This window comes from Colwellia sp. MB3u-41 (assembly GCF_014076845.1).
Taxonomy (GTDB): Bacteria; Pseudomonadota; Gammaproteobacteria; order Enterobacterales; family Alteromonadaceae; genus Colwellia_A.
Genome location: NZ_JACGUT010000081.1, coordinates 1 through 57671 on the forward strand (window position 1 = coordinate 1; position 57671 = coordinate 57671).

Annotated in this window: 54 protein-coding genes (1 of these 54 running past the window's edge); 28 read left to right on the plus strand and 26 right to left on the minus strand. The window is 36.9% G+C overall.

Going from position 1 to position 57671, the window contains the following annotated elements; genetic code table 11:
- Nucleotides 1-200 precede the first annotated feature (200 nt).
- Nucleotides 201-1316 carry an MltA domain-containing protein gene (locus H4J73_RS13440; RefSeq protein WP_182181510.1) on the plus strand — a complete coding sequence of 372 codons (1116 nt, stop codon included), beginning with the start codon at nt 201-203 and terminating at the stop codon, nt 1314-1316.
- 3 nt (nt 1317-1319) lie between these two features.
- Here H4J73_RS13440 and H4J73_RS13445 read toward each other — a convergent pair whose 3' ends face one another.
- From H4J73_RS13445 to H4J73_RS13460, 4 genes are all read right to left on the minus strand, one after another.
- Nucleotides 1320-3257, minus strand: a complete 1938-nt coding sequence (locus H4J73_RS13445; protein ID WP_182181509.1) for a nucleoside-diphosphate sugar epimerase/dehydratase — start codon at nt 3255-3257, stop codon at nt 1320-1322.
- Nucleotides 3258-3353: 96 nt separating this feature from the next.
- Nucleotides 3354-4538 carry a DegT/DnrJ/EryC1/StrS aminotransferase family protein gene (locus H4J73_RS13450; RefSeq protein ID WP_182181508.1) on the minus strand — a complete coding sequence of 395 codons (1185 nt, stop codon included), beginning with the start codon at nt 4536-4538 and terminating at the stop codon, nt 3354-3356.
- An 11-nt stretch (nt 4539-4549) separates the two neighbouring features.
- On the minus strand, nt 4550-5185 hold the full coding sequence (locus tag H4J73_RS13455) for an acetyltransferase (RefSeq protein ID WP_182181507.1): 636 nt from the start codon (nt 5183-5185) through the stop codon (nt 4550-4552).
- A complete protein-coding gene (locus H4J73_RS13460; RefSeq protein WP_310649627.1) occupies nt 5182-5778 on the minus strand; it encodes a sugar transferase in 597 nt (198 codons plus the stop codon). The genes H4J73_RS13455 and H4J73_RS13460 overlap by 4 nt, the downstream gene beginning before the upstream one ends.
- Nucleotides 5779-5935: 157 nt before the next feature.
- Here H4J73_RS13460 and H4J73_RS13465 point away from each other — a divergent pair, with 157 nt between their 5' ends.
- The 8 genes from H4J73_RS13465 to H4J73_RS13500 all read left to right on the plus strand — a co-directional run bounded on the left by H4J73_RS13465 (nt 5936) and on the right by H4J73_RS13500 (nt 14614).
- Nucleotides 5936-7168, plus strand: a complete 1233-nt coding sequence (locus tag H4J73_RS13465) for an oligosaccharide flippase family protein (RefSeq protein ID WP_182181505.1) — start codon at nt 5936-5938, stop codon at nt 7166-7168.
- Nucleotides 7165-8244, plus strand: coding sequence for a CapA family protein (locus tag H4J73_RS13470; protein WP_182181504.1), 1080 nt, complete (start codon nt 7165-7167; stop codon nt 8242-8244). The genes H4J73_RS13465 and H4J73_RS13470 overlap by 4 nt, the downstream gene beginning before the upstream one ends.
- Before the next feature lie 325 nt (nt 8245-8569).
- Nucleotides 8570-9412: an O-antigen ligase gene (locus H4J73_RS13475; protein WP_182181503.1), complete on the plus strand. Its 843-nt coding sequence runs from the start codon at nt 8570-8572 to the stop codon at nt 9410-9412.
- Nucleotides 9409-10779 (plus strand): phenylacetate--CoA ligase family protein, encoded by a 1371-nt coding sequence (locus H4J73_RS13480; protein WP_182181502.1) that lies wholly within the window; start codon nt 9409-9411, stop codon nt 10777-10779. Before H4J73_RS13475 ends, H4J73_RS13480 begins: the two co-directional genes overlap by 4 nt.
- Entirely contained in the window at nt 10776-11885 is a 1110-nt protein-coding gene (locus tag H4J73_RS13485; protein WP_182181501.1) for a glycosyltransferase family 4 protein, read from the plus strand. Before H4J73_RS13480 ends, H4J73_RS13485 begins: the two co-directional genes overlap by 4 nt.
- A gap of 127 nt (nt 11886-12012) precedes the next feature.
- Entirely contained in the window at nt 12013-13173 is a 1161-nt protein-coding gene (locus H4J73_RS13490) for a porin (RefSeq protein WP_182223818.1), read from the plus strand.
- A 114-nt stretch (nt 13174-13287) separates the two neighbouring features.
- Nucleotides 13288-13800: an FMN-binding protein gene (locus H4J73_RS13495; RefSeq protein WP_310649693.1), complete on the plus strand. Its 513-nt coding sequence runs from the start codon at nt 13288-13290 to the stop codon at nt 13798-13800.
- A gap of 49 nt (nt 13801-13849) precedes the next feature.
- Nucleotides 13850-14614 (plus strand): PepSY-associated TM helix domain-containing protein, encoded by a 765-nt coding sequence (locus H4J73_RS13500; RefSeq protein ID WP_182223815.1) that lies wholly within the window; start codon nt 13850-13852, stop codon nt 14612-14614.
- An 85-nt stretch (nt 14615-14699) separates the two neighbouring features.
- Here H4J73_RS13500 and H4J73_RS13505 read toward each other — a convergent pair whose 3' ends face one another.
- The gene (locus H4J73_RS13505) at nt 14700-15185 is read right to left on the minus strand and encodes a TlpA disulfide reductase family protein (protein WP_404851961.1); all 486 of its coding nucleotides are present in this window, start codon (nt 15183-15185) and stop codon (nt 14700-14702) included.
- Nucleotides 15186-15335: 150 nt separating this feature from the next.
- Here H4J73_RS13505 and H4J73_RS13510 point away from each other — a divergent pair, with 150 nt between their 5' ends.
- Entirely contained in the window at nt 15336-15824 is a 489-nt protein-coding gene (locus H4J73_RS13510; RefSeq protein WP_182181498.1) for a hypothetical protein, read from the plus strand.
- A gap of 139 nt (nt 15825-15963) precedes the next feature.
- On the opposite strand, the gene H4J73_RS13515 is transcribed toward H4J73_RS13510, so the two are convergent.
- From H4J73_RS13515 to uvrA, 4 genes are all read right to left on the minus strand, one after another.
- The gene (locus H4J73_RS13515) at nt 15964-17853 is read right to left on the minus strand and encodes a formylglycine-generating enzyme family protein (RefSeq protein ID WP_182181497.1); all 1890 of its coding nucleotides are present in this window, start codon (nt 17851-17853) and stop codon (nt 15964-15966) included.
- 189 nt (nt 17854-18042) lie between these two features.
- The gene (locus tag H4J73_RS13520; RefSeq protein ID WP_182181496.1) at nt 18043-18945 is read right to left on the minus strand and encodes a spermidine synthase; all 903 of its coding nucleotides are present in this window, start codon (nt 18943-18945) and stop codon (nt 18043-18045) included.
- Nucleotides 18938-19594 carry a fused MFS/spermidine synthase gene (locus tag H4J73_RS13525; protein WP_182181495.1) on the minus strand — a complete coding sequence of 219 codons (657 nt, stop codon included), beginning with the start codon at nt 19592-19594 and terminating at the stop codon, nt 18938-18940. The genes H4J73_RS13520 and H4J73_RS13525 overlap by 8 nt, the downstream gene beginning before the upstream one ends.
- A 93-nt stretch (nt 19595-19687) precedes the next feature.
- Nucleotides 19688-22537 (minus strand): excinuclease ABC subunit UvrA, encoded by a 2850-nt coding sequence (gene uvrA / locus H4J73_RS13530; RefSeq protein WP_182181494.1) that lies wholly within the window; start codon nt 22535-22537, stop codon nt 19688-19690.
- Nucleotides 22538-22740: 203 nt separating this feature from the next.
- Here uvrA and H4J73_RS13535 point away from each other — a divergent pair, with 203 nt between their 5' ends.
- Nucleotides 22741-24105, plus strand: coding sequence for an MFS transporter (locus tag H4J73_RS13535; protein WP_182181493.1), 1365 nt, complete (start codon nt 22741-22743; stop codon nt 24103-24105).
- A gap of 152 nt (nt 24106-24257) precedes the next feature.
- On the opposite strand, the gene H4J73_RS13540 is transcribed toward H4J73_RS13535, so the two are convergent.
- The gene (locus H4J73_RS13540) at nt 24258-24740 is read right to left on the minus strand and encodes a hypothetical protein (protein WP_259366718.1); all 483 of its coding nucleotides are present in this window, start codon (nt 24738-24740) and stop codon (nt 24258-24260) included.
- 152 nt (nt 24741-24892) lie between these two features.
- On the opposite strand from H4J73_RS13540, the gene H4J73_RS13545 reads away from it, so the two are divergent.
- From H4J73_RS13545 to pssA, 3 genes are all read left to right on the plus strand, one after another.
- The gene (locus H4J73_RS13545; protein WP_182181491.1) at nt 24893-26959 is read left to right on the plus strand and encodes an NADPH-dependent 2,4-dienoyl-CoA reductase; all 2067 of its coding nucleotides are present in this window, start codon (nt 24893-24895) and stop codon (nt 26957-26959) included.
- A gap of 125 nt (nt 26960-27084) precedes the next feature.
- Nucleotides 27085-29037 carry a methyl-accepting chemotaxis protein gene (locus H4J73_RS13550; protein ID WP_182223816.1) on the plus strand — a complete coding sequence of 651 codons (1953 nt, stop codon included), beginning with the start codon at nt 27085-27087 and terminating at the stop codon, nt 29035-29037.
- Between the two features lie 74 nt (nt 29038-29111).
- Nucleotides 29112-30440, plus strand: coding sequence for a CDP-diacylglycerol--serine O-phosphatidyltransferase (gene pssA, locus H4J73_RS13555; RefSeq protein WP_182181489.1), 1329 nt, complete (start codon nt 29112-29114; stop codon nt 30438-30440).
- Between the two features lie 18 nt (nt 30441-30458).
- Here pssA and H4J73_RS13560 read toward each other — a convergent pair whose 3' ends face one another.
- On the minus strand, nt 30459-31160 hold the full coding sequence (locus H4J73_RS13560; protein ID WP_182181488.1) for a 2OG-Fe(II) oxygenase: 702 nt from the start codon (nt 31158-31160) through the stop codon (nt 30459-30461).
- A 139-nt stretch (nt 31161-31299) separates the two neighbouring features.
- On the opposite strand from H4J73_RS13560, the gene H4J73_RS13565 reads away from it, so the two are divergent.
- From H4J73_RS13565 to H4J73_RS13575, 3 genes are all read left to right on the plus strand, one after another.
- A complete protein-coding gene (locus tag H4J73_RS13565) occupies nt 31300-31695 on the plus strand; it encodes a thioesterase family protein (RefSeq protein ID WP_182181487.1) in 396 nt (131 codons plus the stop codon).
- A gap of 180 nt (nt 31696-31875) precedes the next feature.
- Nucleotides 31876-32499 (plus strand): single-stranded DNA-binding protein, encoded by a 624-nt coding sequence (gene ssb / locus H4J73_RS13570; protein ID WP_182181486.1) that lies wholly within the window; start codon nt 31876-31878, stop codon nt 32497-32499.
- 259 nt (nt 32500-32758) lie between these two features.
- Nucleotides 32759-34366, plus strand: coding sequence for a methyl-accepting chemotaxis protein (locus H4J73_RS13575; RefSeq protein WP_182181485.1), 1608 nt, complete (start codon nt 32759-32761; stop codon nt 34364-34366).
- Nucleotides 34367-34508: 142 nt separating this feature from the next.
- Here the strand turns inward: H4J73_RS13575 and H4J73_RS13580 are convergent, their stop codons facing one another.
- From H4J73_RS13580 to H4J73_RS13590, 3 genes are all read right to left on the minus strand, one after another.
- A complete protein-coding gene (locus H4J73_RS13580; RefSeq protein ID WP_182181484.1) occupies nt 34509-34700 on the minus strand; it encodes a hypothetical protein in 192 nt (63 codons plus the stop codon).
- A gap of 162 nt (nt 34701-34862) precedes the next feature.
- The gene (locus H4J73_RS13585; protein ID WP_182181483.1) at nt 34863-35987 is read right to left on the minus strand and encodes an anhydro-N-acetylmuramic acid kinase; all 1125 of its coding nucleotides are present in this window, start codon (nt 35985-35987) and stop codon (nt 34863-34865) included.
- Nucleotides 35988-36019: 32 nt separating this feature from the next.
- Nucleotides 36020-37381, minus strand: coding sequence for a peptidoglycan DD-metalloendopeptidase family protein (locus H4J73_RS13590; protein WP_182181516.1), 1362 nt, complete (start codon nt 37379-37381; stop codon nt 36020-36022).
- Between the two features lie 263 nt (nt 37382-37644).
- Here H4J73_RS13590 and tyrS point away from each other — a divergent pair, with 263 nt between their 5' ends.
- From tyrS to H4J73_RS20610, 10 genes are all read left to right on the plus strand, one after another.
- Nucleotides 37645-38850: a tyrosine--tRNA ligase gene (gene tyrS / locus H4J73_RS13595; RefSeq protein WP_182181515.1), complete on the plus strand. Its 1206-nt coding sequence runs from the start codon at nt 37645-37647 to the stop codon at nt 38848-38850.
- A gap of 360 nt (nt 38851-39210) precedes the next feature.
- Nucleotides 39211-39489, plus strand: coding sequence for a hypothetical protein (locus H4J73_RS13600; RefSeq protein WP_259366716.1), 279 nt, complete (start codon nt 39211-39213; stop codon nt 39487-39489).
- Nucleotides 39490-40275: 786 nt separating this feature from the next.
- A complete protein-coding gene (locus H4J73_RS13605) occupies nt 40276-40776 on the plus strand; it encodes an RNA polymerase sigma factor (RefSeq protein WP_182181482.1) in 501 nt (166 codons plus the stop codon).
- Nucleotides 40773-41375 carry a hypothetical protein gene (locus H4J73_RS13610; RefSeq protein WP_182181481.1) on the plus strand — a complete coding sequence of 201 codons (603 nt, stop codon included), beginning with the start codon at nt 40773-40775 and terminating at the stop codon, nt 41373-41375. The genes H4J73_RS13605 and H4J73_RS13610 overlap by 4 nt, the downstream gene beginning before the upstream one ends.
- Before the next feature lie 1118 nt (nt 41376-42493).
- Entirely contained in the window at nt 42494-42607 is a 114-nt protein-coding gene (locus H4J73_RS20605) for a nitrous oxide reductase accessory protein NosL (RefSeq protein ID WP_259366715.1), read from the plus strand.
- A gap of 180 nt (nt 42608-42787) precedes the next feature.
- The gene (locus tag H4J73_RS13620; RefSeq protein ID WP_182181480.1) at nt 42788-43327 is read left to right on the plus strand and encodes a DUF4136 domain-containing protein; all 540 of its coding nucleotides are present in this window, start codon (nt 42788-42790) and stop codon (nt 43325-43327) included.
- Nucleotides 43320-43802 carry a hypothetical protein gene (locus H4J73_RS13625; RefSeq protein WP_182181479.1) on the plus strand — a complete coding sequence of 161 codons (483 nt, stop codon included), beginning with the start codon at nt 43320-43322 and terminating at the stop codon, nt 43800-43802. Before H4J73_RS13620 ends, H4J73_RS13625 begins: the two co-directional genes overlap by 8 nt.
- Before the next feature lie 68 nt (nt 43803-43870).
- Entirely contained in the window at nt 43871-44194 is a 324-nt protein-coding gene (locus H4J73_RS13630; RefSeq protein WP_182181478.1) for a ribonuclease E inhibitor RraB, read from the plus strand.
- 156 nt (nt 44195-44350) lie between these two features.
- Nucleotides 44351-44638 (plus strand): hypothetical protein, encoded by a 288-nt coding sequence (locus H4J73_RS13635; protein ID WP_182181477.1) that lies wholly within the window; start codon nt 44351-44353, stop codon nt 44636-44638.
- Between the two features lie 194 nt (nt 44639-44832).
- Nucleotides 44833-44961 carry a hypothetical protein gene (locus H4J73_RS20610; RefSeq protein WP_259366714.1) on the plus strand — a complete coding sequence of 43 codons (129 nt, stop codon included), beginning with the start codon at nt 44833-44835 and terminating at the stop codon, nt 44959-44961.
- A gap of 53 nt (nt 44962-45014) precedes the next feature.
- Here the strand turns inward: H4J73_RS20610 and H4J73_RS13640 are convergent, their stop codons facing one another.
- From H4J73_RS13640 to H4J73_RS13685, 10 genes are all read right to left on the minus strand, one after another.
- A complete protein-coding gene (locus H4J73_RS13640; protein ID WP_182181476.1) occupies nt 45015-45653 on the minus strand; it encodes a trimeric intracellular cation channel family protein in 639 nt (212 codons plus the stop codon).
- Between the two features lie 5 nt (nt 45654-45658).
- Complete coding sequence (locus H4J73_RS13645) at nt 45659-46642, minus strand: cobalamin biosynthesis protein (protein WP_182181475.1); 984 nt, start codon at nt 46640-46642, stop codon at nt 45659-45661.
- A 32-nt stretch (nt 46643-46674) separates the two neighbouring features.
- The gene (gene mtnN / locus H4J73_RS13650) at nt 46675-47385 is read right to left on the minus strand and encodes a 5'-methylthioadenosine/S-adenosylhomocysteine nucleosidase (RefSeq protein ID WP_182181474.1); all 711 of its coding nucleotides are present in this window, start codon (nt 47383-47385) and stop codon (nt 46675-46677) included.
- Between the two features lie 98 nt (nt 47386-47483).
- Complete coding sequence (locus H4J73_RS13655) at nt 47484-48164, minus strand: DUF3313 domain-containing protein (protein WP_182181473.1); 681 nt, start codon at nt 48162-48164, stop codon at nt 47484-47486.
- Between the two features lie 154 nt (nt 48165-48318).
- Complete coding sequence (locus H4J73_RS13660) at nt 48319-48993, minus strand: DUF2726 domain-containing protein (protein WP_182181472.1); 675 nt, start codon at nt 48991-48993, stop codon at nt 48319-48321.
- 173 nt (nt 48994-49166) lie between these two features.
- Nucleotides 49167-49796: a dUTP diphosphatase gene (locus H4J73_RS13665; protein WP_182181471.1), complete on the minus strand. Its 630-nt coding sequence runs from the start codon at nt 49794-49796 to the stop codon at nt 49167-49169.
- 84 nt (nt 49797-49880) lie between these two features.
- Nucleotides 49881-50450, minus strand: coding sequence for a hypothetical protein (locus tag H4J73_RS13670; RefSeq protein WP_182181470.1), 570 nt, complete (start codon nt 50448-50450; stop codon nt 49881-49883).
- Nucleotides 50451-50592: 142 nt separating this feature from the next.
- The gene (locus H4J73_RS13675; protein ID WP_182181469.1) at nt 50593-51897 is read right to left on the minus strand and encodes a hypothetical protein; all 1305 of its coding nucleotides are present in this window, start codon (nt 51895-51897) and stop codon (nt 50593-50595) included.
- Between the two features lie 45 nt (nt 51898-51942).
- The gene (locus H4J73_RS13680; protein WP_182181468.1) at nt 51943-52734 is read right to left on the minus strand and encodes an outer membrane lipoprotein-sorting protein; all 792 of its coding nucleotides are present in this window, start codon (nt 52732-52734) and stop codon (nt 51943-51945) included.
- Nucleotides 52735-52743: 9 nt separating this feature from the next.
- Entirely contained in the window at nt 52744-55323 is a 2580-nt protein-coding gene (locus tag H4J73_RS13685) for an RND family transporter (RefSeq protein ID WP_259366713.1), read from the minus strand.
- 116 nt (nt 55324-55439) lie between these two features.
- Here H4J73_RS13685 and H4J73_RS13690 point away from each other — a divergent pair, with 116 nt between their 5' ends.
- Complete coding sequence (locus H4J73_RS13690; protein WP_220460101.1) at nt 55440-55748, plus strand: metalloregulator ArsR/SmtB family transcription factor; 309 nt, start codon at nt 55440-55442, stop codon at nt 55746-55748.
- A 61-nt stretch (nt 55749-55809) separates the two neighbouring features.
- Here H4J73_RS13690 and H4J73_RS13695 read toward each other — a convergent pair whose 3' ends face one another.
- Both H4J73_RS13695 and H4J73_RS13700 read right to left on the minus strand, forming a co-directional pair.
- Nucleotides 55810-56928 (minus strand): beta-ketoacyl-ACP synthase III, encoded by a 1119-nt coding sequence (locus H4J73_RS13695; protein WP_182181467.1) that lies wholly within the window; start codon nt 56926-56928, stop codon nt 55810-55812.
- A gap of 104 nt (nt 56929-57032) precedes the next feature.
- Nucleotides 57033-57671, minus strand: partial view of a GlxA family transcriptional regulator gene (locus tag H4J73_RS13700; RefSeq protein WP_182181466.1) — the 3' portion only. Its footprint extends 366 nt past the window's final position; the window shows 639 of its 1005 coding nt (coding positions 367-1005); its start codon lies beyond the right edge, outside the window; it ends in the stop codon at nt 57033-57035.

Sequence of the window (57671 nt, forward strand, 5' to 3'; positions counted from 1 at the left end):
TTGCTGTCTGGCATTTCTGTAAATTTCTTTATTTTAAACTTGTCAGTATTACAGATAAAAAAGGGATAGCTTGCAATATCACATTTATTTTCAATGTAACGTGTGTATCAATGCGTAACTTGCTATTTTCTACACAATAAAATCATGTCTTTTCTTAGCCTAAAAGTTACAATATCGAAAAGTTTTAACAGGCAACACTGATGCGTTACTTAATATATATATATTTTCCCATATTACTCTGCTCATTCTCATTAAGTGCATACGAGTTTTTTCTCGAACGATCCCCTTTAATTAATCAGTTAGTTGATTTTAAAGCTAGCGAACTATGCAAAGTTTCTGAAAATACGCAATATTATTTACAAAACTTCACTGATGATAAATTTGCTGTTCACCCTGGCACGATATTCGTTAATAAAATTAGCATGAAAAATATTAAGAAAACGTTAGCGTTTATCTGTAAAATTTATCGTGAAGATGTTCGGGCAAACCGACAGAGCCGCTTACATGATATAAAGTTTATAAAACAAAACTTTGATTTTTATCGTTGGCTCCCTGATAAAAAAACAGCAGATACTATTGCAGCAAAAAGTACCAATGCGGTTAAAACTAGATTATTAAATGACATTCCCATAGATAAGATTTTTCTTACCAAATATTATACGAAGCTATTAGATGCAAGTCCGATAAAAACCGTAAAATACGTTCATGCTTTGTATGCTTTACCCTCTGACGAAGAAAGTCTCTCTATAGATCAAGCTGAAAGTATAAAAGATGAACTCATCCGATATAGATATAGTCGTCAAGAAGTTATGGCAGGTGCTTTGCTAGATAATAAATCAGTTAAACCGCTAATTTGGTTAACTGAAGAAGCACTTCATGATGTTTTACTGCAAGGTACGGGTGTCGTAAATGTAGGGGGGACAACTCGCTATTTTAATGTCCACCGTAATAATGGTGTTGACTATGATTATGCACTAGGTAAAAGAGAACAAGCAAGATACTGGTACTTTATCGAAGTGCCTAGCATAATGGGCTATGGTCAAAAACAAGAGAATAAAATAGCTATCAAATCTCAAGTAACTTTTGCGGGCAATGTAAAACAATTAGGCTTGGGGAAACTCTTTATGGTTAGCTATGAGCGTAATAATGTTAATATCTCACGTATAGGCGTATTAGCTGATCAGGGGGGCGCTTTTGACGGTAATTTATTTCAATTAGATATGTTGGTTGATAGCTATAAAGGCTGGAATGACTATTACCAAGCCAATAATCAGTTACCCGATTATGCTATGGCTTGGCTCATACTAGTTAAATAAATATTATGATTGAACGGCGTTGCAAATTGAAGATTTAAGCTCTTGATCAGTAATTAGATCAGCTTTATTTTTAGATTTCAAAAGTCTACTTGGGGTAGGTTGATAATCTAAATGTGCTTCAGTCAGTATTTGCTTTATTTTTGGTACATCCTCTTGGCGCATAGCATCGTTGAGGTCAGAAATAATCTTCTTTACCTCATTCCATGGCAGAGAACGTTCATTGGCACTAAGGATACGTTTATGTTGGGTCTTTTTAGCATTGTCATCAATCAGTAACTCCTCATAGAGCTTTTCACCAGGTCTTAATCCGCTAAATTTTATTTCTATATCACCCTTTGGATTTAATTTATCTTTAATGGTTAACCCCATCAAATGGGTCATCTTATAAGCTAAGTCAATTATCTTAACAGGTTTACCCATATCTAAAACAAATACATCTCCACCAGAGCCCATGGCACCTGCTTGCAAAACTAATTGTGCGGCTTCGGGGATAGTCATAAAATAACGAATGATATCAGGGTGAGTAATAGTAATTGGACCACCTTTCTTTATTTGCTTTTTAAATAAAGGAACAACGGATCCAGATGAACCTAATACATTACCAAATCTTACCATTACAAATCGCGTACTGTGATTTTGCTTCGCTAGGGCTTGTAGAACCAATTCAGCTAAACGCTTTGTTGCCCCCATTACATTGGTTGGGCGTACCGCTTTGTCAGTAGAAATGAGTACAAAGGTCTCAACTTCACAAAAAATAGCCGCCTGCGCTATTTCACTGGTACCCAATACATTATTAGTGACACCAGCAATAACATTATGTTCAACCATAGGAACATGTTTGTATGCAGCAGCATGATAAATAGTTTGTACTTGGTATTTATGAAAAATATGTTTCATTAACATACCATTTTGTACATTTCCAATGAGTGGCTCTACTATTAAATCATTTCGAGTTTCTGATAAGAATTCAGTTAACTCTTGGTGTATTTCGTAAAGAAAAGCTTCTGAAACATCAAGTAAAATAAGTGTTCTGGGTTTATGATGAGCAATTTGTCTACATAACTCTTTGCCTATTGAACCGCCTGCACCTGAAACCATGACAATTTTATCATTGATATTAGCGAATAATAGTTCTGGTATCGGCTCTACCGCTTTCCTACCCAATAACTCATCAACAGAGACTTCACGAAGTTCATCAATGGTTCGCTTACCAGAAACAATATCAGACATACTCGGTACAATTAAAAGTTCAAGTGCATGGGGTTCTAAAGAAGATACTATTTGTTTCAATCTAATAGGATCGACTTGAGGAATAGCAATGAGAACTTTAAATTGTCCATATTTTTTTATCAGTTGATTAACTTTAAAATGAGAATAGATCTTCAAACCTAATACTGTGCGCCCCTGATAGCGTTTCTTTTCATCAATGAATGCAAGAGGTTGGTATGTGCTCCCTAATGATAAGGCGTTAACTAATTGGCGACCTGTATTACTTGCTCCATAAATAACGACTCCTTCACGTTCATCGAACCACTTTTTGTGAACGATAATACCGACCAATGCTCTTGCACCTGCAATCATTATACTGGTCAAAACTAAGAAAACTATGGGAACCGAACGAGGAACAAAAGCACCAAAAACAATCCCAGAAAGATAGAATATTATGGTTGTTACTATTAGTAAACTTTGAACTTTTAAAAAGGATTTAGCGTTAAAATACCTAACAATAGAGCTATACATATCAAATGTATAAAATAAAACTAAGGTGCAAAGTGTAACAGTGGAAAATACAGCCATTTCAGGCCAAGAAATATGAATACCTTCAAAGCCCACACGAATAAAGTAGGAAAGAAAGAATGCCGAGCATATGGCAAATAAATCATAGGCTAATACGATTATTAACTTAAGGGACCCAGGAATTAAATCAATTCTTCTTACCATTACAACAACACCTTAGAATAACACTTTTATTATAACCTCAAGGATTAACAAATATTCTACAAGTTTTATTACAATTGTCATTAACTATTAACACATTTATTTGGTCATTTGTTCGATTTTGTCAAATACGGAAGTAAGTGTATGGCATGTTTTATCGATTTCTTGGCGTGTTAATGATGGATGAACTAAAAACATAAGGCTGTTTTCTCCAAGTAGCTGAGCATTCTTCAGAGGTTGAAGAGGCTTAAACTGGGTCTTGTCAAACGCTTTTTCTTTGTAAACCTCTGAACAACTTCCTGAGAAGCAAGGAACACCCTTACTTAAGATTGCATCAATTATTTTATCACGGGAATAATGAGATGGGAGCTTATCCATGTCTATCTGTATATAACATTTATAGTAGGCATGTTCTATATACCCAGGAACTTTAGGAACGATCAGCCAATTATATTTTTGGCATGTAGTACGAATTCTATAAGCATTATCTGTTCGTTTTTTTTGCCATTCTGGCATCCGTGTTAATTGAATTCTGCCAATTGCTGATTGCATTTCAGTTAAGCGCCAATTAGTACCAAATGATTCATGTAACCAACGAAATCCTGCTGGGTGTTCAGTTTCATATACTGCAGCATAAGATTTCCCATGATCTTTATAGGCCCAAGCTTTTCGCCAAAGTTGCTCATTGTTAGTAGTAAGCATGCCACCTTCGCCGCCAGTGGTCATTATCTTGTCTTGGCAAAAAGACCACGCCCCTATATGACCAATACTCCCTACAGGCTTACCTTTGTAGGTGGTTCCGTGAGCTTGTGCACAGTCTTCAATAACAGATAAATTATATTGCCCTGCTAAATGCATTATTTCATCCATTTCGCATGGCCAGCCAGCTAAATGAACACATATAATTGCTTTGGTTTTATTGCTGATTACTTCGGCAATAGTCCGGGCACTTATATTTTGGCTATTGAGCTCTACGTCAGCGAAAATCGGGGTAGCACCTGCATTTATTATGCTACTTATTGAAGCTATAAATGTACGGGAGGTTACAATGACTTCGTCACCTGCTTTAATATCCAATACTTTAAGAGCTAAATCTAGAGCAAGGGTACCATTGGCAACGGCTACTGCATATTTACTGTCACAGAACTGAGCAAACTCTTTCTCGAAAGCTTTACCTTCTTGCCCTGTCCAGTAATTTACCTTGTTAGAACGAAGAACAGCACTGACTGCATCAATTTCTTGTTCAGTAAAACTTGGCCACGGAGAAAAGGGTGTATTAAGCACGGAATATCCTATTAAATTTTGGTTAAAGAACGTACACGTTTTGCCGGTACACCTAAATAGAGTGAGTTGGCTTGTGTTGATTGGGTAACTACAGCGCCAGCACCAACTTGTGTATTATCTGCAAGGGTTATGCATTCAACGATAGTACTACCAATGCCAATCCAAGAAAGTTGCGCTATATGAACGCCTCCTGCGATATTGACGCCCGGTGACACATGTACGCATTGATGAAGTTCACAATCATGATCAACGGTAGCACCAGTATTAATAATACAGCCGTCAGCAATACTTGCACCTATGTTTATCACTGCGTTAGCAAATACTACAACGCCTTTACCAATGAAGGTATGTGGACTTACTGCTGCTGTTGGATGAATAAGAGAAACAATATTAGCTTTTGCTTGTTTTAGCTGTGTAAGGATCTTTTTACGTAAACGGTTATCACCAATTGCAACAACAAAATCGGCTTCATCAATATATTGTGGAAAGTCTTTCGCTGAACCAATGACTTGCCACTCGCTGTTTTCTTTACGCTCATAAAAGCAGTCATCTAAAAAAACAATTTGGCTATATTTACCTTGTTGCTGTGCACAATCAGCAACTACTCTGCCATGTCCGCCAGCACCAATAATGATCAATTTTTTCATGATTTATTCCCTGTGAATTTTTTCATGGTAGCCTCACCCGCAGCATTAATATCGCTACGTGCAAAAACTTTTTTCACCGTTAAATAAAGGATTTTTATATCTAACCAAAAAGACTGATTATCGACATACCAGACATCGAGCTCAAACTTTTTTTCCCAGCTAATAGCGTTACGACCATTAACTTGTGCCCAACCAGTGATACCTGGTTTTACATCATGTCGACGGGATTGTACTTTGGAATATAAGGGTAAGTATTCTACAAGTAGTGGTCTTGGGCCAACTAAACTCATATTACCTATCAATACATTCCACAGACCAGGAAGTTCGTCAAGACTCGTATTACGTAGCTTTTCACCAAAGGGTGCAAGGCGCTCGCTATCAGGTAAAGACTGGCCATGTTGATCAATTGCATCTCGCATAGAACGAAATTTAATTATTTCAAATATCTTGCCATGTAAACCAGGACGTTTTTGTTTGAATAGTACCGGTCTGCCAAGTTTTATTGCAACAATAACGCTCAAAACAATGATTACTGGAGCAAATATCAGTAATGCATTAGCAGAACAAATTCTATCAATTAGTGATTTTATCATTTTATTCATGTAGGGTATTGAGTAATAGCAAGTTTCAATTAATTTATCATAGCTATTGTATATCTGCAGGACAATCTTTATCTTTTTTTAAGCAAGCTAAGTCTACTTTCCTAAAATTGAAAAAAAGGTATGATTAAAACGAAAGTAGGGTTGATTTGTGAGTTTTGAGAAAAAAAATATAATTAAAAATTTCACCTATTTAGTTATAACTAAAGGGGGGGACTTTATCGTTCCAATTGTGCTTTTACCCTATTTGGTTAATGTTTTGGGACTGACACAGTTTGGTTTATTATCCTTTGCTCTAGCAATCGGTGTTTATTTTAGCTCAATGATGCAGTATGGCTATAATATAAGTGCTGTACGCACTATTGCACGCGTTCGTGATGACCCTTCACAATTAACTATATCATTTAGTGAACTACTCATATCATCAATTTTAATTTGCGTACTCTTTTCAGTTTGCTACCTATTTATGTTTTTCATTGATGCTATATACAATGAATATTTATTGTATCTAAGTGTACTTTTTTTTGTTTTGATGCAATCACTTTTCCCTGCTTGGTTGTTTCAAGGGCTTGAAAAAATGCATTTTATTGCGGTTAGCAATAGTTTGTGTAAATTTTTATATTTATGTAGTGTTCTTTATTGGGTTAATAATCCGGATGACACTTATTTAGTACCTTTTTTACAAGGACTTAGCTGGCTTATTGCTTTAGTTATTTCAGTAGTGATAATTTATAAGAATAAGTTGGTCAGGGTTGTAATGCCTTCTTTTAAAGGTGTTATAGAAACGTACAAACAAGGCTGGCCTGCATTTGTAACGCAATTTTCTCCAACACTCTACTCGAATAGTATGACGTTTATTTTAGGCGTTTTCCATGGCAATACAGTCGTTGGTTTATATAGTGCAGCGGTAAGAGTGATTGAAATAATTAATGCCATTGCTTTTTTATTGGTAAATGCCGCTTTACCACTTTTATCGAGAAATATTGAATTACACAAGTGGTTAAAAAACATGATGGTAATTACAGGCATAATACTTTGCTTTTTTGTCATGTTTGGTTCCGCATGGTTTGTGCCAGTGCTTTTTCCTGACGAAAGAGGCAAAGTACTAGAATTAGTCCAATTAGCTTCTCTAATGATCCCTTTTGTTTTTATTAGGTTAGCATGTGGCCCTGCATATTTAATGTTGGTAGGGGCGGAAAAAATCTATCAACGCATTGTTTTGTTTACATCCTTAAGTGGCTTTATTGCAGCATGGCTAGTTATTCCACAATGGCAAATAAAAGGTGCTATTTACGTTATGTTAGCTACAACGGTAATTATGATGCTGATGACTTATTTGGCATTTAAAAATTTTGAGAACCGTAAAAAGGTAGAAAAAACATGAAAGTAGCTTTACTTGGTGATATTGGTTTATTTGGTCGCTATGCGCTTGAAAATAATGATTCGATATTTGAGTACTTTAGTAAAGTAGCAAAATATTTAGAACAATTTGATTATGTAGTAGGTAATTTAGAGCTACCATTTTTAGCCGAAGGTAATGCTATAGGGGCAAAATCGGCGTATTTAAAGTCGTCGCCCAAGAATGTCGAACTGCTGAAATACTTGAATATAAATGTTGTAACCTTAGCGAATAATCATATTTATGATTATGGTAAAAAAGGACTCGATTCCACTATTTCATTGCTTGATAGTCATGATATTAAATATTTTGGCGTAAATGATAAGGATTTATTGCTTAGCGATGCTAAAATTGCCTTACATGGTTATTGTTGTTATTCAACTAATCCTTACGGTTTAAATAAAGGCGTTAATAAGCTTAATGTCGCAGCAGTAGACGAAAAATTAGCCCTGTATTCTCAACAAGGTTATCTTAATATCATTAGTGTTCATGCTGGACTTGAACATGTCAATTTCCCCGCTTATCACGACGTTAAGATGGCCCGCCAACTTAGTAACACCTGCCCTTATATATATTATGGTCACCACCCTCATGTGTTGCAGGGTATAGAAAAGCATAACGACTCCTTACTGGCATATAGTTTAGGAAATTTTTGTTTTGATGATGTGTATACGGATAAATCTTCTCACCCATTGGTGAAACAAAATGAAAATAATAAAACATCGAGTATTGTTGTATTAGACATTGTTGATGGAAAGTTGATTTCTCATGATGTAGTGAGTTTGTATATGGCTGAAGATGAAATGAAAGTCGGCTCTTTAGACATAAAGTCAATATTGAAAAATTATACTGATTTTTTACAAACAGATAGAACTAGTTACGTACAAGAAAGAAATAAATTACTGACAACTTATATCGATGGTAGAAAGTCGATGCGCGACTTTCAGTGGTATGTAAAACGATTGAATTATCGCAGTGTCATTATTCTCTTACGAGCTAGATATAATGCTTGGTTACATAAACGTAATGTTTTGAATTACTTGCGTTTTAATGATGACTGATAATGCAAAGAATATCAGGCGGTTAATTGTCTTTGGTTTAGTTATATCAACCTTTACGCAATTACGGTTTTCTTTCCTTGGCGTCGGCGAACTTATTTTTTTAATGTTAGGCGGTATCGCATTAATTCAATTATGGGATATGCCGGGATATAAGCATTACTTATTTTCAAAATTTTGGTTTTTTTACCTAATTTTATCCGTAATTGGCGGACTTTATAATCGTGCCGTTTATCTTAATACCGGCACTTTGGTTGGCACAATATTCGACTTCGCGGCCTACTTCATGCTATTGATTAGTTGCTTAAGTATAGAAAAGCGTTTTTTGATGTATCAAGATAATGCTTATTTGTATATCAAAGCGATATTTTATTTTTTCATTTGTTTTCTCAGTTTTTTTTATTTTTTAAGTTTTTTTACCAGTTCAATCGCTGGATTACAAATTAAGTATTATCAGTATTTTGCACCGCTGGTAAAAAACTTACACCAAGTGGCAATGGTGTTAACTCCCATGCCATTTATTGGTCTGTTGCTCTTGAAACGCGAAAAGAAACTCATGATGAAGGCAATAGTAATTGTACTCATTGCTTTGTCGGTTTTAATGATTTTTGAAACGGGTGCAAGTAAAGCCATATTGGGGGTAATATTAGGTCTTTTAGGCTACAGCATTGCTCAAGTATATCGTTACAGTGTTGTGTATTCGGTTATTTTAACGATCATTGTCTTTAGTATTTTAGCTGTGTTTTTTACCTTTTTTGTCGATATTTCTACTTTTTTCACAGAGCTGTTTAACCAGCATGACGGCAAGGGAGGACGTGCAGATCTTTATGGAGCGGCAATTGAGCTAATTAAAGAATCCTGGTTGCTTGGTCGAGGCACAGGGCCTCATATTTTTTACCTAGGCGAATATAACGATAGTCATCAAACTTTGTTGACGGTTTTACTACAAGTGGGCATTGTCGGGTTTTTTTTATTAATACATTTGTTATTTAAAATTTTCCATAAAGCGTTTTATTATGAGCCAGCAGTGTTTGCGGCCATTTTATCTATTATGTCTTATGCTGCCGGAGGAGATATTTTAAGGCGTTTGCCGATTTGGGGACTATTAATTATTTTATTTTATATTGCATTACAGAGCCAAGAAAACCTGCTGAAGAGAAAAAAACCATGAGCTTCAAAAATAAATTTTTAGAATTACTACCTGTTTTTGTACAAGATATTATTATCAGTTTTTATGGCTATATATTAATAAAGCAACGTTATGGTGATGAATATTATCAATACCGAAACAGCTTATTAGAGCAAGAATCTAAGTCATCTGCTGATTTATTGGTTGAGCAAAATATCTTACTTGATGACTTTGTTCGTTTTTCCTATGAAAATAGCAAATTTTATCAATCACTTTATAAGAAAGTTGATTTTGACCAAGCTATTACCTTAGAGTCATTAGCTGAACTCCCTATAGTAACGAAAGAAATGTTGAGAACTAACCTTGATGATGTTTACACCATTGACTGTGACCAAGGCATTTCCTCATTTACGGGGGGAACAACAGGTAAATCTTTGCAAGTTGTTTTTACTAAAGAAGACTTTCAAAAAAGAATGGCCTACCTCGACGCTTATAAAATTAGACTGGGCATTGACCCTTTTGAAAGTAAAAAAGCGACTTTTAGTGGGCGTGAATTTACGCGAGGTTGGGCAACATCTTTCACTAACAAGTTTTGGCGAAATAATTGGGCTTATAAGCAACGCTTGTATTCGACCTTCGACATGGTTGAAGGCAACTTACCTTTTTACGTGCAAGACCTAAATCGCTATAAGCCAGAGGTGATCAATGGTTTTGTATCGGCGATATTCCAGTTAGCAAAATTCATCGAGCAAAAGCAATTAACCTTAGATTTTCAAGTTAAAGCAATATTTACCACTTCAGAAACTTTACTACCTTTTCATCGAGAATTAATTGAAAGGGTTTTTAAATGCCCTGTTTACAATCAATACGCCTCAGCTGAAGGGGCACCTTTTATTACGGAATGTTCGGCTGGAAGTTTACATTATAATACTGATACAGGTGTAATTGAGGTGATTGAAACTAATGCTGGAACAGAGATGTTAGTTACCTCATTTACGACGCATGGCACGCCACTGATAAGATATAAAATTGGTGATTTAATTAAATTTAAAACAGGTGAGTGTCGTTGCGGTTCATTGCACCCCCTCGTTGATTCAATAGATGGGCGTCAAGTTGAATTTTTAATTTCTAAGCAATATGGTCATGTGTCTTTGAGTCATTTAGCTGATGTAATAAAAGGGCTTCCTAATTGTGTTATAAATGTTCAATTCCAACAGCATAAAGTTGATCTTATTGAGGTGCTGTTAAATGTGGATCAAACCTTATATGACCAAGAAGCAGAAGATAAAATAGCTAAAGCGTTAATGCATAGGTTCGGCAAAGATACAGAGTTTATCTTTAAGTTAGTGGGCCATATTCCGAAAGAAAGTAGTGGTAAGTTCTCCTTAATTAAAAACTTTATCAAATGAAAATACTTATCATTGGCGCTTACCCTCAATCTATAATTAGTTTTAGAGGGCAATTGATCAAAGATTTAGTTAGAAAAGGGCATGATGTAACGGTCATGACCGCAGAGGCTGACGACAGTGTTGTTAAGGACGTTAGGGAACTAGGTGCAAAATTTTGTTCGTATAGCGTACAAAGAAACGGCTTGAACCCTTTAGCTGATTTACAAACGTTTCTCCAGCTTAAAAAATTAATAAAATTCTATCAGCCAGATAAAATCTTAGCCTACACCATAAAGCCTATAATATGGGGAGGAATCGCTGCAAAATTCATAAAAAATGTTGATTTTTTCCCAATGATTACAGGGCTTGGCTATGCCTTTTCTACAGATACATTCAAGCGAACAGTTGTTAATTTCATCGCAAAAAATCTTTATCGACTTGCTTTAACTGACGCAAAGGCCGTTATTTTTCAAAATAACGATAATATGAATACTTTTGTTGAAAATGGTTTGATAAGTGGTCAAAAATGTCACCGTGTATATGGCTCAGGTGTAGATATCGATTTATTTGAACGATATCCCTTACCAAATAAAGAAATTACTTTTTTACTTATTGCACGTCTATTGGGTGATAAAGGTATTCGGGAATATGCTGAAGCGGCAGAAAGAATTAAATTAATTTATCCCAAGGTTAACTTTGAGCTGCTTGGGCCATACGATTCTTCTCCTGATGCCATCTCTGAAACAGAAATAAATAACTGGCATCACAATAATATAATTAACTATTTAGGTGAAACAAAAAATGTATTACCTTTCATAAAAAATTGTCATATATTCACTTTACCCTCTTATCATGAGGGACTACCAAGAACCACATTAGAAGCTATGGCTGTTGGCAGGCCAATATTAACGACAGACACTTCTGGGTGTAGAGATACAGTCATTGAAAGAAAAAATGGCTTTCTTGTTCCAATTAAGGATAGTGAAGCACTTTTTCAGAAAATGAAATGGTTTATTGAGCAGCCAGAGTCATGGGAAAAGATGGCAGTTGAAAGCAGAAAGTTAGTTTGTGAATATTTTGATGTAAAAAAAGTGAATTCATCTATTTTGAAAATATTAAATTTATAACCTTTGATCTACATCAAATACAAACAAAAGACTTAATGATAATCGTTTGCATTAAGTTTTATTTGTATGTATCATCACCTCAATTAAAATTATCTCTCTACAAACTTTGACGGACATGAAATCCATGATGAAGAAAACCTTAATTGCTTCGGCACTTGTTGGATTATTTACTAGTTCGGCTGTTCTTGCAAATAACGATACTGAAGAATTACGTAAAGTTATTGCACAGCAACAAAAAGTATTAAAAAACTTAGAAGAACGTTTAGACGAAACAGAGCAACGTCTTGAGGCTACTGCTGACCAAGTTGAATCAAGCTCGACGGCAAGCTCATTTGCTAAAACGACCATTGGTGGCTATGGCGAATTACATTACAACAACTACGAAGATAAAGATGCAAAAGTTGATTTTCATCGCTTTGTTTTGTTTTTTGGCCATGAGTTTACAAACAAATTACGTTTTTTCTCTGAGTTTGAATTAGAGCATAGCATCGCTGGTGAAGGGCAAGATGGTGAAGTTGAGCTAGAGCAAGCTTATGTAGAGTATGACTACAGCGATACAATAACAACCAAAACAGGCTTATTTTTAGTGCCTGTAGGTATTATTAATGAAACGCATGAGCCGCCAACTTTTTACGGTGTTGAGCGCAACGGCGTTGAAAAGAATATTATCCCAGCCACTTGGTGGGAAGCGGGTGTTGCAGGGAATTTTAAATTAGCTCCAGGCTTAGCCGTTGATGCTGCTATAACAAGTGGTTTAAATGTAGGGAATGATTATAAAATCAGAGGCGGACGTCAAAAAGTTTCTAACGCTTCAGCTGAAAACTTAGCCTACACTGGTCGTATTAAATATACCGCTATTCCAGGATTAGAGTTAGCGGCAACTGTTCAGTATCAAACAGATTTGACTCAAAGTGCTGCTGGTGTTGACGATGCTGCTGCGACATTAATTGAAGCTCATGCTATTTATCAAGTTAATAACTTCACGGTTCGTGCTTTGTATGCAACCTGGAATATTGACGGTGATGAAGCCAAAGCTTTAGGTCGTGATGAGCAAACAGGTTGGTATATTGAACCTTCATATATGTTAAATGAAGACGTTGGCGCTTTTGCTCGTTATGCTCAATACAACAATGAAGCAGGGCTAAGTGGCTCTGATGCTGTTGAATCTACAAGTGTTGGTGTTAACTACTACTTGCATGAAAATGTTGTATTAAAAGCAGATTATGAAGAATTGGGTGGGTCGAAAGACTCAAAAGGTTTTAACTTAGGTTTTGGCTACCAGTTTTAATTTTACTTACTTTATGTAAATTTGCGTTAGGTCATAGTACACAAGGAAGTGAATGGATATTATATGTCCATTCACTTTTGTGCTTTAAACTATCTTTACTATAAGAGGTGACATGTGGTTAAAATTATATTCACTTTACTCGTCATGTTTAGCGTGGCAACACAAGTATCAGCGAACGGTACTTACCAAACCTCAAAACAGTTTGTTAGCACCTCCTTTCAGGGTGAAGTGCCAAAATCTAAAGCTTTATGGTTATCAGCAGACGACAAGCTCGTTATTAGTGAAATTATGAGCCACGAGTATAGCCGTTTACGTTTAAAGTATTGGCAGCAAGCAAGTGAAACGGTGTGGGTACTTGAAGAGATAGGAAAAGAAAAACCTATTACTATTGGAGTGCACATTAATAATGAGCAAATTGTCGATGTTAAAGTTCTGGCTTATCGCGAATCTCGTGGTGACGAAGTACGACATGACTTTTTTACTAATCAATTTAAATCAGCATCTTTAACCAAAGAAAACATGCTTAATCAACATATTGATGGTATAACAGGCGCAACCATGTCAGTACGAGCGCTTACTAAAGTTGCACGGTTGGCACTTTGGTTAAATAAAAAGGTAAAAGTTTAATATTTTTGCCCATCATAATTTTATTTAGATAGGTTTAATTCACATCCCAATGATTAAGAATAAATCAGCACAAGCAATAGGTAATCGCCTTATTCGCCATTTACGAAAATGGCACCGTCGACTAGGTATCTTTGCCGCTTTCTTTCTTATTTTTCTCTCTATTTCGGGTATTGCCTTAAATCACACCACCGCATTTTCTTTATCACAGCATTCGATTACGAGTACTATACTGCTTAATCATTATGGTATTAAACCACCGACTGACGTTCGTTTTTATCAACAAAAAGAATGGTTAGTCACTAACCAACTTGTTTGGTTAGGTGATAAATTGGTTTTTCAAAGTGATAACCCTATTATCGGTATTAGCACTTTTCAATCATATCGCTTGGTCGTTACCACAAAGCAATTGGTCATTTTTACCGAAAAGGGCGACCTTGTTGATAAAATGGACAGTTCAAGTGATTTACCCATTCCAATCTCAGCATTTAGCGTTACAGACGAACGGCTCATTTTAAATACACCACAAGGCTACTATCAAGGAGACAGTGACTTTTTTGAGTGGCAAATAATCAATACATTAATTGAACCTACTTGGGTTAATAATACTCCCCCAGCAAAGCATGAGTTAACCATTGCCAATAGGCAGTTTCAGTCACAGTTTTTGAACTGGGAGCGCGTGATACTTGATGCACACTCAGGACGACTATTTGGTAATCTCGGCGTATGGTTTATGGATATTGTCGCTTTTATGCTTATTTTACTTTCAGTGAGTGGCATTTATATCTGGTTAAGGTATAAAAATAAGAAACGCTAATTCTCAATTTTTTATCGGCTATCGGCTTTTTAAAGCAGAAGTAGTTCATCATTTATCAGCCGCATACTTCGTTTAAAAAAACGCTCTAGTTAACCGTATTGAGTAACGCTATTAATTCTTGTTCATACTTTGTTTTCTTGCTTTGAGAGAAGCCTACATGAGCACTAACAACCTTTCCTGAACGGTCTATTATGTAGCTACTTGGCATACCTTTTAGCTTATATTGTCGAGCAACTTTTCCTTTTGGGTCATAAAAAACCGTAAAGTTAGTGGGGATTTCAGCAAGAAATTTATCTGCTAGAGCTTTGTTGTTATCAACGTTTACACTGATGATAACTAAGCCTTGTTGTTGATATTTATCTTGTATGTTGTTCATCCAAGGAAATGATTTTCGACAAGGACCACACCAAGATGCCCAGAAATCTACATAAATAACTTTTCCTTTATGAGAAGAAATTAACGTCTCAAAATTTTGTAATACATTCTTTTCAGCTGATGTCTCAGCAAAACTTACGTTTGATAAACAGAGACTAGTGATGAAAATGAATAACAGGGTAACTAACTTTTTAATCATCATAATATTTTACTTAAATAGATTTTTTCTTATTAAAGCATGAATATTTCATTGGGTGAAGTTATGGTTGATTATAAAAACGATAGTTGTATTTTTACTTATTAGTAGGGTAAATTGCAGCGTATACTTTACCCATAGAGCAATTTTATGAAAATACTGTTACCAACAAACGCTTTGTTTGTTTTTTTGATTTTATCATCAAGCATAGCAAGTGCTTCACAGGATAATAACTCAGACAAACTTGAGCATGATAAGTGGCTAAAATTGCGTTTTAGTGCCCAGCATGAACGTTTAATACCTATCGTTGCAGTGGCTGATATGTTTTTTGCTTGTGACAAAGCTAAAAACAGCGGTAATGCCAATTATCAGGTGAAAGAGCTTGTCGAGGATATGGATCGTGATTTACTGGCAGAAAAATTAATAACTTGTTTAGCGGGCGCGGCAACAAAATCAGATATCGCGTTGAATTACGGTTTGCAGGGGTGTTTTTCTGAGCAGCTGTCAGGTTTACCGCAACAACAAAAATTAGAGAGAATGGCAATTGTAACGGCTAGTATCTCATCATTAAGTCGTGAAGAAAGGCAAAAAAGTTTTTCTAAGTGCGTCACAGATCAAACCATCAGCTATTTAAAGTAAGGGCGTTCACCGCAGTAACTGCTGTTGAGTAAAACACAGTCGTTACTTATGCTTGTGAAAATACATTATTTATCAATTGAGGCATTAACCCGTTTAACTCTGGTGAATTTAAGCTCCTTGGATTTATTTAGGCTGGCGACTAATTCTCGCGTAATGCTCTAAAACCTAAATAATTAGAACGAAATCCTGAAGATAACTCTAAACGTACTGAGGTACGGGCTAATTTAGGGGCAAAGTTCCAAGCACCGCCACGAGCTACAACTTTATCGCCATTCGTTAGCTCCCAAACATTACCTACTGTGTCATATAAACCTAATTTATTGGCTCTAAACGATTTTACTGGCGCTGTGCTACGGTTTGACCATTTACTACCACAATAGGCACAATTCGCCTTACCATTGCCAATGTCATTACCCCACCAGTAATTTTCTACACTGCCGGCGCGAGCAACATATTCCCACTCCATTTCATTAGGTAAACGATATTCACGTTCTGTTTGCTTTGATAACCAAGTTAAATAAGCTTTGCTATCAATATCGCTAACACATACAACAGGATGATCATCTGCTTGGCTGAAACCTGGGTTGCGCCAGTTTAATACATTATTATATTTTGGTTCGCCGTCAATAAAAGCAGCACAGCCATTGGTACTTTCAGCTTCTGTTACATAATTTGTTTCTTTAACGAATCGCTTGAAGTCACCTACCGTGATTTGGTTTTGGCCAATGGCGAATGCTTTTAAAATTTGTTCGCCACGAGCAGGTTTCTCGTTGCTTAAACCCGCACCTTTCATATCACCCATTTGAAAACGACCAGCAGGTACACCGATTAATTCTGGTCCTAATTCATTACCAGGCAAAATATCTTGAATTTTTTCACCATTAGCTAGGTTGATCGCCGCTTTTAAGAGCTCTACTTTAATGAGCGTGTTTTTTGATAAACGAATCTGTTGTTGATAATCACTGTAACCTGGCTTGGTCACATTAACATCATGATGACCCGCTGAAAGCATCACAGAAAGTTTTGTTGAGCCGTAGCTTACGCCATCAATAAAAACTTCATCGTCGTACTGATCAGAACGAACGGTTAATTCATACATTAAGGTATCATCACTAAGACCAGCTGCTTGCTGAGAGTTTGCTGTTTCATCAACAACAGGGATCGACGGTTGACCTTCTTGATAACCACAATAACGCGCAGAAATATTCAATAACACACAGGCTTCGTTATTCGGTAAAGAGCCTTGCATTTCAACAATAATAGTTGTGCCGTAGTTACCTTGACCACTAAACTCACCCGCTTTAACTTTATGTTTTACTAAGCGAACTTGCGCAGCAGAATCTTTTTTGTATTGATTAATCAAACTTGATTCAGTTGCAACATTAAACAATTTATCTAAAAATGTTTTTGATGCTTTTTGTTTGGCTAAACGATTACCACGGGTAATACATTTATTAAGAGTCTCTTGAGTGTCACAGGTAACAACTTGGTAAACTTCGAGTTCATCTTGTTTTTCAAACTCACGACGTAAGCGCTTAACTCGGGCAATACGAATTTCTTCAATTAAAGCTTCACGGTTGTTTGCAAGAGTAAAGCGGTCAATGTTTGCTTTTGCTAGTTCAGTTTTAGCGTCAGACAAATTAGTGACACTTGCTTTAATAGCATTTTTATTTTGTGTTTGATTGATAATAGATTGACGATAATCATTCTGTGATTGTGCTATATCTTGCTCTGGGTTATCAACCATCGACTCATATTGCTCATTCATATTAAGCAACGCTTCTTGGCGAAGCGTTTGTAATACTTTACCTTGTGCACGTAAGCGGGTTAATCGATCTTCTTCTGCCGTAACTTGTGCATTCAAATCTTCTAAAGCAGTGATAAAAGCACTGTACTGAGTTTCTTTATTACTTAATTCAATTTCTAAACTTTCAACCGTTGTACTTTTGGATGAAGTGGTTTCAAAAGCATGAGTAAACGAACTTAATGAAAGACAACTTATGGTAAGAGCGAGTAAAGCCAAGCGCATGTTTAATATTCCCAAACAATAGAAGTTAATCGTAAATTCAAAAAATTACCGAAATGGAAGATAATGAATAACTACTGATTTATTTCAATTTATTATTGATATAATTTTAATTAACTCATCATATTTGCTCGACGCGGAAATCGCAAGTGATAAACATGATTTCCTACTGATTTATCTTGAATTAAAGGTTTAATTATTCAATAAATTCGCTGGTGAAAACTGGTCAGTCAGTAATTTAGTATCTTCTGACCAGTCTTGCTCTATGCTTGTTGACGTCATTTGTTGGCTTACTTCTAATAAGTCGATATTGAAAGGTGTTAAACGACTTTGTAATTTTTTTGCTCGCTGATTTATTAATGCTAAGCTAGGTAATTGGCTTTTAGTGGCTAAAATAATGCGATTAGTGTTTTTATAGTTACGCACATTATAAAAATCGCCAAACACTTTTTTATACGTTGCTGACTCATGTGCATATAACTCACTCACTGAAAAAGTATTAGCACTTAATATCCCCTTCGGACTGAGTAGATCTTTAGTTTCCTGTAAAAACTCTTGTGTTAATAAATGTTCAGGTATGTAGTCACCGTTAAAGGCATCAAGAATTATCCAATCGTATTGTTGTTTTTTGATGAGTGCACGTTTGATAAAAATCCTTCCATCTTGAATAACAGAAGAAACATGTTGATTTTCGAAAAAGCCAAAGTGTTTTCGGGCGACCTTGACAACAGCAGGGTCTATTTCAACATTGATAATTTTACTGGTCGGATAGAGTTGCTGCAGGGTGTTTGACATAGTACCGCCACCCAAACCAATAATAAGAATGTTCTTGGGCTCTTCAATGAGTAGCAATCCAGAAAAAAGTAATTTGGTATAATTAAACACTAAACGGTGCGGGTCACTTTTATAAAAACAACTTTGATTGGTTTTACTTGTTTTAACATTAAATTTTAAACAACGTAAATCACCTTGATCATCAACCAAAATGTTCCGGTATAAAGAGCGTTCTTGATGAACCGTTTCAGCAAAAACATTCGTCGAAAAAACGGCAGATACCAGAGTAAGTATAACTATTGAACTGCATAATTTATTCATGAACAACACCTGCTGTATTAATGTGAAGTGGCTTGACTGATTTATTTAATAAAATAGCGCAGATACCGAGTATCGCTAATACTGAACTAAACACCGTAATGATGTTGTTTACTTCAAAAAACAGCACAAAATAAAATGAAGTGATTATCGTACCCAATGCACTACCTAAGGTAGACACAAAGTAAAGTTTGCCCGCTGTTTGCCCACTACTATCTTTATCGGTAACTAATAAACGTACTGAATACGGAGATATCATGCCCAAAATAATGGTGGGTATGAAAAATAATGCGCCACAGGCAAGCAAAGAGCCATAGCGAGAGTCATCAACATTGAGGAATATTATTTCCATAATGCCCGTTGACCAAAATGCAACGGGTAAAATGGTAATGCCAGCTAATACAAAAATTAAACCATATTTTTTTAAAGAAGCACTTTTTGTCGACAACTTACCGCCAGCAAGATAACCAAACGATAGGCTCAACATAAATACGGTAATTATACTGCCCCAAATATGAACACTACTGCCAAAAAAAGGCGCAAGAATTCTACCGCCTAAAAGTTCAATGCCCATAATGCAAAAGCCGCTACAAAAAGCAAGCAGATAAATAAATGGGTTTTGCCATGATGGTTGAGTTTGATGATCCGTCATTTATGTTGTCAGTAGTATGGTCTATTAAGTCACGCTATCTTAACGACAAAAGGTGCAATATACCAAGTTAACGCACCTTTTGTTTGTTAAGATTTATTTCCGTTTTTTAGCTGATTGCTTATCAAGCAAAGGCTTTAAAAATCTAGCCGTGTGCGATGTTTTATGTTTCGCAACGTCTTCAGGCGTACCCGACACCAGAATTTCGCCACCACCAGAACCACCTTCAGGCCCTAAATCAATAATCCAATCTGCTGTTTTTATTACGTCTAGGTTATGCTCTATCACTACAACGGTATTGCCATGGTCACGTAAACGATGAATAACATGCATCAATTGTTTAATGTCGTGAAAATGCAAGCCGGTTGTTGGTTCATCAAGAATATAGAGGGTTTTACCGGTGTCACGCTTTGATAACTCTTTCGATAATTTAACACGTTGTGCTTCACCACCCGAAAGGGTAGTCGCCGATTGACCTAATTTAATATAACTTAAGCCAACATCCATTAGTGTTTGTAATTTACGGTTAATCGCGGGTATGGGCGCAAAAAACGTTAAAGCATCTTCAATGGTCATATCAAGCACTTCATGAATACTCTTGCCTTTATACTTTACTTCTAAGGTTTCACGATTATAACGCTTTGATTTACAGGCATCACAAGGTACGTAAACGTCAGGTAAGAAATGCATTTCAACTTTGATTAAACCGTCACCTTGACAAGCTTCACAACGTCCCCCTTTTACGTTAAAACTAAAGCGGCCTGGCTTATAGCCCCTTGAACGTGACTCTTGCGTCGCAGCAAAAATCTCACGAATAGCGGTAAATATACCGGTATAGGTTGCAGGGTTTGAACGCGGTGTTCTGCCAATCGGGCTTTGGTCAATATCAATCACTTTATCAAGTAAATCTAAACCAATAATTTCTTTGTATGGTGCGGGTTCTTGTGTGGTTGCGCCATTTAATGCAATGTGAGCAAGTTTAAATAGGGTATCGTTAATTAAGGTCGATTTTCCAGAACCCGAAACGCCGGTCACACAAGTCATTAAACCATTGGGAATGATTAAATCAACATTTTTTAAGTTATTACCTGTTGCTCCTTTAAGTTCAACGACATTCTTTTTATCAAAGGGAACACGAACCTTCGGTATTTCAATGCCCTCTCTGCCTGAAAGGTATTGCCCGGTTAGCGAATTTTCACAGGCTAAAATATCATTTACATCGCCTTGTGCAATAATTTCACCGCCATGAACACCAGCCCCAGGGCCAATGTCAATGACATAATCGGCGGCACGAATGGCGTCTTCGTCATGTTCAACCACAATCACGGTATTGCCTAAATCACGTAAGTGGATCAAGGTTTTTAACAAACGTTCGTTATCGCGTTGATGTAAGCCAATTGACGGTTCGTCTAGCACATACATAACACCGACTAAACCAGCACCTATTTGGCTTGCTAAACGAATACGTTGTGCTTCACCTCCTGATAAAGTGCCAGCAGCACGTGAGAGATTAAGGTAATTTAAGCCAACGTTAACTAAAAAGCCTAAGCGTTCACACACTTCCTTAAGGATTTTTTCTGCAATTTGTGCTTTTTGGCCTGATAAATTTAAGTTTTCAAAAAAGGCTAGGGCATCAGAAATAGAAAGTTCAGCAATTGCAGTTAAGGGCGTATCAGCAATAAATACATTGCGCGCCTCAAGGCGTAAACGACTGCCATTACAATCAGGACAATGCTGGCTATTCAAATATTTTGATAATTCGTCACGAACCGCATTTGACTCCGTTTCACGAAAACGGCGTTCCATATTATTGATAATGCCTTCAAAAGGATGCTTGCGAACGATTACATCACCACGATCGTTCATGTATTTGAATTCAATCTCTTGTTTGCCACTACCGCGGAGAATAACGTCTTGGTCGTTTTTGGATAATTTTTCAAAAGGTTTATCAAGGGCAAATTTATAATGGTCTGACAACGCTTGTAGCATTTGAAAATAGTAAAAGTTGCGCTTGTCCCAGCCACGTATTGCACCACCTGACAGACTCAGTTCAGGGTTGGTGATCACTCGAGCAGCGTCAAAGAACTGTTGATTACCTAATCCATCACACGTTTTACAAGCGCCAGCAGGGTTATTAAATGAAAACAGCCGTGGTTCGAGTTCTTGCATGCTATAGCCACACTTTGAACAAGCAAAGTTGGCTGAAAAAATCAATTCTTCACGATCAGGTTCGTCCATAAAGGCAATTTTAGCGGTACCAGCGGTTAAATTTAATGCAGTTTCAAACGACTCAGACAAGCGAAGTTGAATATCGTCACGTACTTTTAATCGGTCAACGACCACTTCAATAGTATGTTTTTTATGAAGCTCTAGCGTTGGAGGATCTGATAAGTCACAAACCTCGCCATCGATTCTCGCGCGAATGTAACCTTGTGCTGCAAGATTATCGAGCAACTTTACATGCTCACCTTTTCGGCCCTGCAATACGGGGGCAAGCACCATAACTTTGGTGCCTTCTTCAAGCGACAAAACCTTATCCACCATTTGTGAATTTGTCTGTGCAGCTAAAGGCTGGTGGTGGGTCGGACAACGTGGTTCGCCAACACGAGCATAAAGTAATCGAAGGTAATCGTAAATTTCGGTGATAGTACCGACCGTCGAGCGAGGATTATGTGACGTTGACTTTTGTTCAATTGAAATAGCTGGCGATAACCCTTCTATATGGTCAACGTCAGGCTTTTCCATGAGTGACAAAAATTGACGAGCGTAAGCAGAAAGTGACTCTACATAGCGTCTTTGTCCTTCGGCATATAAGGTATCAAAAGCGAGTGATGATTTACCTGAGCCCGAAAGACCCGTAATAACGACTAACTTTTCTCTAGGAATATCCAAACTGATGTTTTTAAGGTTATGCGTTCTAGCGCCACGTACTTCAATATTTTTCATAAATATCCACGTTAATAAGTTTCTCCGAATTTGAACAAACTCAATAGATTCGCTATCGCTATTCCACATAAAGTTTGAACCAGGCATTATTGCATAATTATTTGGCAATAATCAGTAATAATCTCTGTTTTTGTTCAGGACTTTGTCGTGCTATTATAGTGCGAATTTTTGCTTTTTTATGACACGTTAGATAGAGACCCTCCATGAGTACGACAGGTTTAAACAGTATTGAAAAGAAAGCCGCATTTTCTTTAGCCGCCGTTTTTGGCTTACGTATGCTTGGCCTTTTTATGATCTTGCCCGTGTTTGCTATTTACGGCGAACAACTGATTGGCTTTAGTCCTATTTGGATTGGCTTAGCCATTGGAGCCTACGGGCTAACTCAGGCCATGCTACAAATTCCTATGGGTATTTTGTCAGATAAATATGGCAGAAAACCCATCATTTTATTTGGCCTAGTGATTTTCTTTTTAGGCAGTGTTGTTGCTGCGATGTCTGACACCATTTATGGCGTGGTGTTTGGTCGAGCCTTGCAAGGCACTGGTGCTATTGCAAGCGCCGTACTGGCGTTAGCTGCTGATTTGAGCCGAGAAGAGCAACGGCCAAAAGTTATGGCGACTATTGGTATGTTTATCGGACTGTCGTTTACTTTAGCGATGGTTTTTGGGCCTATTGTTGCAGAAGCGTTTGGCCTGAGTGGTTTATTCTGGTTTACAGCCGTACTCACTATTTTAGCCATGGTAATGATTCAATTCATGGTACCCAACTCAGTTAATAAGGCACCTAAAGGCGACAGTGTCGCTTTACCTGAGCAGCTAAGTAAACTAATGCGTCATCCTGAATTATCACGTTTAAATTGGGGCGTGTTTATTCTTCATATGGCGTTAACGGCCTGTTTTATAACCTTGCCTAAACAGTTTGTTGCCAGTGGCTTAGCACTTGAGCAACATTGGCAATTATATTTACCCGCTTTACTCGGCTCTTTTGTTTTGATGGTACCTTTTATGATCATGGCGATTAAAAAACAAAAAGAAAAACAGGTGTTTTCCGCCGCTATTTTATTATTGGCGGCATCGCTACTCTTACTCTGGTACTTACCGCTTGGCTTCTGGACGTTAGTGTTGTTGGTGGTGATGTTTTTTACTGCCTTCAATTATTTAGAAGCAACCATGCCATCTATTCTGTCACGCATTGCTCCTGCTGGTGTAAAAGGTAGCGTCATGGGTATTTATTCGAGTAGCCAATTTTTAGGTGCTTTTACCGGTGGCATTATTGGCGGCATTATTGCGAGTCAATTTGGCGAACAAGCCATATTTTTAGTGATGTCATTCATTACTTTATTATGGTTTTTTGCCGCAATGAGCATGAAACCGCTTAAAAAATCAAAAAGTTATACTTTTACCACCAGTATTAATTGCAAAGAAAAAGCAAATCAAGTGGCTGAAAAATTAATTGAATTACCTGGTGTTATTGAAGCTATATTGGTTCAAGAAGAGTCGGTTGTTTACCTGAAAGTTAACGACAAAGTGGTTAACTTAGCTGACATTAAAGCAGCGTTGAATCCCTAGGGTTATCGGTTACTCTAAGTACCAGCATAGATGCAGGTACTTAGATATTGAGAGTTTAGCTAGAAAAAAGAAGTCTTTATTTCACTGGCTCCTAAGCTAGAGAGAAACGTAGGTTAATATATAGTCTTAAAGTTATCTTTCATCAGTTTGCCCTAATAAATAGTCATTATTTCGTGATAATGTTTGTTCGCATTAATCATTAACTCGACATCATCATCAATGAATTTCCCCATTAATGCCTTTGCCATCGGTGAGCTTGGTGTGATCACCGTATAGTGTTTTTTATCTATTACACCTTTAAAACCACCGGCAGCCGGCGCAATAAAGAACCATTTCTTACCATCATTATCTTGTGACACCGCCACCATTGCCCCTAATGATATCGACATTTCTTTGTGAAAGTCTCGCACCACTAATTGTTCTATCGCTTGTTTCGCTCGTTGAATATCAGCTACCCGACGTGATTGCCCCTCAGCTAAATAACTTGCTTCAATAGCAAGTGTATCGTATTGAGTTTCAGCGATAGACTGATCATCAGTGGCGGCAAGGTGAGCATTGTTTGCGGCTGTTTTTATAGCGGATAATTCATGTGATAAGTGGGTAAGAATATCGCTAATAATTTTCTGTTTATTCATAACGCTTAGCATACTGACTTGAATTTTTTAGTAAATACATTTCTAATCTGACAGCTGTCAAAATAGTACTTGAATTTATCACTATAAACGTCTACTTTATAATGATAATAACTGGTTTGACCATCAAAACAATCCTGATAAAGTGAACTACTATGACAACTAAAACAGCCAATAGCGCCTTTCCTAACTTATTAGCCCCATTAGATTTGGGTTTTACCACCATAGCAAATCGTACTCTGATGGGCTCAATGCACACTGGGCTTGAAGAAGAAAAAGGTGGCTTTGATAAATTAGCGGCTTTTTATCAAGCGCGGGCAAAAGGCGGTGTTGGTTTAATTGTTACCGGCGGCATTAGTCCTAATGCTAGGGGGCGCCTAACGCCGTTTGGCTGTGAACTCAGTAAATTTTGGCACGTTGCTAAGCATAAAAAAATTACTGAAGCTGTTCATCAATATCCAACAAAAATTTGTCTGCAATTATTGCATGCGGGTCGCTATTCTTATCACCCCTTTAGTTTTGCGCCAAGTAAAGTAAAGTCACCTATAAACCCTTTTACACCCTCTGCGATGTCAGTTCGTCAAATTAAAGGTACGATTAAAGACTTTGCTCATTCAGCTTCATTAGCACAAAGAGCGGGTTATGACGGCGTTGAAATTATGGGCTCTGAAGGTTACTTACTTAATCAATTTTCATGTGTCCGTGTTAATAAAAGAACGGATAAGTGGGGTGGATGCGTAGAAAATCGTATGCGTTTAGCCATTGAAATAATAAAAGCGGTAAGAGAAAAAGTGGGTGAAAAGTTTATTCTTATTTTCCGCTTATCGATGCTCGATCTTGTCGATGGCGGCAATAGCTGGGCAGATGTCGTAACCATGGCAAAAGCTGTTGAAACCGCTGGAGCGACATTAATTAATACTGGTATTGGTTGGCATGAAGCCCGCATACCGACAATTACTACTTCAGTGCCTCGTGCTGCATTTACTTGGATCACTGAGAAAATGAAGCAAGAAGTTTCTATCCCATTGGTGGCGACTAACCGCATCAATACCCCAGAGATCGCTGAAGAAGTTTTATCATCAGGGCAAGCCGATATGGTATCAATGGCGCGACCCTTTTTGGCGGATGCTGAGTTTGTTAAAAAAGCGATTGAAAATAAAAGTGATGAAATTAATACCTGTATCGGTTGTAACCAAGCGTGTTTAGACCATGTTTTTCAGCAACAACGCGCTTCTTGTTTGGTTAACCCTACGGCGTGTTATGAAACGGAACTCACCTTTGAAAAAGCCATAAAAAGTAAGCGAATAGCCGTTGTAGGTGCAGGTCCTGCTGGTTTAGCCTTTAGTGTTTACGCGGCTCAACGAGGTCATAAAATTGAAATCTTTGATCGTGCGAGTGAAATTGGTGGGCAGTTTAACTTTGCCAAGCAAGTGCCGGGTAAAGAAGAGTTTTATGAAACAATTAGATATTTTAATAAGCAAATTAGCTTGCTTGATATTAAGTTACATTTATCAACCGAAGCGACCGCTAATGATTTAGCAAAGGGGGGATTTGACGAAATAGTGGTTGCAACCGGAATTTTACCGAGAAAACTCGATATAGAAGGTATCGATCATGAAAAAGTAAAAAACTACTTAGATGTACTACGCGATAAACAACCTATGGGTCAGAATGTTGCTATTATTGGTGCGGGTGGTATCGGTTTTGACGTTGCTGTTTACTTAGCGGAAGAGCATGAAAAAACCCCTTTAGTAAATAACAAAGAAAAATGGTTAAAGAGTTGGGGTGTTGATCAAAGCTATCAAAGTAACGGCGCGTTATTAGATAAGTCGACAGTAGCGCTTAATGAAAAAACATCACGTCACATTTATTTATTACAAAGAAAAACAACAAAAGTGGGGGCAGGGTTAGGGAAAACTACCGGTTGGGTCCACAGGACTACGTTGAAAAATAATGGTGTAAAAATGTTAGCGGGTGTTAATTATAAGAAGATAGATGATGCGGGATTAACTATTGAAATCGATGGTAAAGAGCAAGTACTTGATGTTGAACACGTTATTATTTGTGCTGGACAAGAGTCACAGCGTGGCTTGTATCACCAGTTAGAAAGCAATAAAGGGGCTGAACAAGGGCTACATTTAATTGGTGGCGCTAAAGTGGCCGCTGAGTTAGATGCGAAAAGAGCTATTCGTCAAGCTGCAGAATTGGCCGCGGTTATTTAACGTTACGTTTTAGCTCACTTGTTCATTATATAAATAATAACTTGAAAGAAAACCACTCTATTTATGGTCAACTGTTATGCTTAAATACATCCGCATAACGTTGGCCTATAAAAATAAGAGTAATTATGTCTTCATTTCTGAAACCCGCAATATCACTTTCTAATGCTTTACGTTTTAAAGCCAAATTCATCCTTCTAGCGAGTATGTTTTTCATTCCTGTTTTTTTTGGCTCATGGTGGATAGTTCAAGAGCAAAGTGGCTTAATCACCCAGCATCAAGAACAGTTGCTGGGATTAACCCAAGTACAGCAAGCAGTAAAACTTGAGCAAGCTATTGCTCATAGTAGGCTTCAAGCAGACCAACGTAGTTCTATTACCAACAAAATTTCACAATTAACTTTACCGCCAGATATTTCAGCCTCTGCATTATTGAAAACGTGGCAGGGTTTACTTGACGGTGAAAATTCAATTCAAACCGCAGCTTACCAAGTTGTTTATGAACAAAGCTTATCAATACGTGAACGCCTTGCTGCACTCAGTGGCTTAACCCGAGAAAACGATGCCATCGCCTTTTATCTGGCAGAGGCAAGTAGTCAACGAATTCCCGCTTTATTAGAATACTTAAAGCGCATTGAATCGGTCAGTGCACAAATTATTGGTAATGGTTTTGACGCTGAAAATTACACCTTAGTTGTCGCGCTTGATAAACGTCTCGATGAATTACAAGTACAACTTGATAAAACGACCCTACAGCTTAAGCGCGTTGCAGATAATGAATTGTCTTTGTATTTACCTGAACACAAAAATTTTAATCAGCAACTTGATGAATATCAGCAAATACTGCATCAACAAATGATCGACCCTGATAATATTTCGTTAAATCAAAAGCAAGCAACTGAATTTGCTCATACGGTTTATCAATTAATAGAAAGCTTACTCAAAATAAGTGACCGCTTATTGTTAACAAGAATTGACACACTGACACACAAGAGTGAACAAACGTTGTGGATCTTAGCCATCGTGTTGATGGTGGTTATTTTGGTGATCAGTTATTTACTGATGGGGATTTATCATTCGTTAATCCATAGTGTTAGTGCCATTAATAAGGCTGCGGAAAACTTAGGCAAAGGAAACTTTTCTCAACAGTTATTGGTTAACGCTTCTGATGAGCTTGGCGACATCGGCAAAAACTTTAGCCAAATGCAACAAAAGATACATCACTTATTGGCTATGTTTAGTGGAGATATCAGTAAATTACGTGCTTCGGCAAACAATATTCATCAACTTACTGACCATATGAAGCAGAGTATTGCGCAACAGCAGAACAATACACACAACGTTGTTCAGTCAATTAATGAAATCAGCGGTTCTGTTCAGGTGATCTGTGATAATACAACAGCAACGCTGCAACTAACCGAACAAACCAGTGCACATGCTAATCAAGGCCGTAGTATTATCAGTGACACCGCACAAGCCATTAATAACATTTCAGAAGATGTACATACTTCTGCAGGTATTATTGATGAATTAGCGGGCTACAGTAATGATATTGGTCAATTTGTTAATGTTATAAAAGAAATAGCCGATCAAACTAACTTACTTGCATTAAATGCTGCTATTGAAGCGGCACGTGCAGGTGAGCAAGGGCGTGGTTTTGCTGTTGTTGCCGATGAAGTAAGAACATTAGCAAGTCGTACCCAAGATTCTACAGCTGAAATTCAACGTATTATTGAATTATTACAATCAGGAACCAGTAAGTCTGTGCAAGCGATGCATCAAGGTGTTGCTATGGCTCAACAAGGCGTTGAAAAAACGTTACTTGTAAAAACGACCTTTACAGAAGTGACTGACAATGTTGATGAAATTGTTGGAGCAACTTTGCAAATATCGACAGCGGTTAATCAACAAGGTGTTATGGTTAAGGAAATGGCAAAAAATACAGAAAGTATTGCCCAAGATGCAGACCAGGTTATGCAGTCAGCAAAAGATGCTGCAAGTGCAGGCGAGCAATTATTAGCACTGGCTGACCACCTTTCGCAGCAATTGTCACAATTTAAACTTGATGACCTATCGAAATAAAGTGACTGTTTGAACAAATAAGGTATTATTGCCCGTTAAATTAATGTATTCATAAATTAAGTGGATTTTCCTGAATGAATAAAGTGTTAGCGGGTATTCCTCTTTTAGCTGAAAATATTACTGTGTTATCAAGTGCAAAAGAATATGCAAGTGCCTTGATTAGATTAATCGAAAACGCTGAATCACGTATTTATATAACGGCGTTATATTTACAAAACGATGATGCGGGCCAGCAAGTTTTAAATGCCTTGCACCAAGCTAAGCAAATTAATCCTAAATTAGATATTAAAGTGTTCGTTGACTTTCATCGCGCACAACGGGGGTTAATTGGTGATACATCTGGGCAAGGTAATCGAGACTTTTACCTTGAATTGGCTGCACAATATAGTGAGAGTATTGCTATTTACGGTGTCCCCGTTAAACGCAAAGAGTTGATGGGTGTTTGGCACTTCAAAGGTATGGTTTTCGATAACACTTTACTTTATACCGGTGCGAGTATTAATGATATTTACTTACACCAAGATGAAAAATATCGTTTAGACCGTTATTATCAAATTCAGTCTCCAGCGTTGTGTGAAAGCTTTTGTCACTTCCTTCAACAAACCTTCGTTAAAAGTGAATTAGCGCCACAATTAAATGTTGATGTTTTACCGAATAAACTTCAAATAAAGAATATAATATCGAAGCTAAAAGTTGCATTAAAAACCGTACGTTTTAATTATTATGCTCAGCAACCACAATATTCAGCAGAAGAACTATCGGTAATACCACTGATTGGCTTTGGTCGTAGAAAGAACCAACTAAATCAAAAGATTCGCGAAACTATTCGCTTGGCTAATCAACGTTTAGTACTTTTTACTCCTTACTTTAATTTACCTAAGCCGGTAATGCGTGATATACGTTCAGCATTAAAGCGTGGTGTCGAAGTTACTATTATTATTGGCGATAAAAAGGCCAATGATTTCTTTATTGCTGACCAAGAAAAGTTTTCCATGATAGGTATTATTCCCTATATTTATGAAACACTATTAAAGACATTTCTCAAAAGACAGCAAAAATACATTGATAACAACAAGCTGAAAGTTCGCTTATGGCAGCATGAAAGTAATAGCTTTCATTTAAAAGGTATTGTTGCTGATGACCGCTGGCATATATTAACAGGCAATAATTTAAATCCTCGAGCTTGGGGATTAGATTTAGAAAATGGTTTATTAATTGACGATGTACATCAAAAGTTACTACCAACGTTTACTCAAGAATTAACCGTAATTAATCAACACACGCAATTAATTACCAGTTATTTAGCGCTTGAATCACAAGATCAGTATCCTGACAAACCTAAAAAATTATTGAAAAAGTTAAGAATGGCGCAAATAGATCGTTTGTTGAAACTCTTTTTATAAATTAACAGGCAACACTTGTTAAGATTGTGGCGTGTAAATTTTATCTGCGGGATTAAATAACATCCATGAAGTTAAAACGTACTTGTCTGATGATACGGGCACATTGCCTCTGTGGGTATGCGTAAATCCACAAGGGGCAATAACCATAGTACCAGCTTTGGGTTTGATACTTTTTTCTTGATAGAAAAAATCAGTTTCACCGCCGTCCTCTACATCATTCAAATAAATAAGAAAAAGCAAATTCCGGTGTAAGGCATTATTCTCACCCAGCTGTGGGAAAATTTCAGAATGCCAATAATTATAATTACCCTTACCTTGTAAGTATTTTTGGGCATTAATAGGTGCAAGCCTAAATAAATATTGTATCAAGTTTACTAAATTTGGCTTGCCGACCTCTTCAAAATTATCGGCAGTAAGCTGAACCGGTTTTTTTGTCACTGGGTGTTGGACGGTTAAAGAAATACTGCTAATTAAACTAAAATAGTATTTAGTTACATACGCCGTAATATGATCGATGCAAGCTTGCAAAATAGTCGCTAGTGCAGGCTGAAACTCAGCATGTTGATTTAAATAAATGTCCTGGCTAATTTTTTTGCTTATATCAACACCTCCACCGGTGCGTCCTGCATTTTTATGGGGGCTTTGTTCAAAGTCATCAATGAATTTTTTACAAAATTCTTGAGAAAGGGCATTAGGGTATACTTCAATAAAGTCAGTCATGATTTTGATAACTATCAATAAATATTATCGATAAAAATACCATAGCAATAGGTTATATTCTATTAACTTCGTGAGTTTACTTCACCCGAATGAAAAAAAATGTAAAATAGCTTTATTTAAAATTTGTGGAAAATACTCAATGTTCAGTGAAAAATTAATGCCGAGATTTAGTGATACTGATGCACTAGGTCATATAAATAATACTTTATTACCTGTGTGGTTTGAAGGAGCTAGAGATCCTGTTTTTCGTTTTTTTATGCCAGAATTAGATACAAGTGATTGGCAGTTGATTTTGGCTAAAATTGATGTTGAATTTCATGCTCAGCTCTATTACGGCAAAGAAATTGAAATACGCTCCTATATTGGTCGCATTGGTGGTTCATCGTTTACGGTTTATCAAGAAGCGTGGCAAAAAAACACCAAGTGTGCCTCTGGAACCGCTGTTATGGTGCACTTTTGTTTTGAAAATCAATCGTCTTTACAAATACCAGATAACATAAAGGTAGAAATGAATACGCACCTTTTTATAGCGTAATAATTTCTGTGTAAAATAATCAAAAAAAAATTTAAAAATGCAGTAAAACTCAAAGAAATTTTTTACTCACAGTGATAGAATCATTGCCACTTTTTAAAATTACATCGATAAATTAATTACTATTTGTCGATAACGTAAATCAGTAAATAAAATATTTACGCATAAAGATAGGATTTATTCATGGCCGGTGTTAATAAAGTAATCATTTTAGGTAATTTAGGGAAAGACCCAGAAGTACGTTTTATGCCAAATGGCGGTGCAGTAGCAAATCTTACTATCGCAACGTCAGAAACCTGGAAAGATAAGCAAACTGGCGAGCAAAAAGAAAAGACAGAATGGCATAATATTGTGATGTATCAACGCTTAGCTGAGATTGCTGGTGAATATTTGAAAAAAGGTTCAAAGGTTTACCTTGAAGGTTCATTGCAAACAAGTAAATGGACAGATCAGCAAACAGGTCAAGACCGTTATAAAACAGAAATCAAAGCTAACACAATGCAAATGCTAGATGGTAAACCGTCTCAAGGACAGGGTGGTGGTTTCGCTAGTCAAGGGCAGCAACAAGGTGGTGGTTTTCAACAACAAGCACCCGCACAACAAGGTGGTTATTCCCAGCAAGCCGCACCACAACAGCAAGGTGGTTTCCAACAGCAAACACCAGCACAACAAGGTGGTTATACTCAGCAAGCTGCACCACAACAGCAAGGTGGTTTTGCTAACCAAGGACAACAACAAAAGCAATCAGCTCCTAAAGTTAATCCACAAGAGCCTACGATAGATTTTGATGATGATATTCCGTTCTAGGAAACGTATAATTCAAAAGTGTTAATATAAAACTATATTAACCACATATAAACATCAAACCCAGCGTAATTGCTGGGTTTTTTATGCGCTAAATGTTACTGATTACCCCAAATAGTAATCTATTTTACAAGGTTGTCTTCATCTCATTATTTTCTACTAGTAGCTGTTAATTGACTTTGTTATGAGATACATCAATGTTTTGTTATGGAAATAACCTAGAGTAAGCCTACTTGTTTTTATTATCGGATTCAGTCACTTTATGTTTTCTGCATTATCATTAGCGGCAAAGATTAATGCTGCGCTAGTACTTATCGCTATAGCATTCTTAAGTACAACAGTCATATTTTTCTATTATGATGAAAAAGAGTTAAGTGAAAACTTGGTTGAACGCAATCTAGAAAGTTTAGCCCTCAACTATTTTGATGCTGTTAACACCATGATGTTAACAGGGACGATAGCTAATCGTCAGTTAATACAAAATAAAATCCAAAGCCAAAATGAAATTGTTGAAGCGCGCATTATTAGGGCACCTGCTTTAGTTAATACGTTTGGTGAAGGTTTTTATGATCAAAAAGCCGTTGATGACTTCGAACGTCAAGGCATAAGTGGTACTAAAGCGTATGATCTTTTTGATCGTGATGGCAAACCGATGATGAGCTTTATTTCTCCGATCCGCGCAAGTTCTAATTACCGTGGCACTAACTGCTTAACGTGCCATCAGGTTAAAGAGAATGAAATATTAGGGGCAGTAAAAGTGACGTATGATCTCTCTAAAGTTGACCAACAAATTATGAGTTCTATGACTCAGGCAGGTATTTTACAGCTCATTATTACTATTGTGATTTTCTGGTTATTAAGTTTAACAATAAAAAAATTAATTTTTAGTCGCCTTAAGCGACTCAGAAAAACCATTAACAGTGTCGAACATAATTTAGATTTGAATCAAGAAATAAAAGTACATCATGACGATGAATTAGGTGCGGTTAGTGTGGCATTAAATAGCATGATGAAAAAATTTAGAACCAGTTTTGTATCAATATCATCAGCGACAGATAAATTAATCGACTCAGCAAAAAGTGTTGATGAAATTTCTAACTTAATGCGGAAAGCTGTTCTCAATCAAAAAAATGGTACAGACTCTGTTGCAGCAGCTATTAACGAGTTAGACACATCGGCAAGTGAGGTACATCGTAATACACAAACAGCAGCAGAGAATTCAGTCTGGGCTCGTGAGAAGGCAACTCAAGGGTTGGAATTAATCGAAAAAGCTAAAGAGGGCATTGGTTTATTGCGTGATAAAGTGATTGATAATACCGCTATGATAGCTGCTCTAAGCGATAAAACTCATGAAGTAGGTGGTGTGCTAGAAGTTATAACAAGTATTGCAGAGCAAACAAACTTATTGGCTTTAAATGCAGCGATTGAAGCGGCAAGAGCCGGTGAACAAGGGAGAGGTTTTGCGGTTGTTGCTGATGAAGTTCGTTCGTTAGCCACACGTACAAGAGAATCTATTGATCAAATTCAGTTTACAATCAGAGAGTTACAAGTTGACGCAGGTAATGCGGTTAGCTCTATGAATGATGTAAGCCAGCAAGCCAATGAAAAAGCGGAAGATGTAACGAATGTTGCCAGTTTATTAGTTGAAATCACCTCGCAAATAACTGAGCTTGATGACTTAAATACACAAATTGCTAGTGCGGCTCAGCAGCAGAATTTAGCGGCGGATGAAATTAATGTCAATGTTGTCAATATCAGTGATGTTGCAGAAAAATCGAGTAAAGATGCTATAAGAGGCAAAGAAATAAGTGAGCAGTTACTTGAGTTAGCGTACGAACTTAACCAGCAGCTATCAAAATTTAAAATGTAAGATGCTCTGTTAAATGTCTATACCCTATGCAGCAGCGTGTGATTTCAGCATGTTTCTTACTTTATAAAATTTAAATAACTCAATAAATAGACCACTTATTATAAGAGGTCTATTTATGATGTGCTTAGCGGGATAATCTCTCTTAGTAATAAGTATCTTTTATATTGTGCGCTTGAGGGTCTTCTATGATTTCTTCAAAGTCTACTTCAAAGCTATCGTTTTCTTCTGTATTTGCCATGTAAATAGTGCGCGTTGAACCGTCAATCCAGGTTACCGTACCACTGCCTTTTTTACTGCCACATTTCATACCAATATGGATATCATTAAATTTCATTGTTCCTCCTCGGCCAAATTGCTGGTTTGATGTTGAATAACTAACCCAATATAACTTAGATTGATAATGAATGGATTAGTTCAATTAATTCGCTGAATGAGCATATTAATTTCAACAGGAACATTTTATTATAAAGATAAAGTGAATTAGGTCTAGAGTGAATTAAGCAAAAAACTCACAACCAAGTACTGCCGACTTTCTAGCCCCTGTGACTGCTGGGATATTTCCATAGATTTTTTTGTCATAAGCGAATGCTAGCCAAGCGAATGCCATTGCCTCAAGTGCGTTATTATTCAGCTTTAGTGCATGTATCTTATTGACGTTAAAATCGTTAAGTTCCTGTTTTATAAGCTTATAACAGAAATCATTCTCAATACCTCCTCCGCATAAATATACATCAGCAGAATTTGATATTTTTCTAATTTCTGCAGATATAGAGCAAGCAGTAAGAGCCGTTAAAGTTGCTTGTACATCAACCGCTGTTATTTTAAAAGGCGAGATAAAGTGTTCTAACCATTGTAAGGTGAAATATTCACGGCCTGTGCTTTTGGGAGCTAACCGTGAAAAGTAATCATCAGATAATAATTGCATTAATAGTGCTTGGTTAATCGTTCCTGATTTCCCCCAGTCGCCATTATTGTCGAATCTATCGCCAGAGTGCTTAAAACACCATGCATCTAACAGTGCGTTTCCTGGGCCTGTGTCAAAGCCTAATACATTTCTTGTCGAATCTTTTTTGGGAAGAAAAGTAAGATTAGCGATGCCCCCTATATTTACTAAAAATGTATCGCGTTGAGCCGGAGGGAGTAAAAATTGATGAAATGCAGGCACCAAAGGGGCTCCTTGTCCGCCTAAAGCGATATCCTTTGTCCTGAAGTCACCAATAACTCTAATGCCTGTTAATACGGCTAAGGTTTGATTACAACCCAATTGTAAAGTAAAAGGTGCTTCTATTTCTGAATTTTGAGTGGGGCGATGACGAATAGTTTGTCCATGATTACCGATGGCAATAATATCATCAGGGACTAATTCTTCTTGTTTGAGTAACGCTTTAATCGCGTCGCTAAATTGATGGGCAAGCGTTATGTCGAGTGAGAAGGCCCGGTCTATTTCATTATTGCTTGGCAGATAAAGCTCAGTAATATTCTGCCTTGTCATATTGTCATAAGCTTGATAATAACTCGCAACTAACGCAACATCCCCAGCATTAAAATCAACAAGCGCTAGATCGATACCGTCAGCACTGGTGCCGGACATTAACCCAATATAAAATTTAGCTGGTGCCATTTTTGCTCGCTATTTATTATTGGGCTGAGGGCTTAATGGGTTTGCATCGCCAATAATGCTTGTCTAGAGCCTGAAAGCTCTAATAAACGTTGGCTTGATAATACGGCAAATTCAGCTTTATATTTCTTATTAATCGGCTTGGCATCAGGCAGTTTTACCGTTCGAGGGTTACGATGTACACCATTCAGTAAAAATTCATAATGTAAATGTGATGCCTCAGACATACCGGTAGAGCCTACATAACCAATGACTTGACCTTGTTTTACACGTTGGCCTTTTTTCACCGCTCGCTTGGAGAAGTGAAGGTATTTAGTGACAATGCCATTACCATGCTGAATAAAGACGTAATTGCCATTATATTTATTATAGGTTGAGTGAGTCACTTTACCGTTACCTGAAGCAACTACAGGCGTGCCTTTATTTGCCCTATAATCAGTACCACGATGAGCCTTCCAGCGTTTTTGAATAGGATGAAAGCGTTTAGGTTTGAAGTTTGAGCTAATATACCTAAAGTTTACTGGCGCACGTAAAAAGGCTTTGCGCATGCTTCTGCCATCTGGAGAATAGTATTCACCGTCGGTAAAACGAATCGCTTGAAAAGGGTCATCTTTATTAATAAATTCAGCAGCAAGAATTTTTCCGGTGCCAATGTGATCGCCATCGACATAACGATTTTCAAAGACAACATGAAAACTATCCCCTTGACGAATATCTAAAGCAAAGTCGATATCCCAACCAAAAATATTAGCAAGGTTAATGATTTGTGCATCGCTTAAACCTGATTCTATACCGGCATTCCAAAAATTACTTTTTATAACACCATGGGCAATGGTCTCTCGCACTTCAACTGTTTTAGTTTCTTTAGTTGACAGGTAGCTGCCATCAGCCTGTAATTTTACATATAAGGTTTCTGTTTTGGATAACGGATAGGTCAGTGCTGCGAGATCCCCCGCGGGGGTTTGGCCGATTGTAAATACATCACCGACATTAATCCTTTTCAATAATTTACTGTACTTACCCTCTGCTGAGCTAACATCGTATGTAGTTCTAGCGCTATAACCCAAACGTTTGAATACTTTAGCTAGTGAGTCACCGTTACGTACTTTTGCGTTTGTCCAGGTTAGCGACTCGTTAATATGCGTTATGTTAGTTACTATTTTTTTTTCGGGTATTGATTGTGGAAGATCACTAGTAGCAGTCTCTATGGTTATATCTTGTGCTGCTGGCAAAGCTAACGGATAACGTTTACCGACTTCAAGTGATGTATCGTCAGTTTGACGACTCGCTGTTGCCTTTTCTGAGGGGATAAGCAGTAATACCAGCATAATCATGCTGAATGAGCTAATAATTATTTTGTGCTGCTTTGGTAACTGCAAATAGAATTTTTTTAAGATTTTCAAAACATTACAACCTAATCAGGGGTTCTTAATACGACAACTATCGTTTACTATATCAAAAAAAAGCGTGGAGTAAAATTTTATTGCTGAAAACGTCGATGTATTCAGGCACTCAGCAATGCGTTTGTCATTAAAATGAAGGCGCAATATTTAAAAAATAGAACAATTGCCCTAAATATAAAGTTAAGGCTTTTAACCACGGGCATTATTGCAGTAGAATCGAACAATAAATTATGACTATATTTTTTGGAGCTAAGTCGATGACTGATGTCAGCCAAGCGTTTGCTGAAATTAAGCGTGGTGCAGAAGAAATTTTGCTAGAGAGTGAATTACTAGAAAAATTAAAAACGGGTAAATCACTAAAAATTAAAGCAGGGTTTGACCCTACAGCGCCAGACTTACATTTAGGTCATACGGTATTAATTAATAAGTTGCGTCAGTTTCAGCAGCTGGGCCATGAAGTTATTTTCTTAATTGGCGACTTTACCGGTATGATTGGAGATCCAACGGGTAAAAACGTTACGCGTAAAGCATTAACTAAAGAAGATGTGCTCGCGAATGCTGAAACGTATAAAGAACAAGTTTTTAAAATTCTAGATCCGGCCAAAACAACCGTCGCTTTTAACTCTACCTGGATGGATAAGCTCGGTGCTGCAGGAATGTTAAAATTAGCTTCTCGTCAAACTGTTGCTCGCATGATGGAACGCGATGATTTTAAGAAACGTTACACCAGCGGTCAATCAATTGCGATTCATGAATTTATGTATCCTTTAGTACAAGGCTGGGATTCAGTCGCACTAGAAGCCGATGTTGAACTCGGCGGTACTGATCAAAAATTCAATTTGCTGATGGGGCGTGAGTTACAAAAATCAGAAGGCCAACGGCCACAAACTGTTTTAATGATGCCACTTTTGGAAGGTTTAGACGGTGTACAGAAAATGTCTAAGTCGCTAAATAACTATATTGGCATTACGGATAGCCCAACAGAAATGTTTGGTAAAATCATGTCTATCTCTGATGTGTTGATGTGGCGTTATTTCGAACTATTGAGCTTTAAGCCGATGGAAGAAGTCGCTGCTTACCGGACAAAAATTGCTGAGGGAATGAACCCTCGCGATGTTAAAATTGATTTAGCAAAAGAATTAATCGGTCGATTTCATGATGATGCAGCAGCAGAAGTCGCTCATCAAGAGTTTATTAATCGTTTTCAAAAAGGTGCTATGCCTGATGAAATTGAAGATAAAGTCGTTAACATACAAGACGACAGTGGTGAAATTGCTATTGCTAACCTATTAAAAGAAGCCGGATTAGTGGCAAGTACTTCAGATGCCATGCGCATGATTAAGCAGGGTGCAGCTAAAATTGAAGGTGAAAAAATTACGGATAACAAGCTTCGTGTCGCTTTGGGTACTACGGCTATTTATCAAGTAGGCAAGCGAAAATTTGCTAAAGTAACAGTGAAATAATCCAAAATATTTTAGCTATATTTAAAGCCAGTATTCTTACTGGTTTTTTTATGACTAAAATAAGCATTCATGTCTTTCATCATTGTTGCATTTTACCTAAATGCTTTTATAAATTGTGATCGGTTAAGTTCATAATATTAAAAGCTTAAAAAATCTTCGTCAAAAATTTTTACACTGTGCTCTATAATTGCAGTATTGACAGCATGATATTGGGCTATCCTCTTGTTTAAAAACAAATTTTTAGTAGTGGAATGATTTATGCTTAAATATAGCTAGTCGAGTTAAAATAATTAACTGACAAATTCCACTCATTTAAGTTGTAGAGTTATCATTTTGTTGAACCAAATAGTAAATATAGTATTGAGCCGCAATATGGAAAATAAGTCTAATAGAAATAGCTTAATTGAACGGCGGCAGTATCTAGTTGGGGACGAGACAGAGCCCGAACAGAATTGGAAAAAATTGACGTTAGCACAACGTTTTTCAGCACTCAGTTTAACTAAATATGGTTACGAACTTGTGTTTACCCGCTTTACATCGATTGGTAGCACTGCTGTCCTTATGTTAAAAAATGGTAGACTAGCAACGATAAGTGAAGATGGCGATATTAATACCACGCCGGATATTCATATTAGATAGTGGCTACTTCCATATTCCCTCTATTAATTTAGCAGTAAGCGTAGTACATGCAACATATTTTTAGTCATAATACCTGAGAATCAATCAGCAATATTTAGGATCAGTGTCGTGGAGAAGTAAGGGCTTTAAGTTGTGATTCTTTATCGAGGTCCACTATAACTAACTTATATAGTTTCCTGCATAGCGAACTTTCTTAAAATTGGCTTTGAGACTAATTTTATTATCAAAAAAAAATACATTCATACAGCGACAATAACATCTATGATCGCTGCAAGCTGATACCTGCCGATGACATTTCACCTTTTACAACTAACTAACATCACTTAAGAAACTAAGTTAATATTAATAATTTCGTCTGTCCTATATTACAATCCGAACTTGACAGATAAGTTCATCCAATATTATGCAATTTTTTAAAATCAGTTACTTACTAATGAATCAGCGAACGTCGGGCTCTTTCGTATTCTGTATTATCTAAATAACTAATATTAACTGAACGTATAGCATCCATTCAACAATTAAAATGAACACGGAAAATATACTGCTAACCTCTGTTTAAAGAGAGGCAATGTAATTACCTTTATTATTTTAAAAGGTACAAAATAAAAATATTTGTAATAAATCTTTAGTCATACCTACTAACGAGGTACCAATCATTAAGGAGATAATAAATGAATCATCAATCGAATATTATAAACCAACAACTTATAGCTTTGTATGAGCCTTTATTGTTTGTTGGACGCGTTGGCTTTTCGACACATGTGTTCTTGATAAATGCGTTTAAGCATGTCTGAATATCAACAGGACTTCGAGTCAATTATTGTAAAGTACAGGCTGTCTTTATTCAAGGTCGCTGCCACATTTGAAGCCGATCCTGTTATTCAGCAAGACCTGTTGCAAGAAATATTTTTAGCTATATGGCAAGCATTGGCTTCTTTTAAGGAGCAAAGCTCTCTGCATACCTTTATCTATAGAGTTGCTTATAATCAGGCATTAACCCACGTGACTAAACAAAGCCGAAAGCAAAATTATGATGAGCTTACTGAAAATATTGAATGTCAACATAGTGATATTGAATCTAATGTTAGTGCCACGAAATCAGTCGAGTATTTAATAAGAAAAATAGGGTTGTTACCCGTCATAGAAAGACAGTTAGTTGTTTTGTCATTGGAAGGTATTTCTTACAATGATATGGCCGAGATATCTGGCTTATCTGTAACAAATGTTGGCGTGCAATTAAATAGAGCCAAAACCAAACTTAAAAAACTACTGGAGAGAAAGTCATGAGTCAGCAACAAGGTTCTTGGAATAATTTACTTCAAAGCTGGAACGAAAATGATGCAGAAATCGACAAAAAGGTTCTATCGGAAAAAACTTTAATAGATCAAATAAACAAACAAAACCGTAAAAATAAGAGAGAAGCCATATTGTGTGGGATTGTAAGTATTGCATTGATTAGCTATATCATCTCAGAGATGTACTCAGGATTACCATCCATTGCTGATACTATTCTTTATTCAGTATTTTTAGTCTTGGGGTTATCCACGGGGCTGTATACACTTGCTTTAGCAAGAAGTTCCATTGTTGCTTCAACAGACAGTTCTAAAAGCCATATAAACGTATTACTTGAACAGTCTAAAAATAATCTGAAAGCCTTGTTATTCAGCCGAATTGTTTGTGCAATAGTATTTTTAATAGCCTTGTTCTTATTAGGTATGATCGTGTACGTTGCACTGAATAAAACATTAGAGTTTCAACACTACTTAGTCGGAGGTATTGCTTTAGGGTGCTGCCTACTTTTTGTTGGCATTTCTATCTGGTTCAAAAAAGAGAAGATCCAGCTAGAGCAACAATTAGAATTTTTAACTAAGCTTGAGCACACTTAGTTCTCGCCATGAAAAGATATTCTGGCACGTCTACGTACCTACTTTATACCATCACGAAAAATATGCTTGTTGATAGATTACAGCGTTCTTTGCTATGCATTCATTGACCATTATATCTATGAGTGTTGAGGTGGCGCAGGAGCCAGATACCAAATATGGATCTGGCATATTATCTAATAACCTATACTTTCTGAAATATCAAGATTATCATCCATCACAGTTCCTAAATACCTGACAGTGCTTTTAACCTTTCGATGCTTTAACAATAATTGGCATGCTCTCAAGTTTTAGTTTTTTATATATCAACGGTGGTTTCGTTCCTCTCATCGTATGAGTCCCACCCTGATTTTGATCTAAACCAATCAGGGAAACCCAACCATCAACAATCCTTTCATATTGAGATGTTAATAGGTGTTTTGATGGATGGCTACGAGATTTAAATAAATAATCCTTTGGGCTTAGTTGGAAATTTGTAAGGAAAGCTTGAACTGAATTACCTGTATTTTCAGTAAGTTCACATTGAATGGGCAATTTTTTTGAACAATAATAACTCGTTATAAAATAGTTTTTCTGTGGGTAATCCCCCTTATTTTAAGAGTTACTAATTGCATTCTCTTAATTCACTATAATAGAGAGTACTAAGAATATATCTATTAGGGCCCTGTCATGGCTTAACTTTATTGTGTGTATTATTTTTTGGTACTCTTGTCTTATTAACCAAGATAACCTCTGAGAATAAAATGGGGTGGGCATCATACACAGGAGGGATTGTCTTATCATTAGCATATATAATGTACATCTATAGCGCTGAAAATCAACAAAAAAGCGACGAACCGATATGAATAATGCTAAATTCGATCCCTTAATTTATAGGAAAATAGACATGAAAATATGTGTGGTGTTAGCTCTAACTGCTGAAATTGAATTTAAAGTGTTGCGAGAAAAAGTAGCAGTAAGCTAATTATATGTGCTTAATCAAACATTCAGATTTTGGACTGTAACGTTACTTCTGTACTCGTACACGACATGAGCAAGTCGCCATGGGATACCCCAAATGATGCTTACTTTATTGGTGCACGCAATGCCTAGTTTGTTGCTGGCTCAAGTAAAATGCGGCAATGGGTAAAACACTCGTAAGTTTTAGCAAACACGTTAATGCAACAACCTTTGCTGATGAATTCGGCGGTAAGGTGATTGATTTTTCGCAAGTCAATTTATCCGTATTAATGTAAAGTGTTTTATTAACACGTTACCGCACCTATTAGTTACACAAATAGTTGTAATTTTTTTTCAGCAAGGTAGTCTGAAGTTTAACTCTTTTGTGATTGATGTGCTTACTCTTGATTAAAAATACTCAGCCAAAACGCTTTCGTATTAATTTTTTTATGACCTTTTTATGCTTTACAGTTTGTATGCTTTTAGGTTGTACTGCATCTGAATCTGCGATTTCAAAATATCAAACCACTTTTAATTTTTCACAAGTAAACAGTTACGCTTTTTATAAAAGGAATTCTGACTTTAGTGAATTTCAAAATATCAGCGATACCACGCGAAATAGTATTGAACTGGCAATAGAGCAAGTATTAGACAAAAATGGCTTTATTTATAGGTTAACAAATGATGCTGACATTATTATTACGTATCATATGGTTAATAAAAACAGCAAGGAGCTTTTAAACTATAATAAAGGTGTCGCTTATTGTTCCTTTTGTTTACGTGGCGGCGAAGCACAAAAAGACAAAAAACAGTGGAAAATTAGGCCTGGAAGTTTAATTATTGATGTTATAGACCCAGAACAAAAACGTTCAGTTTGGCGAAGTGTTTATTATTTAAAAATTAATGACAAAAAAGATAATAGTACAGAAACACAGATTAAAATATATCAAGCTATTGATGCCATGATAAAAAAATATCCATATTCACGTAATCTAAGTACGGCTGATAATGCTTAAATGGCTAACGATAACATTGATAGCTGTTGTGGTTTTTGCCACACTTCTATTAGGTTTAGGCTACTTACTAAAAGAACATAAAATTACTACAATACAGTTAAAGCAGCAACTTGACCAAGAGCGCGCTGACAAAAAGCTAAAAAAAAAAGTAGAAAAAGAAAAACGTAATACTTTTATTGAAACATCCCTTGCTGACGTTGTTAATAAACAAAGCCTTCCCAGTAAAACTGCTTATTCGACCAAGCAAAAAATATTGATTGAAAATTTAACATGTTCTTCAAAAGTGCAATGTGTATTCGTTGAGATCCAATTTGCAGATTTACATTGTCCCTTTGCTATTAATAAGATTGGTGCCTCTTTAGTGGCCAAAACAGCTGAAGATATGAGTAAGGTTGGAAAGTGTCCTCGTTACCCCACCAACAGTCAATTAAGTTGTCTGAATAATTTATGTACCTATGGAGACATTAATAATTAACTCTGCTGTGGAGTTGCAGAAAATAGCGGTTTATAATAACAATACTTTTTACAGAGATATTAACCTTTATGACATTCCCTAACGATGAAACGGGCCAAGTTTTGGCTGAAATGCAAGATGCTGGTATTGATTTGTCTATTGTTCATCCCGTCGTGTTTTTTCAACTCTTCGAAAAAAAAGAACAAGCGCAAGCAATGGCTGACTACTTAACGGAATATGCGCCAGAAATTGAACTCGTCATTCACCCTGATGAAACACCCAATGTTTGGGATTTAGACTGTACCGTGAAAATGCTGCCTAGCTACGACGCTGTTGTTGCCCAAGAAGCACAATTTGAACAAATAGCCGCAAAATATCAAGGTTATAATGATGGCTGGGGCATTGATGCATAAAGTCATGCAGTAGTCTTTTGGTAACTTGCACAACTTATTATAAATCCAACATAAATAAACATCTTCCCAACATTTGTAAGACACAGTGTTGGGAACTTCTCAATCATAATAACGCCATCTTAATCCTAACGGGATTAACAACTAAAGAATGTTATTATGAAACGCTCAAATACTCTTGCCACACTATTATTAACACTTTCAGCAAGTACGTTTTCAATGAATGCTTTTGCCAATACCGAACTAGAATCACGACACACCGTAGGTTTACAAAATGGTGGTCGTGGTATTGAATATAAAGGTAAAGACACTGATGGTGAAGGTGTTGGTCTTAGCTATCTTTATTATAATTATCAATTTTCACCGAGTTACTATTTAGAAGTAGGTTTAGTTGGCGCTGCCGATATTGACGATTGGGAATGTAAAGAAAAGTCAGGAGATTCCTGAGATTGCTTTTCAGATTACGATAATAATTTTGACTTACAAGCTGATAATTTCGAATATGGCGCCGTTGTTTTGGCGCTAAAAACAGACTTATCTTTATCAAAGCGCAATCGTTTGTACGCCAAAGTAGGTGCGGCATTTATGATTATCAAATTGACCTAAACCACACGCGTATTGCCGAAGAAAGTGGAACAGGTTTGTTCTTAGAAGCCGGTTGGGAATATCGCTGGGATAACGGTTTTGGGCTTAATGCGAGTTTACAATATCAAGGTGCTGGGGACTTAGATATTGATACTTTCAATGTTGGTATTAGCTACGCATTTTAAAAGGATAGCTTATTTGTAAATTGCCACAATCGTCGGTATAAAAGACGGTGGTATTATTTCTTTTCTTCTGGCTCTTCTTTTTCTGCTATGTGAAAGGCAGGCAGGGAGACTCGCCAATATATAGCGGCGAGTCTGAGTGTTAGCGCCCCCAGTATGGCTAAAATGATAGCGACATCTTCCGGCCATGCTAAATAATGAAATAACGCATATAAACTTCCGCCTAATATTGCTGCTGTAGCATAAATTTCTTTTTGTAAGATCATTGGAATAACATTACATATTACATCACGGATCATCCCACCAGCGACGCCGGTAATAGTACCCATTACAACAGCAACAGAAATTGGAGCGCCCAAACTTAATGCTTTTTCTGTACCTAATACCGCAAATAATGCCAAACCGAAGGCATCAGCAATAAGTAAAAATCGCTTTGGAATACGTTTCGGGCGTCGAATAATGACAATGGTTAAAACAGCAGTAACTAAAATGAAATGAAGATAAATGGGGTCGGCAACCCAGAATACAGGAGTATCTAAAGTGATGTCGCGTATGGTGCCGCCGCCAATGGCAGTAACAGAAGCTAAAACAACAACGCCAAAAGGGTCAAGCTTATAGCGCCCAGCCATTAATGCACCAGATAAAGCAAAAACAATTATACCAAATAAGTCTAACCAGTAGAGTAATTCATACATGCGAGTTACCTATTGATATTAAATGAGTAAGTGAATAATGTCAGCATTGCTAAAAATAGAAAACAAAAATAAAACACTTGTCTGATACGGCTACTTGCATGAATTATATCTGTAGCTTGGGGTTGTCTACCATGATCATTGTAACTTGTTTTACGTAGCTTTATATTTTGGTACATTGCGACACCACCAAGCTTTATTTCTAAAGACAGGGCGAATACATTTAATAAATAGCGGTTATTTCGTTGAAAAAAGTAGCGGCGACTGAGCCTAAAAAATAAAATAAAATTTTTGCCAATACAGCCAAAAAGCAGTACCAATGAAAAAATACGACTGGGTAACCATTGAATAATATTAACAATGAACGCCACACTGTCACCAAAAGGCTGAAAATTACTTTGTTTATGATTCCAGCTGTAATGCATTTCAATCAGTAGTCGGCTAACTAATGCGGCAAGCGGGCCAATAAGCAAAAATATAAAGCTAATGGTGAATAAATTTTGCATCGCTCGAAGTAATAACATTTCAATACAGCTTTTCGCTAAACCCAAAGACGAAAGTTGCTCTGTATCTCTTAATAACCAGGGATTTAATAACTGTTTAGCTTCAAAGTTTTTGTTAGCAACGACTAATTTAGCAATTTCTTTACTGGTTTTTCCTAGATGGAGATCACCTAAAGCAAGATAAAGTAAAAAGCTCTGCCAAAGCCAAGTTGCTTCAACAAAAGCTTCAAATAACCACAGAATAATAGTTAAAGGTGCCAGTGTAACTAAAATAGCAATAAAGCCAGAGATAAAGCGCTGACGAGCACTGTTTTTAGTTTTATTGACCTTTTTAGCTAACTGATCACAAAAAAAACGGAAAAACCGTAAAGGTTCATGACTGGCTAAATAATGGGTAAAATACTTAATCAAAATCACACCATAAAGCATGACAACTGAATAGGCGAAAGGGCTTATCTCAATTAAGTTTGTTAGATTATTAGCAGTCATATTTAGTTTTTAACTTCGTGTTAATAGAGTTATTAATTTAACTGTTTACCCTGTAATGCCTTCAGCATATTCTCAACTAATTGAGATGAGTTCACGGAGGCTGTTTCTAAATAAGCTTCAAATGAGGTAGGAGACTCCTTACCTGCAATATCAGACATAGATCGAATCACGACAAAAGGTATATTAAATTGATGACAAGTATGCGCTATTGCGGCACCTTCCATTTCAACTGCGGCCATGCTCGGGAAATTAGCACGCGCTTTAGCAATATCTTCATCGGCGGTCATAAAAGTATCACCCGTTGTGATTAAGCCAAGTAATGTTTGTATATTCTCAAGCTTGGCAACGCCTGCTTGCGCTGCACTAACAAGTATTGGGTGAGGAATGTAAGCGGCAGGGTTTCCAGGTAACTGACCTATTTCATAGCCAAATGCGGTTACATCAACATCGTGATATCGAACTTCTGTACTAATAACAATGTCGCCCACTTTTAATGATTGCTCGAAGCCACCAGCAGAACCGGTATTAACGATGTAATCAGGTTGGAATTTATCAATTAAAATGGCGGTAGCTAATGCGGCAGCGACTTTACCAATACCTGATTGTACTATAACAACGTCACTGCCATTAAGTTGGCCTTGATAAAAGGTATAGCCTGCATGTTCTGTTGTTGTCGAATTTGTTAATTTTGCTTTTAAAATAGCAACTTCTGGCTCCATTGCGCCAATTATTCCAGCTTTCATATAATTATCTTTTTGGTAAATAAATGAGTATTGTAAAATTATACCTCAAAGTAATATTAAATTAGCTTTAAAATTTTTATTTAGCTGAACCCAAACAATTAATTAAGGTTTTCCTCATTTAATGTGATGGCTAATTGTTCCACCCAACCATTTATAATTACTTTGATACTGTCAATATTATTAGGGTTATCATCAACATTCATTTCGTCACTTTTACTGTTCATAATAATAGCAATTAACGTATCATTGGAGTTAGTATCAACAAATTCAGCTTCAAAACCAGCTTCACCAATAACAGCCTTTTGATTAGTGGCTAACCGGTATGCACCTTCACCCGCATTTATAACAATACGAAAAGGTAATACATCTAAAACTTCAAATTCCGGTGAACTCTCTTCGAGGTTGGTTAAAGCGAGTCGAATTAATAACGAATTTTTTGTCCCCGGTGGGACTATTTGATATTCATCACCGATTTTTTCTTTTAGTAGCTGTTCGAAATAAGCGTTCAATGCTTTTTGCTTATTTTCATCCTTAATATAAGAAGGCTTATTTGATTCCAACCACAGTTCTATCGGTGCGATAGCAATTTTTTTATAATTTTGTAGAGTTTTGAGGCTAACATTTTCTTCAGCCCTTACCCAAGAATTATCCATACGCGGGTTTGGTTTAAATAAGTCATAACTGCTTAGGAAGCCTGACTTTGAATCTGGTAATTGTAATTGGTTACTGCAGCCAAGAAAAAGAGGGATAATAGTAAAAAAAGCAATTAATTTTATCATGATGATAATGTCATAAAATAGACGCTCGTTGATGGTTTGGCAAGGTTATCATATTTCAATTGAGAAGATGGTTATAATTTGTACATTAAGATATGTTGATCTAAAAGATGAAAGTAACGCATTGACTCAATGAATGGGCAATGCTACTTATTTACTAGTGGGGTAATGCCGCAACTTGTGGTGCTGAAATATGCTGAGACATGGCGTTACTTGCTGATGCGCCTAATTGTGCTCGAGCTGCTATTGGCGACAATGCACCAACGGTTTCTCTATTTTTGTTAGGACGAGGCTTAAGCATAGGAGCAGGAATGATTTTTCCTTTAATTTTGGGCTCAGGTGGTCTATTACCTAACAGTCGGCTGTAAATACAAGCGCGGATTTCGTCGACAGTATAATTAGTTTTAACTTTTATGCGAATATGAGGAATTGAAGACGATTCTAATGCGCCACTGACAAACCAGTCTTTTTTAATTTTATAGCCCTTACCTTGCGTATCAACTAAATCGATAACACCACACAGTTTCATCGTTTCACGGTCACAGATAGCAAAGTCTAAGTATTTACTGTTTGCATTGGCTACCGCTGTTTGGCTTGCTCTGCTTGAAACACCATGACGAATAGTGACAATGTCAGCCAGTTTAACACGGTTAACAATACGGTACTTTCCGCCAAGCGCTTGTTCTAACAAATTCTGAAAATTTTTCTCTGCTGGCGTAAAAAGACTTTGCTTTTTATCAAAGGGAAAAGGAAAACTATTGTCATTCAAGCGGCTAGCTAATAAAGCAACAATAACAATTAGGCTGATCATGGCAAATAGAATTAATTCCATAGACTGCTCCTGCGGTTCAAATTCTTGACGGTACTCTTAATAACAGTTGAATAAGCAGTATTTGTGCCACAGTTCTTAATTTCGTAGATTGTTTTACCATGAGGGGAGGAGCAATAATAAAAAGACCGAAGATAATACTTATCTACGGCCTTTTTTAGGTTTATAGCTAAGTCTTATGAAGGATACTTTGCTTCAAGAGCGGCATAAAGTTGTTGTTGAAAATCACTCGCGCCTGCATCTAATGTATTAACTAATTTGGCTAATACTTCGTTGTCTTCTTCACCATGCCAAATCTTGATGTATGTACCTTCTTTATAACCATGATCTTGGCGGAAGAAGTTTAGTGTATTTTTGCCAACGTATTGACGAAATAATTCATCAAGATCCATGTTCATCAGGCGCATACAATCAGCTAAGGCAATAGCATCAAAACTTTTATCAGTTACTGCGGCAGATGCTAAGTTTTCTAAAGCGATTTTAAAATCTTTTTCATTAGAACTTTGCGTTAATTCAGTTGCTAAGGTATCAGTGATACTTTCAACCGTTGCGCCCGTCATTAAGCGAAGACTTAAGCCAAAATGAAAAATATCAACTAACTCTAATTGTACTTGAGCAATATCAATCTCTTGATGTTTCCACCATTTCCAACCGTGATGGTCTAACATTTCAGCACACTCAACCCAAATGGCGCGATACCATTCATAACCATTTTCCTGCCATGTCTCACTTACGCGAGCGTTCATCGCGTTTTGCATGGTTAGCATTTGCTTTATTTGATTTTTTGCTGCTGAATTTCCGCTCATTTTTTTCTCTATTAATCGTAAATTTCTATTACCACTATTTTGCCGCAGCAGAAAGAAACAAGCAAATAATCCCGGTTAATTTCATTAGAAAACGACAGCTAATTCAATTCCACTAAAAGTATTGTTTGCTGCTTGCCAGTTATAACCACTTATTTCACGAAAACGAACAAAGCCTGTCACTTTTAATCGTTCAATCATAAATGAACTCCCGATACCGACATAACCATCTATATCATTGTCACTGTAAGCTGGGTCAAAATTATTATTTTCGAAATCGGTGTTATATCTATTCTTGTGATGCCAGTTATTGTCATCACTCCGGTCATTAAAGGCAAGTTCAAGGAGATCAACACCAAATTCTACATAAAGACTAACGTCAGAAAAATAACCAAATTTCATCCCTCCTTCCCATGAGATAAAACTATGTTGATAATTGGTTTTATCAGTAATCTGAGCATAACCGAGCGAGCTGGTGACTGAAAATCCTAAGTAGCTATTAAGTGTACGATGAACAACTTCGGTGCCAATACTTGAGTAATAGTCGCTGTCGTTTGCATCATGATGAAGATAAATAATAAAGTCATTTGATTTTTTACCGTAACTATTGAAAGAAAAAAGTAGGTTAAAACAGATGAAAATAATAATTTTTTTCATAATAAGCTCAGCAAAATATTTGAAGCTATTTTCTTCTGAATGCTCGTAAGTTTCAGTGATCGAATCGTTAGGATATGCTGAAAAACTGTAAGTTATTGTCAGATTGATACTGACGAAATCGGGTCTTAAGCGGTGGCGTCATTTAAAACTGGGCTTTTACTCTAAGCCAAGCATTACTATTTTGTTGATGTTGGCCAAAAAAGGTATGTTTTTCGTCACCCCAAAACAAATTAGCACCGGCTGAAAATAACCACTGGTCGTTATAACGGTAGGTTACAGAAGGTTTTAAGTAACTGTCGTTGTCTGTTGGCGAATAAAAATTGAATAGGCTATAAATTAACTTTTGCTGAAACGCTCTGTACGTGAGACGAAAAGTTAATAATTGACGGTATTCATCAACTTCTGTTGCTGGTGTGACTGAATTAACGATAAATTCATTATAATGTTTCGTTTGCTCAACATAGAACTGCACGCTGGCGGTAAGGTTTTTAATGACCTCGCTTTCAAACCCGACTAGAAATCGGTTTTGACCATTAGCAACAAAGGGATCACTCCCACTATTATCTTCAACACTGTTATAGCTAGCATATTCAGCATTAAATAATCCTCCCGCTAATGGTAACCTAACACTTGCTCCCCAAGCATTCATTTTGGGAAAGTAAGGCTGTAATTGCTGGTTTTGATTTTCTGATATACCAACAGGTGTTGTCCAGAAACCTTTATAGCCATAAAAAGCATATTCGGTGCCATTCTTGTTGGTTGCAATACGTACTGAATATTGTGCCTGATTATTTTTTTGTACGCTAAAATCAGCAGCCGGAGCAACAATATCTTGCGCTTGTGGAGAATAAAAAGAAAAGCGCTCGCCCGTTAAATAAACATCGGGTGTGAACGCTGGCGTCCAAGTAAAATCAAGTGAATAACCACCGATATACCATGTACCTTTCGCGCTGTCTGAAGGGGCTTTTAAGTATTGATTGTCACGCCCTGAAAAGAATGATTGCCAGTTTTTAGCAAATAAATCATTTAGGAAGATATAATCTCCGGTACCCCAGGTCAAAATTTGTCGACCCACTTTAACGTCAGTATTATTACTTGGACTAAAACGGATATTTAATTCGCGCGTTTCCCAAAAAGTATCGGCTAATACATCGTCATAAATTAGCTCACCTTTTGAAACCAGCTCAAAAGACTCATGACTGTAATCAATATTTAAACGTGCTGTTATTTCACCTAGCGACAAATTTGATTCAACAATATTATTTTGTAATAAATAACCATAGCCAGCTTCAACAAAACCTGAAAGCTTCCAGGGTGAAACAACTTTTTCACCCCAGTCATCGCTCGCCCAATCGTCTAGTTCACTTATTTCTAAGTTACTGGCCAAGCTTTGCCAAGCCATCAGTAGGCTGCTTATGAGTAAAATATATTGTGATGATTTATGCACGATAAGCGTGTCCATGTTTGGTGATAATTAAGTGCATTTTTTATCTTAATCTAACCATGCCTTTGGCGGATTACGTAAACTACGTTCAGAAAAAATATCATCAGGTAAGCCGACATTATATTTTACGTTTCGAAATTGCATTTCAGTATAACTGCCATCGTTATGTTGGGTTATTTTTGAATGCATGACCGTGGCAAAACCATCAATAATTTCAGTTTTTAATACTTCAAGTGAGCGTGATTTTTTACCTTGGCTGTTATAAAAATCAACGTGCATAGGTAAAAAGGTACGCTTATCAATGTTAACCATATAGTGCTCGAACTCAACACTGTTTGGATCTTTAGGTTGAGCTTTAAGGGTATAAAACTTATCGTCAGTTTTTAGTAAAGTAAAGTTGTCTTCTGCAGGATTTCTACCTGAGACATCTTCATAAAAAAAATGCGCGCCGACAAAAGAGGTACGTTTATCACCAGCTGAAATCCGTTTAACTAAATCTAGTGCTGGTAAATATAGCCAGCGGTCATCATCGCTTGCTACTTTTTTTACCACCCTAAATACTGTGCCTTGGACATCAGTAGGGCGAGAGAAAAACACCAAAATATCTTGGTTACCTAAATCTGCTTGGTCTTTACGCAAGATAGTAAATTGTCGCATCTGTTTATTACCCTGCGCATCAACAATAATCATTCTCGCTTGAGCACTGCCGTCGTCTGCAGAATAATATGAGGCTAAATTTGCTTTAGTTATAATATCATTGGCGTTTGTTAAGTCGCCCGCATGGGTCATAAAACTTAAAATAGCCCCAGCAATAATGAAAAGAGTTGATAAATATTTCATTTGTATATCCTATGAATGTTTATTTTTTAAGGGATGCTTGCCAGCAAAAAGTGTCATTAACGCGGGTAGTAACATCAGAGTAACTAATGCTGAGAGCGCCATAATACTTGCCAGAAAAAATCCAACCGTAATATAAGGTATTAGAGGCGAAAGTAATAAAGGCGTAAAGCCAATCGCAATTACAATAGCATTGCGTGAAATTGCGCGACTTGGCTCTTGGAACATCGCCGATAATGCCAGCGCTAAACTGCCCAGTTCTTTCTCTAACTCTCGTGCACGTTGTAAAAAGTGAATGGCAAAATCGATTGAAAGCCCTAAAGTCAGGGCTGACAAAACCGCGATAGGCATATCGTAATCTTTACCTATCCAGCCAATTAACCCGTAGATCATTGAAATGGTAAGTGTTAGCGGTAGCATGGCTAAAATACCGTATTTTAATGAACGAAAGAGTACAACCATCATTAAGAAAACGATGACAAACGATGATAATAAACTGTCGATCATACCGTTCACCATTGCGTCTTGCCAAACGATGTTTAAGTAAGACTTACCCGCCCATTGATAACTAATATCTTTTGGCATCGGATGTTTGGTAATGTAGGCCTCGGTCCAGTTAACGACTTTGGTAGTATGTTGATTATCACCACTGATCATTTGCAGCCATAATAAACTTTGCTGATAATCTTTGGTGACAAAATGCCATAAGTCTTGCGGACGATGCGACGACTGATATTGCAGTAATGTTTGTGCAACACCGTTACTCGATTCAGGCAGGGCAAAGTCTTTATCTTCGCCTGAGAAGAGCTCACGATTTACTGTTTTGACAATATCAGCTAAACCATTACTTTTGCCTACTAAGCCAGTTGTCAATAGTGCTTGCTGGAAGTCGCTTTGCCACTTTAATAGATCAGGGTCGAGAAATACTTTGTTTTCGTTAAAAGCAGTATCGGTAATATTAACTAACTGTTCTAGTATTAGCTGTTCTTCATCGTTAGCTGAAAAGGCTAAATCATCTAATAAAACTAATAAGTTCTGATTAATAAATGAATCTTGCCCAGTCGATTTAACGTCAGCTATAAAGGCATTAATTTGCTTTGCGCTAGTTAAATTTATATCAAGGGTCGCTAGTACTTTTTTGAAATTACTCACCGCAGCACTATTTTCACGGTTGTTATTTCTAAAGACTAGCCAAGCATCATAAGTGCCAGCAAAATGTGCATTGAGTACTTTGTCCGCTATTCTAATTTCGTGATCAGCTTTAAACCAGTTGACGGGGTTATCATTAATTTCAATACGGCTAACACCTTCAATGCTGATTAAAAATAATGCAACAAAGCCCATAAGAATCAGTTTGGTTTTTTGAGTCGCAAATCTGCCAAGGCTTTCTAATGCATTGGCTAAACGGCCTTTTTGTTCTGTACGTAAAATAGCGTCGTGTAATTTGGCTAACGTTTTGGGTTTTAAACGAGAAATATAAGCAGGAATGTAAATAATAGTCAGTGCGAAGGCTAATAAAATACCTGTGCCAATAAAAGCGCCAAATACTTTAACAGGTGGAATAGGGGTTAGCATTAATGAATAAAAACCAATGGCAGAGGTGATTGAAGTATAAAGCATAGGAGTGTATAAGTGCTTCATTACACCCTTAACTACGTCGCCTGCATCATCACCTGTTTTATATTTTTCCGCAAACTCTGAGAGAATATGTACCGAGTCAACGACCGCTATTGGCATTAAGAATATGGCAATCATCGATGACATTATATGAACAGTAAAGCCCATACCAATCAGTGAACCCATAACGATAATCACCGTTGCCATAGCGACCACCATCGGCGCAATAATTAACGGAAAATTACGGAAAAAGTACCAAAGTAAAACAAAAATAGCTAATCCCGCTAATGGTGCAGCAACGCCCATTTGTACAAACATCTCATAGCCAAATTGGTCTTCAGCGACAGGTAAGCCGGTAATATGAAAATCTACATTAGCCACTAGTTCGGCAGGGAAACTTTTGCTAATAGTACGAATTTGCTCGGCGATATTATAACTCATGTCTTTGGCTTGAATGGGCACATAAATCGCAATGGCTTTGTTATCACCAGAAACTAACGTGTTGTTAAGCATGGGTAAACGTTTAACTGCTTGCTGAATTTCCAAGCTGCCTTCGAGAGAAGATGGTGCTTGTTTCATTAAATATTCAAAACGTATACCACTATTTTTACCTTGGCTGTCTTTTTCTTGAGTAATGTTATCAACGACACTCAGTGATAATAAATCTTGTGCTATGACTCCTTCAATCTGCAAAACTTTTGTTGATAACTGCTCAACAACTTGCAGTGAATTAGGCGTAAAAATATTATTTTTACTGACAATACCAACGACGATCATATCGCGCATTTGAAAGTCAGCTTTTGTTTGGTTATGAAAAATACGCGCTGGAGCATCACGACTCAACATATTTTCAGGGTCAGTATCTATTTTCAGGTTTGGCATCATCGCCAGACTTATTGCCACCATCAGTAATACTACGGTGTAAACAAGTTTAGGTTTCTCAACCGCGATTTGTAGGAGTCTGGTGTAATTCAAAAGGGATCCTTAACTGAAAATTGTATATTAGACAAGCGTAATGTACTTTTATATTAGCACTATCTAATGTAATATCAATCAATATTTACTTTCTGCTGACAATAAAGACTTAGATAATGAATAATGAAACTCAAATAAACATAGCTGAAATGCGTGGCAATGCGACTCAAGCCGCAGAGTTATTGAAAGCGATGAGTAATGAAAATAGACTATTGATACTTTGCTATTTAGGAGAGAAAGAAATGTCGGTGTCAGAGCTTAATGGCTTTATTGATTTAAGCCAGTCGAGTTTATCGCAGCATTTAGCCCGATTGAGAAAAGATGGTTTGGTAAAGACTCGCCGAGAATCACAAACGATTTACTATACAATTGCGCATCCATCGATAGTAAAGTTAATCACTTTTTTACACAGTGAATTTTGTTAATAAGCTTAGTAAAAGCTCAAATCAGTAAGGTTTTCTTCAGTGATTTGAGCATGTCGCTTGATTAAAGATGCTCTATAACAAGACAACCCGCCGAATAACCCGCACCAAAAGAACAAATGAGTGCTTTATCGCCCGCTATCATATCGTCATGATTTAAGTGAAAAGCAATAATAGAACCTGCTGAAGCCGTATTAGCAAACTTGTCTAAAATAATGGGTGCTTCATTACCTATCGGGTCGCGGCCCAATACTTTTTTCGCCACAAAGTTATTCATGTTGATATTGGCTTGATGTAAAAATAACCTTTTTAAATCTTTAGCTTCAACATTTGCAGCTTCCATTTGCTCCGTAATTAATTGCGAAACCATTGGCAGTACTTCTTTAAATACTTTTCGCCCTTGCTGAACAAACATTTTATCGTTATCAAGCATTGTTTCAGGGTCACATTTATTTGTATGGCCAAAGTTACTGCGAATATTATTAGAGAAGGTGGTGATGGGTTTTTTTGTTAAGATTTTAAAGCAATGATCAGCAGTGGCGGTTGCTTGTTTTTCAATAACAATAGCGGTCGCAACATCCCCAAAAATAAAATGGCTGTCTCGATCGCGTAAATTAATTTGTGGAAAGTTAAGCTCAGGATTAATCACTAATACGGTTTTGGCTGTGTCGCCACATAAAGCATTTGAGGCATTCATAATACCGAATGTTGCTGATGAACAAGCAACAAGCATATCGTATGCCCAGCCTTTACAGCCCAATGCTTGTTGTACTTCAATCGCTATTGCAGGGTAAGCGCGTTGTGTATATGAACAAGCAACAATAATTAAGTCGATATCGTCTGCTGTTTTATTGGCTGCTGCCATCGCTTGTCTCGCTGCGCCTACCGCCATTTCAGCTTGTGCTGATAATTGCTCATCGCTGCGCTGAGGAATAAGTGGCATCATCGTTTTAGGATCAAGTGCGCCATCTTTATACATAACATAGCGACTTTTAATACCTGATGCTTTTTCAATAAACTCACTTGAAGAAGGTTTTAAAGCCGTTAACTGTTCATTGTTAATCGCTTCTTCATTTTCGGCGTTGTAATTTTCAACATATTGATTAAATGCTGTGACTAATTCGTCATTTGAAATACTGTGTGGCGGGGTGAATAGACCGGTACCACTGATCACGATTGACATGTATTGACTCCATTTATAATTTTTTTCTAGTGGTCGTACCATGGGTCTTATTCCATAAAAGTACAAGCACTTCAGTGTTTTTAATTGATGTATTGTTCATTATATTACATAAAAAGTTTTTTTCTCACCATCGCGCGATAATCTCTTGGCGTAAGTGTTAATTGTTTCTTAAAAAGCCTTGTTAGTTGGCCTTGGTCTTGGTAACCGACTTGAAACGCTATTTCTTGTATTGATAAATTACTTGATGACAACAAATCTTTCACCGTTTCAACCCTCACCTTTTGCCAATAATGAGAAGCGCTAACTCCTGTCGCATTCTTAAATCGTCGGCTAAACGTTCTCTCGCTAATCTCAAATTGTAAGGCAATTTCAGAGAGGGTTAATGTTGATGAGAGATTGGTTCGCATCCAAAATTGAATTTGAGTGATCAATTCATCAGGGTGGCGATCAACCGCTCCTTCTAAATATCGCTGCTCTTCATAAGGTTTTCTAATTTCATGAGAAAAATTACGCTCTACGTGCTGAGCGGCTGGTTCACCATAAGTTTGATGAATAACATGCACGGTAATATCAGCTAAGGCATTTAAGCTCGCCGCACAATAAATACGTTCAGACTGCGTGATAAAAAAGTCAGGTTTGAGTTCTACTTTCGGATAATTTCGTTTGAATTGCTCAACATAATGCCAGTGTGTTGTTGCTGGGTGTTGATCAAGTAAGCCCGACTCGGCAATAAAACAAACCCC

Coding starts and splice junctions, on each gene's coding strand:
- H4J73_RS13440 (WP_182181510.1), top strand. CDS start 201: ATGCGTTACTTAATATATATATATTTTCCCATATTACTCTGCTCATTC.
- H4J73_RS13445 (WP_182181509.1), bottom strand. CDS start 3,257: ATGGTAAGAAGAATTGATTTAATTCCTGGGTCCCTTAAGTTAATAATC.
- H4J73_RS13455 (WP_182181507.1), bottom strand. CDS start 5,185: ATGAAAAAATTGATCATTATTGGTGCTGGCGGACATGGCAGAGTAGTT.
- H4J73_RS13460 (WP_310649627.1), bottom strand. CDS start 5,778: ATGATAAAATCACTAATTGATAGAATTTGTTCTGCTAATGCATTACTG.
- H4J73_RS13470 (WP_182181504.1), top strand. CDS start 7,165: ATGAAAGTAGCTTTACTTGGTGATATTGGTTTATTTGGTCGCTATGCG.
- H4J73_RS13475 (WP_182181503.1), top strand. CDS start 8,570: ATGTATCAAGATAATGCTTATTTGTATATCAAAGCGATATTTTATTTT.
- H4J73_RS13480 (WP_182181502.1), top strand. CDS start 9,409: ATGAGCTTCAAAAATAAATTTTTAGAATTACTACCTGTTTTTGTACAA.
- H4J73_RS13485 (WP_182181501.1), top strand. CDS start 10,776: ATGAAAATACTTATCATTGGCGCTTACCCTCAATCTATAATTAGTTTT.
- H4J73_RS13490 (WP_182223818.1), top strand. CDS start 12,013: ATGAAGAAAACCTTAATTGCTTCGGCACTTGTTGGATTATTTACTAGT.
- H4J73_RS13500 (WP_182223815.1), top strand. CDS start 13,850: ATGATTAAGAATAAATCAGCACAAGCAATAGGTAATCGCCTTATTCGC.
- H4J73_RS13510 (WP_182181498.1), top strand. CDS start 15,336: ATGAAAATACTGTTACCAACAAACGCTTTGTTTGTTTTTTTGATTTTA.
- H4J73_RS13515 (WP_182181497.1), bottom strand. CDS start 17,853: ATGCGCTTGGCTTTACTCGCTCTTACCATAAGTTGTCTTTCATTAAGT.
- H4J73_RS13520 (WP_182181496.1), bottom strand. CDS start 18,945: ATGAATAAATTATGCAGTTCAATAGTTATACTTACTCTGGTATCTGCC.
- H4J73_RS13525 (WP_182181495.1), bottom strand. CDS start 19,594: ATGACGGATCATCAAACTCAACCATCATGGCAAAACCCATTTATTTAT.
- uvrA (WP_182181494.1), bottom strand. CDS start 22,537: ATGAAAAATATTGAAGTACGTGGCGCTAGAACGCATAACCTTAAAAAC.
- H4J73_RS13535 (WP_182181493.1), top strand. CDS start 22,741: ATGAGTACGACAGGTTTAAACAGTATTGAAAAGAAAGCCGCATTTTCT.
- H4J73_RS13540 (WP_259366718.1), bottom strand. CDS start 24,740: ATGAATAAACAGAAAATTATTAGCGATATTCTTACCCACTTATCACAT.
- H4J73_RS13545 (WP_182181491.1), top strand. CDS start 24,893: ATGACAACTAAAACAGCCAATAGCGCCTTTCCTAACTTATTAGCCCCA.
- H4J73_RS13550 (WP_182223816.1), top strand. CDS start 27,085: ATGTCTTCATTTCTGAAACCCGCAATATCACTTTCTAATGCTTTACGT.
- pssA (WP_182181489.1), top strand. CDS start 29,112: ATGAATAAAGTGTTAGCGGGTATTCCTCTTTTAGCTGAAAATATTACT.
- H4J73_RS13560 (WP_182181488.1), bottom strand. CDS start 31,160: ATGACTGACTTTATTGAAGTATACCCTAATGCCCTTTCTCAAGAATTT.
- H4J73_RS13565 (WP_182181487.1), top strand. CDS start 31,300: ATGTTCAGTGAAAAATTAATGCCGAGATTTAGTGATACTGATGCACTA.
- ssb (WP_182181486.1), top strand. CDS start 31,876: ATGGCCGGTGTTAATAAAGTAATCATTTTAGGTAATTTAGGGAAAGAC.
- H4J73_RS13575 (WP_182181485.1), top strand. CDS start 32,759: ATGTTTTCTGCATTATCATTAGCGGCAAAGATTAATGCTGCGCTAGTA.
- H4J73_RS13580 (WP_182181484.1), bottom strand. CDS start 34,700: ATGAAATTTAATGATATCCATATTGGTATGAAATGTGGCAGTAAAAAA.
- H4J73_RS13585 (WP_182181483.1), bottom strand. CDS start 35,987: ATGGCACCAGCTAAATTTTATATTGGGTTAATGTCCGGCACCAGTGCT.
- tyrS (WP_182181515.1), top strand. CDS start 37,645: ATGACTGATGTCAGCCAAGCGTTTGCTGAAATTAAGCGTGGTGCAGAA.
- H4J73_RS13605 (WP_182181482.1), top strand. CDS start 40,276: ATGTCTGAATATCAACAGGACTTCGAGTCAATTATTGTAAAGTACAGG.
- H4J73_RS13610 (WP_182181481.1), top strand. CDS start 40,773: ATGAGTCAGCAACAAGGTTCTTGGAATAATTTACTTCAAAGCTGGAAC.
- H4J73_RS20605 (WP_259366715.1), top strand. CDS start 42,494: ATGGGTAAAACACTCGTAAGTTTTAGCAAACACGTTAATGCAACAACC.
- H4J73_RS13620 (WP_182181480.1), top strand. CDS start 42,788: ATGCTTTTAGGTTGTACTGCATCTGAATCTGCGATTTCAAAATATCAA.
- H4J73_RS13625 (WP_182181479.1), top strand. CDS start 43,320: ATGCTTAAATGGCTAACGATAACATTGATAGCTGTTGTGGTTTTTGCC.
- H4J73_RS13630 (WP_182181478.1), top strand. CDS start 43,871: ATGACATTCCCTAACGATGAAACGGGCCAAGTTTTGGCTGAAATGCAA.
- H4J73_RS13635 (WP_182181477.1), top strand. CDS start 44,351: ATGAAACGCTCAAATACTCTTGCCACACTATTATTAACACTTTCAGCA.
- H4J73_RS13640 (WP_182181476.1), bottom strand. CDS start 45,653: ATGTATGAATTACTCTACTGGTTAGACTTATTTGGTATAATTGTTTTT.
- H4J73_RS13645 (WP_182181475.1), bottom strand. CDS start 46,642: ATGACTGCTAATAATCTAACAAACTTAATTGAGATAAGCCCTTTCGCC.
- mtnN (WP_182181474.1), bottom strand. CDS start 47,385: ATGAAAGCTGGAATAATTGGCGCAATGGAGCCAGAAGTTGCTATTTTA.
- H4J73_RS13655 (WP_182181473.1), bottom strand. CDS start 48,164: ATGATAAAATTAATTGCTTTTTTTACTATTATCCCTCTTTTTCTTGGC.
- H4J73_RS13660 (WP_182181472.1), bottom strand. CDS start 48,993: ATGGAATTAATTCTATTTGCCATGATCAGCCTAATTGTTATTGTTGCT.
- H4J73_RS13665 (WP_182181471.1), bottom strand. CDS start 49,796: ATGAGCGGAAATTCAGCAGCAAAAAATCAAATAAAGCAAATGCTAACC.
- H4J73_RS13670 (WP_182181470.1), bottom strand. CDS start 50,450: ATGAAAAAAATTATTATTTTCATCTGTTTTAACCTACTTTTTTCTTTC.
- H4J73_RS13680 (WP_182181468.1), bottom strand. CDS start 52,734: ATGAAATATTTATCAACTCTTTTCATTATTGCTGGGGCTATTTTAAGT.
- H4J73_RS13690 (WP_220460101.1), top strand. CDS start 55,440: ATGAATAATGAAACTCAAATAAACATAGCTGAAATGCGTGGCAATGCG.
- H4J73_RS13695 (WP_182181467.1), bottom strand. CDS start 56,928: ATGTCAATCGTGATCAGTGGTACCGGTCTATTCACCCCGCCACACAGT.